The organism is Streptomyces erythrochromogenes (assembly GCF_040684695.1).
Classification (GTDB): Bacteria; Actinomycetota; Actinomycetes; order Streptomycetales; family Streptomycetaceae; genus Streptomyces; species Streptomyces erythrochromogenes_C.
In genome coordinates, this window is sequence record NZ_JBFBGM010000018.1 from 1 (window position 1) to 55,873 (window position 55,873).

The 55,873-nt window shown below is 69.9% G+C and carries 52 protein-coding genes and 5 pseudogenes; 32 read left to right on the forward strand and 25 right to left on the reverse strand.

The annotated features are described in order from the left end of the window. Positions 1-1,920 precede the first annotated feature (1,920 nt). Positions 1,921-4,077: a hypothetical protein gene (locus AB0O53_RS24525; RefSeq protein WP_365198184.1), complete on the forward strand. Its 2,157-nt coding sequence runs from the start codon at positions 1,921-1,923 to the stop codon at positions 4,075-4,077. A gap of 64 nt (positions 4,078-4,141) precedes the next feature. Then, complete coding sequence (locus tag AB0O53_RS24530; RefSeq protein WP_350999252.1) at positions 4,142-4,582, forward strand: hypothetical protein; 441 nt, start codon at positions 4,142-4,144, stop codon at positions 4,580-4,582. Between the two features lie 80 nt (positions 4,583-4,662). On the opposite strand, the gene AB0O53_RS24535 is transcribed toward AB0O53_RS24530, so the two are convergent. The 3 genes from AB0O53_RS24535 to AB0O53_RS24545 form a co-directional block, all read right to left on the reverse strand. Next, a complete protein-coding gene (locus AB0O53_RS24535; RefSeq protein ID WP_350999255.1) occupies positions 4,663-4,917 on the reverse strand; it encodes a hypothetical protein in 255 nt (84 codons plus the stop codon). Between the two features lie 753 nt (positions 4,918-5,670). Continuing rightward, positions 5,671-6,507, reverse strand: coding sequence for a hypothetical protein (locus AB0O53_RS24540; RefSeq protein ID WP_365198187.1), 837 nt, complete (start codon positions 6,505-6,507; stop codon positions 5,671-5,673). Between the two features lie 386 nt (positions 6,508-6,893). Further along, positions 6,894-7,475, reverse strand: a complete 582-nt coding sequence (locus tag AB0O53_RS24545) for a hypothetical protein (protein WP_365198188.1) — start codon at positions 7,473-7,475, stop codon at positions 6,894-6,896. 73 nt (positions 7,476-7,548) lie between these two features. Here AB0O53_RS24545 and AB0O53_RS24550 point away from each other — a divergent pair. Next, a pseudogene (locus AB0O53_RS24550) lies at positions 7,549-8,000 on the forward strand (TSUP family transporter); the annotation flags it as partial. Between the two features lie 76 nt (positions 8,001-8,076). On the opposite strand, the gene AB0O53_RS24555 reads toward AB0O53_RS24550, so the two are convergent. The 4 genes from AB0O53_RS24555 to AB0O53_RS24570 form a co-directional block, all read right to left on the reverse strand. After that, positions 8,077-8,673, reverse strand: coding sequence for a hypothetical protein (locus AB0O53_RS24555; RefSeq protein ID WP_365198190.1), 597 nt, complete (start codon positions 8,671-8,673; stop codon positions 8,077-8,079). Further along, positions 8,673-10,385 (reverse strand): helix-turn-helix domain-containing protein, encoded by a 1,713-nt coding sequence (locus tag AB0O53_RS24560; protein ID WP_365198191.1) that lies wholly within the window; start codon positions 10,383-10,385, stop codon positions 8,673-8,675. The genes AB0O53_RS24555 and AB0O53_RS24560 overlap by 1 nt, the downstream gene beginning before the upstream one ends. A 255-nt stretch (positions 10,386-10,640) precedes the next feature. After that, a complete protein-coding gene (locus tag AB0O53_RS24565) occupies positions 10,641-12,056 on the reverse strand; it encodes an endonuclease domain-containing protein (protein ID WP_365198194.1) in 1,416 nt (471 codons plus the stop codon). Between the two features lie 892 nt (positions 12,057-12,948). Then, positions 12,949-13,149 (reverse strand): hypothetical protein, encoded by a 201-nt coding sequence (locus tag AB0O53_RS24570; protein ID WP_350999271.1) that lies wholly within the window; start codon positions 13,147-13,149, stop codon positions 12,949-12,951. 144 nt (positions 13,150-13,293) lie between these two features. Between AB0O53_RS24570 and AB0O53_RS24575 the strand changes: the two are divergent. The 7 genes and pseudogenes from AB0O53_RS24575 to AB0O53_RS24605 all read left to right on the forward strand — a co-directional run. After that, a pseudogene (locus AB0O53_RS24575) lies at positions 13,294-13,614 on the forward strand (DUF2267 domain-containing protein); the annotation flags it as partial. Between the two features lie 98 nt (positions 13,615-13,712). After that, a complete protein-coding gene (locus tag AB0O53_RS24580) occupies positions 13,713-13,925 on the forward strand; it encodes a hypothetical protein (protein WP_350999273.1) in 213 nt (70 codons plus the stop codon). Next, positions 13,925-14,598, forward strand: a pseudogene (locus AB0O53_RS24585) (restriction endonuclease). The gene AB0O53_RS24580 and the pseudogene AB0O53_RS24585 overlap by 1 nt, the downstream one beginning before the upstream one ends. A gap of 40 nt (positions 14,599-14,638) precedes the next feature. Further along, entirely contained in the window at positions 14,639-14,929 is a 291-nt protein-coding gene (locus tag AB0O53_RS24590; protein ID WP_365198196.1) for a hypothetical protein, read from the forward strand. Positions 14,930-14,978: 49 nt separating this feature from the next. Beyond that, entirely contained in the window at positions 14,979-15,359 is a 381-nt protein-coding gene (locus AB0O53_RS24595) for a restriction endonuclease (protein WP_365198198.1), read from the forward strand. 725 nt (positions 15,360-16,084) lie between these two features. Beyond that, positions 16,085-16,303 carry a hypothetical protein gene (locus AB0O53_RS24600; protein WP_365198200.1) on the forward strand — a complete coding sequence of 73 codons (219 nt, stop codon included), beginning with the start codon at positions 16,085-16,087 and terminating at the stop codon, positions 16,301-16,303. A 3-nt stretch (positions 16,304-16,306) separates the two neighbouring features. Continuing rightward, the gene (locus AB0O53_RS24605; RefSeq protein WP_365198203.1) at positions 16,307-18,574 is read left to right on the forward strand and encodes a helix-turn-helix domain-containing protein; all 2,268 of its coding nucleotides are present in this window, start codon (positions 16,307-16,309) and stop codon (positions 18,572-18,574) included. A gap of 281 nt (positions 18,575-18,855) precedes the next feature. Here the strand turns inward: AB0O53_RS24605 and AB0O53_RS24610 are convergent, their stop codons facing one another. The 4 genes from AB0O53_RS24610 to AB0O53_RS24625 all read right to left on the reverse strand — a co-directional run bounded on the left by AB0O53_RS24610 (position 18,856) and on the right by AB0O53_RS24625 (position 21,774). Beyond that, a complete protein-coding gene (locus tag AB0O53_RS24610; RefSeq protein ID WP_365198206.1) occupies positions 18,856-19,194 on the reverse strand; it encodes a hypothetical protein in 339 nt (112 codons plus the stop codon). Then, the gene (locus AB0O53_RS24615) at positions 19,191-20,528 is read right to left on the reverse strand and encodes a lysozyme family protein (RefSeq protein ID WP_365198208.1); all 1,338 of its coding nucleotides are present in this window, start codon (positions 20,526-20,528) and stop codon (positions 19,191-19,193) included. The genes AB0O53_RS24610 and AB0O53_RS24615 overlap by 4 nt, the downstream gene beginning before the upstream one ends. A gap of 6 nt (positions 20,529-20,534) precedes the next feature. Then, positions 20,535-20,990, reverse strand: coding sequence for a hypothetical protein (locus AB0O53_RS24620; RefSeq protein WP_365198210.1), 456 nt, complete (start codon positions 20,988-20,990; stop codon positions 20,535-20,537). Between the two features lie 118 nt (positions 20,991-21,108). Continuing rightward, positions 21,109-21,774 (reverse strand): hypothetical protein, encoded by a 666-nt coding sequence (locus AB0O53_RS24625; protein ID WP_365198212.1) that lies wholly within the window; start codon positions 21,772-21,774, stop codon positions 21,109-21,111. 385 nt (positions 21,775-22,159) lie between these two features. On the opposite strand from AB0O53_RS24625, the gene AB0O53_RS24630 reads away from it, so the two are divergent. Both AB0O53_RS24630 and AB0O53_RS38410 read left to right on the forward strand, forming a co-directional pair. Further along, positions 22,160-22,324, forward strand: a complete 165-nt coding sequence (locus tag AB0O53_RS24630; RefSeq protein WP_365198215.1) for a hypothetical protein — start codon at positions 22,160-22,162, stop codon at positions 22,322-22,324. 191 nt (positions 22,325-22,515) lie between these two features. Beyond that, positions 22,516-22,638 (forward strand): Helicase associated domain protein, encoded by a 123-nt coding sequence (locus AB0O53_RS38410; protein ID WP_494517995.1) that lies wholly within the window; start codon positions 22,516-22,518, stop codon positions 22,636-22,638. A 35-nt stretch (positions 22,639-22,673) separates the two neighbouring features. Here AB0O53_RS38410 and AB0O53_RS24635 read toward each other — a convergent pair whose 3' ends face one another. After that, positions 22,674-23,093 (reverse strand): hypothetical protein, encoded by a 420-nt coding sequence (locus tag AB0O53_RS24635; RefSeq protein ID WP_365198217.1) that lies wholly within the window; start codon positions 23,091-23,093, stop codon positions 22,674-22,676. 429 nt (positions 23,094-23,522) lie between these two features. Here AB0O53_RS24635 and AB0O53_RS24640 point away from each other — a divergent pair, with 429 nt between their 5' ends. Continuing rightward, positions 23,523-23,888 (forward strand): hypothetical protein, encoded by a 366-nt coding sequence (locus tag AB0O53_RS24640; protein ID WP_350999292.1) that lies wholly within the window; start codon positions 23,523-23,525, stop codon positions 23,886-23,888. A 148-nt stretch (positions 23,889-24,036) separates the two neighbouring features. On the opposite strand, the gene AB0O53_RS24645 is transcribed toward AB0O53_RS24640, so the two are convergent. Next, positions 24,037-25,680, reverse strand: a complete 1,644-nt coding sequence (locus AB0O53_RS24645) for a HEAT repeat domain-containing protein (protein ID WP_350999295.1) — start codon at positions 25,678-25,680, stop codon at positions 24,037-24,039. 587 nt (positions 25,681-26,267) lie between these two features. On the opposite strand from AB0O53_RS24645, the gene AB0O53_RS24650 reads away from it, so the two are divergent. The 3 genes from AB0O53_RS24650 to AB0O53_RS24660 all read left to right on the forward strand — a co-directional run bounded on the left by AB0O53_RS24650 (position 26,268) and on the right by AB0O53_RS24660 (position 28,473). Further along, positions 26,268-26,798: a hypothetical protein gene (locus AB0O53_RS24650; protein ID WP_350999298.1), complete on the forward strand. Its 531-nt coding sequence runs from the start codon at positions 26,268-26,270 to the stop codon at positions 26,796-26,798. A 452-nt stretch (positions 26,799-27,250) separates the two neighbouring features. Beyond that, positions 27,251-28,315: a hypothetical protein gene (locus AB0O53_RS24655; protein ID WP_365198220.1), complete on the forward strand. Its 1,065-nt coding sequence runs from the start codon at positions 27,251-27,253 to the stop codon at positions 28,313-28,315. A 5-nt stretch (positions 28,316-28,320) separates the two neighbouring features. Next, positions 28,321-28,473, forward strand: a complete 153-nt coding sequence (locus tag AB0O53_RS24660) for a hypothetical protein (RefSeq protein WP_350999304.1) — start codon at positions 28,321-28,323, stop codon at positions 28,471-28,473. Between the two features lie 231 nt (positions 28,474-28,704). On the opposite strand, the pseudogene AB0O53_RS24665 reads toward AB0O53_RS24660, so the two are convergent. The 4 genes and pseudogenes from AB0O53_RS24665 to AB0O53_RS24680 form a co-directional block, all read right to left on the reverse strand. Continuing rightward, positions 28,705-28,885 (reverse strand): annotated as a pseudogene (locus tag AB0O53_RS24665) (telomere-protecting terminal protein Tpg); the annotation flags it as partial. A 149-nt stretch (positions 28,886-29,034) separates the two neighbouring features. Further along, positions 29,035-29,928, reverse strand: coding sequence for an AraC family transcriptional regulator (locus AB0O53_RS24670; RefSeq protein WP_350999307.1), 894 nt, complete (start codon positions 29,926-29,928; stop codon positions 29,035-29,037). A 124-nt stretch (positions 29,929-30,052) separates the two neighbouring features. Next, positions 30,053-30,598 (reverse strand): YbhB/YbcL family Raf kinase inhibitor-like protein, encoded by a 546-nt coding sequence (locus AB0O53_RS24675; RefSeq protein ID WP_350999309.1) that lies wholly within the window; start codon positions 30,596-30,598, stop codon positions 30,053-30,055. 155 nt (positions 30,599-30,753) lie between these two features. Next, on the reverse strand, positions 30,754-30,876 hold the full coding sequence (locus AB0O53_RS24680; protein WP_350999311.1) for a hypothetical protein: 123 nt from the start codon (positions 30,874-30,876) through the stop codon (positions 30,754-30,756). A 38-nt stretch (positions 30,877-30,914) separates the two neighbouring features. Here AB0O53_RS24680 and AB0O53_RS24685 point away from each other — a divergent pair, with 38 nt between their 5' ends. Further along, complete coding sequence (locus AB0O53_RS24685) at positions 30,915-32,879, forward strand: acyl-CoA dehydrogenase family protein (RefSeq protein ID WP_365198224.1); 1,965 nt, start codon at positions 30,915-30,917, stop codon at positions 32,877-32,879. A 507-nt stretch (positions 32,880-33,386) separates the two neighbouring features. Here AB0O53_RS24685 and AB0O53_RS24690 read toward each other — a convergent pair. Then, a complete protein-coding gene (locus AB0O53_RS24690; protein ID WP_350999317.1) occupies positions 33,387-34,286 on the reverse strand; it encodes a GNAT family N-acetyltransferase in 900 nt (299 codons plus the stop codon). Between the two features lie 464 nt (positions 34,287-34,750). Here AB0O53_RS24690 and AB0O53_RS24695 point away from each other — a divergent pair, with 464 nt between their 5' ends. The 3 genes and pseudogenes from AB0O53_RS24695 to AB0O53_RS24705 all read left to right on the forward strand — a co-directional run. Continuing rightward, the gene (locus AB0O53_RS24695; protein WP_365198227.1) at positions 34,751-35,074 is read left to right on the forward strand and encodes a hypothetical protein; all 324 of its coding nucleotides are present in this window, start codon (positions 34,751-34,753) and stop codon (positions 35,072-35,074) included. A 341-nt stretch (positions 35,075-35,415) separates the two neighbouring features. After that, positions 35,416-36,936: a catalase gene (locus AB0O53_RS24700; RefSeq protein ID WP_365198230.1), complete on the forward strand. Its 1,521-nt coding sequence runs from the start codon at positions 35,416-35,418 to the stop codon at positions 36,934-36,936. 303 nt (positions 36,937-37,239) lie between these two features. Beyond that, positions 37,240-37,509, forward strand: a pseudogene (locus tag AB0O53_RS24705) (ATP-binding protein); the annotation flags it as partial. A 186-nt stretch (positions 37,510-37,695) separates the two neighbouring features. Here the strand turns inward: AB0O53_RS24705 and AB0O53_RS24710 are convergent. Beyond that, positions 37,696-38,433, reverse strand: a complete 738-nt coding sequence (locus AB0O53_RS24710; protein ID WP_365198233.1) for an SDR family NAD(P)-dependent oxidoreductase — start codon at positions 38,431-38,433, stop codon at positions 37,696-37,698. A gap of 84 nt (positions 38,434-38,517) precedes the next feature. Between AB0O53_RS24710 and AB0O53_RS24715 the strand changes: the two genes are divergently transcribed. Next, positions 38,518-39,117 carry a TetR/AcrR family transcriptional regulator gene (locus tag AB0O53_RS24715; RefSeq protein ID WP_365198236.1) on the forward strand — a complete coding sequence of 200 codons (600 nt, stop codon included), beginning with the start codon at positions 38,518-38,520 and terminating at the stop codon, positions 39,115-39,117. A 249-nt stretch (positions 39,118-39,366) separates the two neighbouring features. On the opposite strand, the gene AB0O53_RS24720 is transcribed toward AB0O53_RS24715, so the two are convergent. Further along, the gene (locus tag AB0O53_RS24720) at positions 39,367-39,777 is read right to left on the reverse strand and encodes a RidA family protein (RefSeq protein WP_365198238.1); all 411 of its coding nucleotides are present in this window, start codon (positions 39,775-39,777) and stop codon (positions 39,367-39,369) included. A gap of 77 nt (positions 39,778-39,854) precedes the next feature. Between AB0O53_RS24720 and AB0O53_RS24725 the strand changes: the two genes are divergently transcribed. Continuing rightward, on the forward strand, positions 39,855-40,229 hold the full coding sequence (locus AB0O53_RS24725) for a winged helix-turn-helix transcriptional regulator (protein ID WP_365198241.1): 375 nt from the start codon (positions 39,855-39,857) through the stop codon (positions 40,227-40,229). A gap of 179 nt (positions 40,230-40,408) precedes the next feature. Here AB0O53_RS24725 and AB0O53_RS24730 read toward each other — a convergent pair whose 3' ends face one another. Both AB0O53_RS24730 and AB0O53_RS24735 read right to left on the reverse strand, forming a co-directional pair. After that, positions 40,409-40,720, reverse strand: coding sequence for a helix-turn-helix domain-containing protein (locus tag AB0O53_RS24730; RefSeq protein WP_365198244.1), 312 nt, complete (start codon positions 40,718-40,720; stop codon positions 40,409-40,411). A gap of 174 nt (positions 40,721-40,894) precedes the next feature. Continuing rightward, positions 40,895-41,251 carry a MerR family transcriptional regulator gene (locus AB0O53_RS24735; protein ID WP_365198245.1) on the reverse strand — a complete coding sequence of 119 codons (357 nt, stop codon included), beginning with the start codon at positions 41,249-41,251 and terminating at the stop codon, positions 40,895-40,897. A 223-nt stretch (positions 41,252-41,474) separates the two neighbouring features. Between AB0O53_RS24735 and AB0O53_RS24740 the strand changes: the two genes are divergently transcribed. From AB0O53_RS24740 to AB0O53_RS24750, 3 genes are all read left to right on the forward strand, one after another. Further along, positions 41,475-42,383 carry an NADP-dependent oxidoreductase gene (locus AB0O53_RS24740; protein WP_365198247.1) on the forward strand — a complete coding sequence of 303 codons (909 nt, stop codon included), beginning with the start codon at positions 41,475-41,477 and terminating at the stop codon, positions 42,381-42,383. Positions 42,384-42,572: 189 nt separating this feature from the next. Then, positions 42,573-43,265, forward strand: a complete 693-nt coding sequence (locus AB0O53_RS24745) for a response regulator transcription factor (protein WP_365198250.1) — start codon at positions 42,573-42,575, stop codon at positions 43,263-43,265. Then, positions 43,262-44,719, forward strand: a complete 1,458-nt coding sequence (locus AB0O53_RS24750; protein ID WP_365198252.1) for a HAMP domain-containing sensor histidine kinase — start codon at positions 43,262-43,264, stop codon at positions 44,717-44,719. Before AB0O53_RS24745 ends, AB0O53_RS24750 begins: the two co-directional genes overlap by 4 nt. Positions 44,720-44,925: 206 nt before the next feature. Here the strand turns inward: AB0O53_RS24750 and AB0O53_RS24755 are convergent, their stop codons facing one another. Continuing rightward, positions 44,926-47,076, reverse strand: coding sequence for an MMPL family transporter (locus tag AB0O53_RS24755; protein WP_365198255.1), 2,151 nt, complete (start codon positions 47,074-47,076; stop codon positions 44,926-44,928). An 83-nt stretch (positions 47,077-47,159) separates the two neighbouring features. After that, positions 47,160-47,351 (reverse strand): hypothetical protein, encoded by a 192-nt coding sequence (locus tag AB0O53_RS24760; protein ID WP_365198258.1) that lies wholly within the window; start codon positions 47,349-47,351, stop codon positions 47,160-47,162. 166 nt (positions 47,352-47,517) lie between these two features. Here AB0O53_RS24760 and AB0O53_RS24765 point away from each other — a divergent pair, with 166 nt between their 5' ends. Continuing rightward, positions 47,518-48,114, forward strand: coding sequence for a hypothetical protein (locus AB0O53_RS24765; protein WP_365198261.1), 597 nt, complete (start codon positions 47,518-47,520; stop codon positions 48,112-48,114). A 96-nt stretch (positions 48,115-48,210) separates the two neighbouring features. On the opposite strand, the gene AB0O53_RS24770 is transcribed toward AB0O53_RS24765, so the two are convergent. Next, complete coding sequence (locus tag AB0O53_RS24770; protein ID WP_365198264.1) at positions 48,211-48,840, reverse strand: winged helix-turn-helix transcriptional regulator; 630 nt, start codon at positions 48,838-48,840, stop codon at positions 48,211-48,213. A gap of 81 nt (positions 48,841-48,921) precedes the next feature. Here AB0O53_RS24770 and AB0O53_RS24775 point away from each other — a divergent pair, with 81 nt between their 5' ends. The 6 genes from AB0O53_RS24775 (at position 48,922) to AB0O53_RS24800 (ending at position 55,776) form a co-directional block, all read left to right on the forward strand. After that, the gene (locus AB0O53_RS24775; protein ID WP_350999358.1) at positions 48,922-49,674 is read left to right on the forward strand and encodes an MBL fold metallo-hydrolase; all 753 of its coding nucleotides are present in this window, start codon (positions 48,922-48,924) and stop codon (positions 49,672-49,674) included. Positions 49,675-49,697: 23 nt separating this feature from the next. Then, complete coding sequence (locus AB0O53_RS24780) at positions 49,698-50,342, forward strand: NAD(P)-dependent oxidoreductase (RefSeq protein ID WP_365198266.1); 645 nt, start codon at positions 49,698-49,700, stop codon at positions 50,340-50,342. A gap of 3 nt (positions 50,343-50,345) precedes the next feature. Beyond that, positions 50,346-51,614 (forward strand): multidrug effflux MFS transporter, encoded by a 1,269-nt coding sequence (locus AB0O53_RS24785; protein ID WP_365198269.1) that lies wholly within the window; start codon positions 50,346-50,348, stop codon positions 51,612-51,614. 278 nt (positions 51,615-51,892) lie between these two features. Beyond that, positions 51,893-52,720 (forward strand): helix-turn-helix domain-containing protein, encoded by an 828-nt coding sequence (locus tag AB0O53_RS24790; RefSeq protein ID WP_350999366.1) that lies wholly within the window; start codon positions 51,893-51,895, stop codon positions 52,718-52,720. An 86-nt stretch (positions 52,721-52,806) separates the two neighbouring features. Next, entirely contained in the window at positions 52,807-53,853 is a 1,047-nt protein-coding gene (locus AB0O53_RS24795; RefSeq protein ID WP_365198271.1) for a methyltransferase, read from the forward strand. Between the two features lie 564 nt (positions 53,854-54,417). Continuing rightward, positions 54,418-55,776, forward strand: coding sequence for an eCIS core domain-containing protein (locus AB0O53_RS24800; protein WP_435886671.1), 1,359 nt, complete (start codon positions 54,418-54,420; stop codon positions 55,774-55,776). Positions 55,777-55,873: the final 97 nt, after the last annotated feature.

Genomic DNA, 55,873 nt, shown 5'->3' on the forward strand with positions numbered 1-55,873 from the left:
GAAACCGGCATGGGGCATGCCGACCTTCCGGGTGGGCGGGAAGATCTTCGCCGCGCTCGCCGACGACGACCCAAGAGGGCTGCGTCGCTGCGCGACGCCGGGCGGAGTGAGCCCGATGGGCAGTCACCTGCGGTGACTGCGGGGTGGTCCCGGTCGGTTCGGGGACTACCGGTCCGCGGTGGCCGGCTGGCAAGAGGGGTGGGGCCTGCCGCGGGGTTCTTCGGCTTAATTCTAGCAGGTCAGAGGCTTCTGACGGTATGTCATGCAATTGTGATGGTGCGTCAGAAGAGGGAATCGAAGTGTGGCCCCTGCGGGGCCGAGACCCAACCGGTCGCGCTGCGCGCTCCCTCTCAGTAGCAGTATGCCCGCCGGCCCCGACCTCTGTCCACCCCACCACACCCCACTACACAACGTAACAACCACCCCCAACCAGAACACCCAATGGTCTACACCACAAAGATCGCCAATAAAAGGAAACCCACCAATTCCCGACCCCCGAAAACAGCCATCCGCCAAATACCAAAACCGAAAACACCAATCCACCAGATACCGAAATAGCATTCCACCGTCTCACTGGGGCTCCCCGCATGCGCCCATCGCATTGACCTACCGGCCCAGGGGCGCTGAGGTGCGCGGTCGGCGCCGGCTGATGATCGGTGACCTCCCTCGAACCTGGTTTCAGAAAAGCTCAGGAGACGTAATGTTCATATGTGTGGTGGAGCCCAGAGTTGCCTCCTACGAAGTTCCCTCGTGTGGGTAATGTATTCAGTGGACTACCGATGTGTGAATTCCCTGTCGTCAGGTAGTTGCCTCCAGCGGGATGGAAAACCCCCACTACAATGTAAACAACACTCATAAAACGAATCTAGGAGCTGTTGCTAGTGCTTGAATTCTTCGAGTTGATCAACAACCTCGCCTCTATCTGCACTCTGCTGGTGGTATTGCAGAAGGGGGGAGTAAAGGCCTATCGATACTTACGTAACTGGCTGAAAGGAAGCTAAGGAGACCGTCCCCACAGCACCCATGTACTCACGGCCGGCGGGTGCATTGCGCTCGCTGGGGAGAACAGCCCTCCGCTGCCGCTCGGAGGCCAAGGGGATCGTGTACAGACGTGGGCATGAACGTGCCTGTCCTTGTTGTTGATGCTCACACGAAGCTGCGCCCCGGCCTTCTGGCCGGGGCGCAGCTCGGGCACGACAGGCACTCTGCCCAAGCCTGCACGAAGTCCGGCTTGACCTACGGAGAGGAGATCGAGCGGTCGGTTAGAGCGGAAGTTTTTGGAAACCCTATTCTGCGGATACGGCGCGGATTTTCCGGAGCCCGCATGTATGGGCGGGGACCGCCTCGGCAGCTTGTATCGGCGCGTCTCGGCCTGCTGGAAGGAAAATTGGTTTAGGTCTTGGAGGCCGCTTCGAAAGCGTCTCAGTGGGGCGCATGGCCCTTTACTCGGGCTGCCTCGGTCCTGTATGATGGAGGTACAGCGCAACGCCACCCCACTCGGGGTTGATAAATGAATAGAGAAAAGGAATCGACCATCCAATGGAAATTGTTTCAGTAATCGCAGAATGCGGCTACTATTGTCTTGCGTGCGCCTATTATGCGGTTAGTCTGTGGTCGCGTTTTCGGCATTAGAGTCACAGCGTTAAGAGGCCTCATCCGAATGGAGAGGCCATTTTTGTTGCCTGGATCCAGCTCGCGCCCGCTGGGTGCAGCCGAACGCCACTCACGCCCGTCGATGCCGGCGGAGCATGCTCGCCGCCCGACGCCGGGGAGGCTGCGGGCGACTGGACTTGGGAGCCCGGACCGGGCCAGCTCAAATGGGTGAACTGGGGACTTCGGATGGCTCCAAGTTATATAACTTCAAGTAGGGTCCTCAACAGGACGGCCGCGGGCCGTCGGTAGGCCCCTTGGGAGGTTCGAATGTCTGCTCTGACGTCCGGTACGGCGGCGGTCATGCCCAGCAGTGCGGCGCGGCTGATCCGTACGGCCGAGGAGAACGAGTGGCAGGCCTCCGCTGTGTTCGGCGCGGCCGGTGCGAAGGGCCGGACCGCGGACGCGTGGGTCGTGGAGCTGGAGGCGTACACCACCGCAGGGGAGGTGTCGTTGCTCCTGTACTGGGAGCGCGGCCCCAGGGGCTTCCGGTACGTGGCCAAGGAGTTCCGGGGCGTGCAGGACGGGGTGGCGCTGGCGGACATGCAGCTCAAGGCCGTGACGACCCTGGTGGAAGAGGCGGAGGTGACGGACGCGTTCGAGTACGGCGAGTGCGGGTGCGAGGACCCGGCCGATGTGGAGTGGGGCGTCGAGCCGCGGGTGTGCATCGAACACGCTTACTGCCCGGCGCGGTTCGATGCGCGGTTCGGGTGGGGCTCGGAGGTGACCCGGAATCGTGATCTTGCCGGGTGGGGCGAGGACGGGGGTACCGGTGGCCAGTACAGCCTCCGGGTGGAACCCGTTGACGGTCAGGTGGAGCTCACGCTGGCGGACGTGATCCCCGCAGCCGTGCGTACGGCGGTCATCCCGGGGATGCCCGAACCGACCGACGTCGGTGACTGCGGCATCCCGGTGGCGGACGGCTTCAACGGGTACTGCGAGGCGTACGGGGTCCGGCTGTACCTGGTGGGCACCCGTCGCGACGGCCGGCTGATGTGCGCCGAACACGCCGCGGAGCGGGCCGGGGTTCCGGTCGGTGCGCTGCCCGTGCTCGCCATGGATGCGGATGAGCGTCGGTACGCGGAGGACTGCATCGAGGACAACCGTCGGCACCGGGTGCTGCGGGGGGCCGAGGAGTGGGCGGAGGCGCGTGAGGAGGAGGGGCGTTCGATCTCGCACGCGTTCGAGGGGTGGGCGGAGAAGCACTGGACCGGCGATGACTTCGCCGCGGCGTACGTCGCGTGGCTGCACACCACCGGCCGCGCTGCGGACCCCGTCCACGCGTGGGCGATCACCGGGCCGGTGGACCGGGTGCAGCAGGCCGAGGTGCGGCTGGAGACCGCACGCGGGCAGCTGGCATACGCGGAAGCGGCACACAGCTCCGCGCAGCGCTACCAGGGGGAAGCGGGCCGGCGGCAGGCGCTGGAGCGGCTGCACACCGCGAACGTGGCGGTGGCGGCCGCGGCCGCGGACCACGCCGCCGAGGTGACGGTGCGCGCAGAGCAGGAGGAGGGACTGGACGCTCCGGCCGCCGCGCCGACGACCGTGGTCGCGGTGGCGGACCGGTACCGCTTCGGTCAGCCCACGGGTGAACTCGGCGGCCGGGTGGTGCTCGTCGACGGGTACGTGGCCGGACGCGTCCGGGAGTCGGGGCGCCACTGGTACGCGATCGAGTCGGGACGGGATGCTCTTCCCACCGAACACGCGGACCGGGACGCGGCGGCCGCCCACCTCGTACGGTGCGCGCGCGCCGACGAGACGCTTCACCGCGTCCGGGCGGAGCACACCGCGGCCGCGGTCCGTCACCGCGCCCCGGTACCCGCGGTGCCGAGCGCGGCCGTCACCGCGCCCGCGGTGCCGGACCGTCACCACGGCCGGACGGTCGCCGAGTGGAAGGACGTGGCGGACGGGCACGCGTTGCGGGCCATGCGCGCCGGACAGGCCGTTCAGGCGGTACGGGTCGCGCTGGCAGGGTCGGCCGTCCGGTGGACCGACACCCCCGAGACCACCGTCCCCGGGTGGGCCGCGCCGGCCCTCCCCCGGATCCGCGAACTCGCCCGGACCGCCCTGCGGCGCGCCGCGGTGGCACGGGAGTTGTGGATGCGGATCGGGTGGGAGGCGAGCGACGCCGCCGAGTCCGGGGCCGTCCTGCCGGCCCGCCGGGCGGCGGAACTCGCCCACCGCGCCGAGCTCCTGGCCAACGGGTGCGAACGCGCTGCCGCCGAGGCCTCCGTGCTGGCCACGCCCCCGCCCCGCCGGACGGACTCCGAACAGAGAAGTTATAGAAGTGCGTTCGCCCCGTGTTCGCCTACGCCGGACGGGCCACCGGGGGGGGCGGGAGTGCCGCCGGCCCGGGGTCGGCCCCGGCCGCCCTGGGGTGTCTTTCATTCCCGGGGGGACTCAAAACCGAGAAGTTATATAAGTTAACGGGTAGGGTGGGGGCGCGGGCCTGATACGGTCCGCGCCCGAGAGACGAGAGGCGACGCCACCCATGGCCACCGCACCCCGCCAGGTCCCCAAGGTCTACCCCGCCGGCACCGGCCGGCCCACCGAACGGAAACTCACCGACGAGAAGGTCGTCCGCACGGTGAACGTGTCCGGGACCGTGTGGGACGCGGGCAAGAAACGCGCCGGTCAGGACGAAGTCTCGATCTCCCACGCCGTCGGCCTGTTCATCGAGGCCTACGCCGCCGGCCTCCTCGACCTCGACACCATCACCGCCCAGCTCGACGCGCTCGCCGCCAACAAGGACGCTGCAGCCGCACCCGGCGCCGGCGCATGGGCGCAGGAAGCCCCGCCCGCCTTCGCCGTGCACCCCAGTTGGAGCAGCCCCGAAGGCCTGCCCTCCGGGCTGGACCTCCCGCCGGGCTGGAGCAGCACGGACGACGTCCCGAACGCCTTCGACATCCTCGACGCCGAGGACCGGCCCTGACCTGCACACGCGTACGCCCCGCACGGGCTTCCGGGCGGGGCGTCGGTCGTTCACGAGCAGGCCCGTTGCGGGGCCGGCGGTCAGCGTCGGCGGAAGGCGATCACGACGGCGAACGCCGCGGCCAGCGCAGCGGCCACCCCCGCAACCGCACCGATCGGCGCGATCAGCGCCGGGTGGACGACACAGACGTAGCCGACCCCTCCCAGGACCAGGAAGATGACGAGGACCAGGCACAGCGCCATGAGCGGGTCCACGGCCGACTGCGGCGGCTGCTGCGGCGGCTGCGGGGTCTGCTGCGGCGGAGTCTGGGGCTGCAGGTCGGTGGCAGTGGACATGAGATTCCCTCCCGATAGGTCTCCACGGATCGTCCGCGGACATGACGTCACACACCTCTCCGGGACTTGCAGTCTGCGCACCCCGGCGAGCGGCAGACAGCACAGTGCGGAACGCAAGGGTTAGCCGCGCAACCCCACATCACCGGGGCACGGATCCAACTTCCGAGGGACCAAAGGCCGCTGACGCGGCCACTGACTCTCTGCGGGGGCCACCATGCCGCAAATCAAACACGAAACGGGCTAATCACCCCACGATCCGAACAAAAGGCCGTATTCGTGAGCGAGGCGACCCTGCCAATTCCCCTTGCGGCCGGCGGAGCAGACTGTGCTGGTGAACACTCGCCGCGTCCTGGGAACAGGCCCCCGCACCGCCGCCGACTCCCCCGAGCCCCGCCACACCCGCCTCGCCGCCGAGGGCACCGAGCCGGCTCCTCCAACGGAACCTGTACTCGCGCCCAATAAGCCGTTCCGCGGCCGCCGCACACTCGGCGAAGGCCCCACACAGCCCTGACCGGTTCAGGCATTCGGGCAAAAGGGCGGCCCGTGGTACTGCCCCCGGATCACCGGGCACCGGGCACCGGGCCTCACCCACGCACGCCATATCGACACGGCTGGGGGAAGACGGCGCTGGCGAGGAGTGGCCGTCGCCGCCGCGGTCGGCCAAGGCGCCGACGATGAGGTCGGAAGCGTCGACGGGCATCCCTGGCCGATCGGGCGGCCCACGCAGAATCCAGGGTTGTGCCTTCCGCAGGCCTACGCCTCGTAGACGTGGCGCAGGACGACGGTGCGGCGTACGCCAGCCTCCAGCATGGCCTGGGAGCGGTGTTGCCCGTTGATGTAGCCGACCTCGCTGTCGGGCTGGATGGCGTCCCATGTGCTGAACAGGGTGGACAGTGCCTCAGTCTCCCAGTCTGTGGCGCTGATCGATGCTGCGTATGCCACGGCGAATTCCTGCACGTCGTGAGCTCCCACGGACTGCTCGCGGGCATCGCTGAGCACCTGCAGCGCCATTGCGTTGACCCGGTGCCAGTCGCCGCCGTGGTACCAACAGCACGTACGGGTGGCACGGCGCGGCAGTACCTGTCGGGTCCAGCGCCGCCACCAGTGCACCCCGGCCGGCATGCACTGAGGCTCGCGGAACGGGCGGGGGCGAGCGAGGCCAGTTACCGCGAACTCCTCGAATACCATCTTCGGCTCGGGCTCGACGGGGCGCGGCACGTATCCGGAGCCGCGGCTGGTCTCGACGGCGCCCCCGGCCAGGGCGTCGAGTTGCTTCTGAGTGATCACAGACCATCGTGGGCGGCTCAAGCGGTAGCGACTGGCCTCGGCAAACACAACCCGCCGGAAGCGGGTCTCCTGGATCGATCCCTCCGGCCACAGCTGGCGCTCCACCCACACGGGCGGAAGGTCCTCCTCGGGGCAGTAGAGCTCCCACACTGCGGCCGCGAAACTCTCCGCGCCGTTGAGAAGGGTCATTCCCTCACCGGCCTGCTGGGTGGCTACGGCTACGGAGCGCGCTCCATGTGCAGTGAACAACTGCAGGCGGAATGTCCCTGGCAGCCCGGGCGCCGTGAACATGTGCTCGTCCACGGTCCGACGCCGCGCGACCGCCAACGTACTGAGATCGTCCTGGCCTTGGTCGCGTGGCGCTGGCTCGGAGGCCGGACTGGCAGAGTTGTCATCGGTCTTGCCCCGATCATTGCCGACCCGGCGCCTAGGCTCAGCTGGTTGTCCGGACGAGACCCACCGTGTCTGACTCAACCACAGCCATGCTCAGCAGCACTCTCCCGGATCCGGCAAACCGGGAGGCTGCTGCGCTTGCCAGGACCGGGCTGTCCGGGTGAAGCCTTCGGCACACTTCACAGAGAGTGAGATCTTTTCAACTTCACGCTGAGCTGGTCATATCTAGGGCGAGGACGGCATGGACGGGTGCGGTGATGCGGACCAGACGGCAGCGTGCACGAGCGTCGGGTCGGTCACGGGTGGACGCCCGCTTGCGCAGCCAGATACTCGACGCCGCGGTGGCCGGACTGCTTGGACACGTGGACGTGGATCGCATGCCGGCCGGACGGCAGTGCAGGGTCGGCGTGGTCGCCGCGGAAGGCGACCTGTACCGCGTCGTGGCGGGAGCCGTGCAGGCCGCGCTCGGGTTTGTCCGGCCAGCGACCTGACCATACGAGGAAGACCGCGTTGCCGTTGTCGCCCAGTGCCGCGATGACCCGGTCCTCGGCCGTCCCCCGTGCGAACCGTGCCGACATTTCGAGCGGCAGGTGTGCCTCCAGTTCACGGTCGTCCATGACCGGCACGTCCGGTTCGCAGCCGTTGGCGCCGCAAGAGGGTCGGGCGCCAGGGTAAGGGTGGTGCACAAAGCGGGAGTTCGGCAGCGCCGCCGCCATTCGGCGGACCTCGTCGACGCTCTCCAGGTGCGTCAGCAGTTCCGCCTCGTCGCCGCGGTGTTCCATCAGCGCGCACAGCCGCATGGCCTGGCGGTACGCGTCGGCGGCATCAGTGGTGACGTGAACACAGTGTGTGTAGCTGGCCAGACAGTCTTCGCACATGGCCGAATGGTGCCACCCGCTGGTCCGGACTGTCGCCCGGAATGATCGACGGACTCCGATGGCGAGGGGCGACCGTCTGCTGGTCGCGGTGCTCCTGCTGCCGCCCGGCTTCTGGCTGGGGCTGCGAACCCTCCGTCCGGCGCGGGCCCGTGATCCCCGCCCGCCCTCACCCCGCACCACCAGGACGCTGGCCCTCCTCGTCGGCATCGCCGGAGGCATCTACGGGATCGGGGGCGGCTCGCTGCTCGGGCCCGTCCTCGTTGGCCGCGGAGTTCCGGTCGCCACCGTCGCGCCCGCGGGACTGGCCTCCACCTTCGTGACCTCCCTCGCCGGCGCGGGCACCTACGCGCTGCTCTCCCTGACCGCTACGGACCAGGTCGCCCGGACTGGCTCCTGAGCCTGTCCTGCGGGGCCGGAGGACTCCTCGGCGCACACCTCCAGCCCCGCCTGCCCGAGGTCGGTCTGCGCCTCCTCCTCGCCGCCCTGGCGACAGGCGTGGGCGTGCTCTACACGGTGCAGGTCCTGAGCCGACCAGGACGGCCAGGACCGGAGCCCACACACACACGTGGGAAGCCCCGCTCACTGCCCAAAGGGGGGCGGGTTAGGCTCCGATTCCGATGGAGGAGACGTATGCGTAGGCGGCGTAGTCGGAGTCGAGGTCGGTGATGACGTCGTCCCAGATCTCGTCCACCATCGCCTCGTCGCGAGCCGCCCACGCCTGGACGAGGTCGGGCCAGATGTACCGAACGGTGATCGAACGGTCGCTCAGGGGCCGAGAGTACTTGGAGTCCACGTGGCTCTGATCCACGGGGTAGATCTCCATTCGGCGGCCGCGGCCGTTGTTGTCGAGGTGGCGGACCAGCCAGCCGGAGCGGATCAGGTTCTCCCGCCGCCGCCACCAGTACGCCGCGTCGATCCGCTCCCGGGACGCCGCGGACGGGGTGGCCTTCCCGCGCATCCAGGCGCGCACGGTGCGGGTGGTGACGCCCTGTTCGGCGAGGGCCTGGCGGCCGGCGGGGCTGTCGAGGTAGCGCAGGCGGGCCGTGAGGCCGCGGCGGGAGGTGACGGGCGAGACGATGCCGGAGGCGTGCACGATCCGGTTCAGCTCCAGGATCAGCGCCTCACCGCCCTTCATGCCCCGGGCGTCGTGGCGTTGCCATTCGCCCCAGCGGGCCCACAGGTCCTCGGAACCGGCCATCAGCGCTTACCCCCGAGTGTGTACGTCTGCTTTTCCTTCACCTGGTTCAGGTCCCGGCCCTCGGCGAACACCTGCCGCCAGTCACCGATCACATGCAATTCGTCGGTGCCGGAAATCTCCACGACCTGCAATCCGGCCTTGTGGATTTTGTTGGCTTTCATCCACAGGTTCGCGAAGGCTTTCGCGCGCATGATGTGCATCCAGTCCGGGCGACGCATATCACGATTCGCGGTCGATTCACCCAGGGTGGAGACCAGTTTAGAGTACATGGATTTCACGTAGTTCACGGTCAGTTCGTCGCCCTCGGCGAGGGCAGTCTTTCGGACCTCGGCCAGGGCGCGGCGGAGTTTTTCCAAGAGGACTTCGGTGCCGCCGGAGACGAGTGATCGGTGAATTGTGGGTGCGTCGGCGAGGTTGTCGCGGGCGCAGTCGAGGAGCAGTCGGAGGGTGGATTCGGACACCCACAACTCCCCCGGCTCCATCCGGTTGCCCAGCGGGTTGGGCAGGTCGGTGTGCTCCCAGGAGGCGGGGGTGATGAGGTGGACGCCGGCCTTTTTGCGGTCGTGGACGCCGCTGGTGTCCTCGCGGAGCTGGCCGATCGGCAACCATGCCTTGAACGCGGAGAGGTAGGCCGCGTTCATGTCCAGGGCGGTCACCTCGAACTCGGCGCCCGCCTTGGCGGCCTTGAAGATGTGGGGGTTGCGCCACTTCGGGCGGCCCTCCCAGATCTCGTCCGCGCCTTTCTGGGACCGCTTCTTGAGGACGTCGGCGGTCGGCGGGAACTCACTGTGTTCGTACCGGCCGCCGACCCGCGACGCTTTGAAGAACGCCATGACGTCCGGGATCGCGGACTTCAACAGCGCGGCATGAGCGGCCTCCAGGTCACCGTCGCACTCCTGCAGCGCTTCGTGCACCCGACCGGTGATCTGGTCCACCAGCGACCCGGACGCGTACGCCCGCGGTGCTCGCGGCCCCGCGGACGGGACCGCCGGCTCGACGGGGGCCGCCGAGGGCTCGGCCTGGGGCTCCGGGGCAGGGCCTGCCGGCGCAGCGGGAAACGGCTTGGGCTGGACCTGCTGTACGACGGGCTCCGCCGGGAGCGGCGTAGTCGGCGCCGGATCCGCGGGAGCAGGGGTGAGCTCGGCCTCCGGCCCGGCTTCCGCCGCTGCTTCCGGCGCGGGCGCGGGAGTTGAGGGTTCGGCGGGGAGCTGCTGCGGCACAGGAGCCGGCGCGGGTGGTGTCGGGGTCGCGGCGGCGACGGCGGCCGCGCACTCCTCGGCGGACAGGTGCTGCGGGAACCCTTCGAGTTCGTCGCTGGTCGGCTGCCCGCACAGCACACACGGCACCGCGGGCACGACCGCCTGCGGGGCGGGCGGCTGCGGGGGCTGGGCGGGGAGCTGAACGGCGGGAAGCGGCAGCTCTGCGGCCAGGGGCGGGACGGCGACGTCGAAAGGGCGCAGGGCAGGGATCGAGCCGTGCAGGACACCGACCGCGTGAGTGGGGCCGGCGAGGAGGTCCAGGACGTGCAGACGGTAGTGGGCGGCCAAGCCGTCAACGTCCTCCAGCGACCAGTGCTGACGGCCGGCCTGTTTACGCGAGACCTGGGCCTGGGAGAGGCCAAGGGCCTCGGCGACGACGTTCTGGCGTTCACCGGTGCGTGTCATCAGCGCGGCGACCGTGAGCCTCAAGAGTTCTTCCGTACCCATCACCATGATGCAACCGTAGACCACTTGATGCGGAAAGCGCATTGAGGATGCGTATTGGTTCGCTGGCTCGGGTGGTGATGATCATGGTCGCTCCGCCCCGGCACCGAGGGGAACGCTGCTTCCGCACTGCGGGCGCGGGCCGCGGAGCGCCCGGTTGTGCGGTGCGCCCACTCAAGGGAGGCGACGGCCGGCACGCTGCGACGGCGCCTCGATCACGGTCACGCCCAGATGCGGCTCAAGGACTTCGTCCCCGTGGGGTGTTCAATGTCTCTCGGGGTGCTGGGACGGGTGGGTGAGTCCCTCCATGACTGCCTCGGCCTGAATGCGGGATGCTTCTTCGGCGGGCAAGTGGAAGGACTGCGCCCGGTCTGCGCACATGACGGTGCAGGTGTATCCACCGCCGTCCTCTGCAGTGATCCGCACGCACATGTGCAGGGGGCAGTCCCGGCCTTCTGTTGCCTGTTCGCGGTGGAGATGTCGGCGCAACACTGCGAGGCGGTGGTTCGTGGGTAGGGTCCGGCGGGTACGGCATTGTGCGCACCGCAGCAGATGTGCCGTGGCGCCCTTCAGAGTCAAGAACTCCTTGCCGTGGCCCTCCATGGTGTTGCAACCGCCGCACAGCGGACCACGGACCAGGCCGTGGTCGTGGCAGTGGTCCCAGACAGCAGCCGGGCGCGGCGGGTCACACAGCAGGCACAGGTACTCCTCGGCTCGGGGTCCGTTCTCACGGATCTTGGAGTAGGCGCGCCCCTGGAACTGCCCGGCGTAGCTGAGCAGCGCAGTCTGCGCGCAGGTGGTGCACAACCTCTGCCCGCCGCTGGCGGTTGTCCCGCGTAGGCCGGGTTCGGCAAAGGTGGCCCCGCACACCTTGCAGGGGGTGGGAGTGCGGCCAAGGGCTTCGTCGGTCTCTTCCCACTGGTCGAGGATGAAGACGAGTGCCCGGGGAATCAGCCAGGTGTCGCGGGTCCATACCAGGGCAGGTACGGGTAGTACGCAGGCCATCGCGTACTCGCTGTACTGGCCGCGCAGGGTGTCCGCGGTCAGTCCACACCGCAGGCCCCAACTCTTCTCAGGGCCGTGTCCCCACCGGGTGTCGCACGAGCAGCCGCTCCGATCGTGTGCGGTACGAGCGGCACTGTCGACCAACCCATGAACCTGCGCGCGCCACCCCGTGGGCTCGAGGAGACTGCCGCCCTGCCTGCTCGAGCCGCCTGGACGCGGGTCGACCAGGTCGTCCGGGTCCCATGGCAGCGCGGCAATGGCACGCCCGGCCGCCCGGACCTCTGGCTCATGGAACATCCACCGATTGGACTGCTTGTACGCGCGCACAGGGTGGTGTCCGAAGAAGACGAAGTCGTGCCTGGCGTCCCGGTTGTATTTGTAGCGGAAACGACCCGGCGCCACAGGAATGGGGCAGCGCTCCATCTCATCGGCCAGGTACGTCGCAGCCAGCTGTGGGGTGATCACCGGGCCAGCCTTCCACCCACCACTGACAACAGGCCCCACAACCTCGATACCGGCCGCCCCTGAAGAAAACCTTGGCATGATCGCGGCGCCGCCAGGGGCCCCATCGGCATGACGGCCGGCATCGGAAACCAACTCGCTCACCACCGTAAGCACATCGTCCTCCCCGGCCCGCTCCGGCTTCAGAACCGCCAGGACCTCGCGAGCGCTCACCCTCGCCTCCGCGCCACCGAGACCGCCTCCGCCGAGAGCCAGAAGAACACGGGAAGACAGCGTCCGTTCCCAGAGCATCCCGCGAGTGCGGGGTCGACATGGGCGTGCCGTCCTTCCAGCCGGCGAACTTGGACCATCCCCCGCGGGTGCGGGGTCGACACTTTCTGAGCTGGGACTTTATCGCCTCAGGCAGCCATATTCATTCAGTTGCTGTTGAGGTACAGGATGCACAGTCGGTCAGCGCGCCATCGGCCCATGCGGTGCCGAGACGCATCTTGGGGGCCGGTCGGAGCGGTCAAGGTGTGGGGCGGGAAGGGTGGTCGCCTCGCGGCGGAGGGCTCTGCAGGGCTTCAGCCGAACGATCTTCCCCACAGACATAGGTCGGGCCCGGGGACACAGTCCCTTCCCGCATCCCACAGGTACATGAACGGTCAACCAAACCGGAATGTTCCCGCCATAGGAGATACGCCTCAGCCCTGGTCAGACGGCGACGGGAACACGCGGGCCGAGAGCACCACTGCGCGCCGGCACCCCGCGCGGACGGCAGCAAGCTCCACCCGTACATCCGTGCCCGCCTTCCGGCCAGCGGCAGCGAGGGCCCTGGCGGCCGCCGTGTGCAGCTCGGCCCGCGCGGTCACACCGTCGCCGGGGAGCACCAGCGGGACGATTGGTATCGCAGGCGGCTCGACACCTTCGCCGGCGGCGAGCGCGAGGCCGACAGGGGCAAAGCGGCGCCTGCTACATCGTGGCCGTCTGAGGTGGTACCGACGTGTAGCCCTCTCGGCACCACAGGACGAGCCGAGGGCCGCCGGCCACCCTGTGGCGCGATCCGCGTCGACGTCGGCCCGGCAAGCTTGCCCGGCTGGTCAACGACTTCGGACGGCTACCCAGGTCAGCTGCGGCGCTTGGGCTCACCCGGCGGGGTGTAGAACCTGCGCGCAGGCGACATCTTGTCGAAGCGGGCTTGTTGACGGGCATGTTCCTCTATCTGCAGCCCGTCGAGGTTCTTGGTCCGTGTGGCCCTGTCGCTCCAGAGGAGGAACGCAACCAGTATGGCGACCGGCAGTCCGAGACACACATAGAAGACGATCAACCGTCCACACCCCCGTGAAGATCAGCAAACAAATCGAGTCTGTTGCAGGCGTCGGGTACGAGTCAAGGTCGAGCGGCCGGCAAGCCGGTTGCCGATTCGGCGGGCTGGCTGATCAAGCGGAGGGACCGCGAAGAAGTACCCACCATGACGTTCAACCAGATGCTGGACCGCATGCGCTACAAAGGCGCCCACGCCGCCCGCGAACGCGCCGAGGAAGCCGTCCCCGCGCCGTCCTGGCCGCCCTCGGCCGCCAGCTCACCGGCAAGGAACGCATCGGCCTCGCCCAGTGCCTGCCCGTCGAGGCCCCCCTCGCCCTCCCCCGCCCAGACTCCAGCAGCCGAACAGCTCACCGGCTGGGGCTTCGTCAAGGACGTCGCCGACCGTGTCGGCACCACTGCGGCCGTCGCCCGCTGGGACACCGGCGCCGTACTCGCCGTCACCGCCCGCCTCGCCAGACCCGACCTCTTCTTGGCGTAGACCTATGTGATGCGCGGGTGGTCAGTAGCCTGTGCAGAGCGCGCTCCCTGGAGAAGCCGTCGGCCCGCCGGCGGGAGGGGAACAGCATGTCGAAGGTGCCGGACGGGTTCCATCGCGTACGCGGGCACATCCACCGCAACCCGAAGCCGCGCAGCGCGAAGCGGATGAGCGGCTGGATGGTCGCAGACCTGCTGGCGGGTGCGTGGCTGTGGGGGCAGGTGTTCGGGTTCGGCGAGTCCACCGTCCCCACACCGGCGGCCGATCCGAAGCCGGCCGCTTCCGCGCAGAGCGCACACTGATGGCGCTGCCGCGCTTGCGGCGTCCTCGCGGCACGACCGAGGTGGTCTCAGCCGCCGTTGTCGTGGCGGCCGTGCTCGTACTGGCCCTGCGGATGCTGGTGGCAGCGGCAGGCGCGTCGGCGCAGGCCTGGCCCGTTCTGCTGGCACTCGCCCCGCTCGTGTAGCGGTGGGCGCATGGCGTCGGCGGCAGGCGAGCACACGGCGGCGCCGGGAGGCAGAGCGGGGCGCAGCGCTGCAGATCACCCTCGTCGAGTTCGACGCGATGGACGACCGGCACTTCGACTACGTCCTGCGGGGCCTGCTGGTCCGCGACGGTTGCACGGCCCGCAGGGTCGAAGGTGCCGGGGACCAGGCCGCCGATGTCATCGGTGACCATCCGCGGCTCGGTCGGATCGTGGTGCAGGCCTAACACACCCGCGTCGGCGGGAAGGTGGGCTCCTCGGTGATGTACGCGGTGAAGGGCTCCGTCGGGCCGGTACACAAAGCGGTGCATGCTGTCGTCATCGCCAACGGGACCTTCACCCGTGACGCCATGGCGAGGGGTGAGCGGCACGGCGTGCGCTGGGTCGACCGCGACAGGCTTCAGCGCTGGGCCCGGGACGGCGCAGCGTTGCATGAGCTTCTCGGGCTGTCCGCAGGGCCTCGCGCGGGCCGGTTCAGGCGGGCTGCCTAATCCTCAGGATCCGGATCCCTCATTCATCAGGTCGGGAGGTGTGGTGTTCGACGAAGATGGGTCGCTCGACCCGCTGCTGAAATTCCTGCTCTACTCCGTTCTTACGCCGGCCATCGGCAAGATGCTCTGGGAGTGGATCACCGAGGACGTCAGCCGGTGGATCACCGTGGATCTGTGGGGTGTGATCACGGGTGACCCGTGGTGGACCGGGGTCATCGTGGCCGGCGGGCTGCTCATGTTCGTCATGCCGGGCCTTCTGGTGGCGTTCGTGTCCGACGGCCTCGCCTGCTCACTGCGCCGGCCCGCAGGACACGCTCAGAGCTCCCGATGAATTGGCCGGACCGGACATGCTCACCTTCAGGATGAAGGAATTGCCCTCGATGAGCGCGACGGGCTTCGAGCAGGCGTGTTCCGATCTGCTGGCACGGGACGGGTTCCTCAGCCCACGCCGGGTCGGCGGCGCCGGTGACCTCGGCGTGGACGTCACCGCCCGCGACAGCGACACCCGTCTCCTGATCCTCCGGTGCAAGCAGTACCAGAGCCCGGTCGGATCGGGACACGTGCAGAAATTCAACGGGCCAGCTCGCCCCCACCACCGGGCCGGCCTGCCCATCATGATCGCGCTCAGCGGCTTCACTCAGCCCGCGACCGACTTCGCCCAGCACCACGAGCTCATCCTCGTCGGACGCCCGGAACTCAAGCAATGGGCCAACGGCCAGCACCTCTACGACGTCCTCGGCAGCCGGAGCACGGCGCAGTGAGACCGCATGCCCGCGGAAGGGCTGACCGCACAGATCCATTTCGCGTCCGACGCCCGCCGTCGGCCCTCATGGCCCAACTTCGCGTACCTCACCCACGCAGGAGGCCCCGGCACAGGCCGGACACCGTCCTGGCCGGCACAGCGAGGGCGTGCCGAGGCGGCGCAGGAGGTTATTGATCGCACCGGGGGGTGCATCGGGTTCATGAGCCGCTCCAGACGTCTGGCTGGTGCTGCTCACCGACACGGACGCAAAGTCGCCACAGGAACGGGTCGCATCGCGGTTTGCGTTCTGGGCCCAGGGGCGGGGACCGCGCCAACAGTCCCCGCCTGCCTCCTGGAAGCCGGACCGCCGGTCTCCAGAGCGGGGCGGAAATCTTCAAGGATTCCGCCTCTTGGAGAGCATGCACCCGCTGGTCATTGTTCAAAGGGAGTTCTTCTTCAGGATCTGGTCTGCCCTAGCTCAGATGCGTTGACCTGGAGACATGCGTCGTCGGAAGCATTGTTCGAGTAGACATCACGACGGCACCGATTAGTTCACAGCAACTCACATTCTGGTCATTCGTCACATAAGGCAAGAATGGATCCCTGTTCGAGGGGTGCCTGGCGTGGGCAGAGTCCGAAGGCATCCTTACGGACGAATGAGCCGACATCGGACTGGCAGCGCCAACTGCCACCCGGCGTGGATGCGCCGTCTCGGACCGGACCGCCGCTCCTGGAGGAAGCCTTATGCCGTCTTCTGCTCAAGCCTGTGTATGGCCCATCGGGCTGCCGTCGTCAGTCTTCGTCAAGGTCGTCGTGATCATCGTGGTCGCCTTGGTGACCGTGGTTCTGACCACGCTCGGCTCCACCCCCTCGACCGCTCTGGCGGTGATCGTCATGGTGACCACGACCGCCATGGACATAGCCCGCCGGATCACCGACCCCGACGAAAAGCGGCGGCGGTAGGACATGTCTCAAGGACGCCGCGGACGCCCAGAGCGTCCGGTCACCACCAGCGTCCCGGCACTGGCGGAGCTCGCGCACCACCTGCGCGAGCTCCGTCGACGGGCCGGCCTGACGCTGGAAGCTCTCGCCAAGGCCACCTACCGCAGCAAGGCCTCCCTCAGCGCAGCCACCACCGGGCGTGTCCTCCCGAGTTGGGGGCTGGTGGAGGACTGGGTGAAGGCGTGCACGCCCGAGGAAAACCTGACGCAGACCAACTTCGACTTGTGGGAAGACCGGTACAACAGGGCGCGGGAGCAGCACGCGGCAGCGCGTGCCCGGCTGCGGCAGCCGTCGGGGAGCTCTCGCACCGATCAGGTCTCCCCGCCTGCCTCGCCTCCCAGGCGCCAGGAGCGGCAACTGCAGGCCTCTGCGGAGCCGGACCGGGCCCCGGTGAAACCGGATGCCCCTGTGATGCCGAGTGCCTTGGAACGCGACGCGTGGCGCTCTCTGGCGCCCGATGCGCGGGCGTGGTCGGCGGCCGCGCATCCTTCCGCACTGAAGATCCGCTACGAGACGGTCGGCAGCGATCTCGTCGACAGCGTGGGCGGGGCCAGCCTGACCGGCCATTACGGGATCATCGGGGAGATCTTCCGCCTCGCGCATGCTCGTTGCATGCTCATTCTCGGCCCGGCGGGGAGCGGCAAGACGCAGCTGGCCCGTCATCTGGGTACCGAGCTGCTGAGTGCCAGGGACGGCAAGGCCGTTCCCGTTCTGCTCTCGCTACGGGGCTGGCGAGGCTCGTTCGGGTTGGACGACCTTCTCGGTTTCCTTGCCGGATCCTTGACCGATGCGTCTCCTTCCGAGGTGCGGGCGTTGCTGGGCCGTGGAGAGCTCCTGCCGATGTTCGACGACTTCGACACCCTGGCGCCGGGCGACCGGCTTCCTGCCCTGCAGGCACTGAACCTCCTGGCTCAGCAGACATCGTTCGTGCTGATCAGCAACGATGACGTGTACACCAGCACTGTGGTGGACTCCGACATGGTGATCACGGGCAGTGCCGGCATCAAGCTCTGCCCTCTCACCGGGATGGATCTCGACGGGTGGATCCAGCGCGGGATGCGCTCGGAGTCGAAGTCCCTGGCGTGGCAGTCGGTCCTCGACCACGTGTCGGCGCATCCGCACGCACCGGCGGCCGCCGTGCTGGCCGACCCCATGCTCGCCGGTGCTGCCCGGCTCCTGTACACCGACGGTCGGGCCGACCCGAGCGAGCTGATCGCCCCCGACGCCACCCAAGCGGCCTTGGAGCACCGACTCGTGGCCTACCTCGTCAACACCCACATCCCCCGTCGGCAAAGCCCCGAAGGACACCCCCCCGGTGCGGCCCGCCGCCAGCAGCTGGCCCTGAGCATGCTCGCCTCCCGGCAGGACGACCTGTCCACCCCTGTCAGCACCCGGTCCTCCCTCTACCCCCGGCCCCCGATCCGCCGCTGGTGGGCGCTGCTCACCGCGTTCCTGCTCTTTCTGGGATGCCTGCAGGTCATCTCCGTCTTGAGTAGCGACCCCTTCTCAGGGGCCGACTCCTCGATCTCACTGGATGGTCTCTTCATCGCCGCGATCGCCGGTTGCGGCTGTTACACCTGGTTGCGACGCACAGACAACCGTTCAAGACCGTGGCTGCCACGAAGCGGTGTGTGGGGCGCACTGTGTTCCCGGGCTACGCTTCTCACTCTCGTGCTGTGCCCGATGGCGCTCGGCATCGTGGTCATCGGAACGCCGAGCCAGTCCGCCGGGTACGGCTTGGTCATGTTCACCACCGGGTGCGCAGGATTCATCTGGGTGCATGCGCGCTGGGGCGCACGGAGCACCACCGGCCGCATGCTGACTGAACTGCTTCTCGTTTGCCTGGTCCTCTACGCCGCTGTACTCGGCGAGATCTCACTGATGCCTCTGTCATTGGTGGGCACCCTGCTGCTGGGAACGACGACCGTCCACTGGAGATGGCTCCGGGCCTCAATCCGATCGGGCCTCGCCTGGCTGCCCCTCACCCCCCGCCGGTTGGCAGCATCAGTGGACACGGCCTCCCAGCAGGGCATGATCCGCTGCGACCACGACCACTACACCTTCACCCACCACGCACTGCTGCACTTCTACCGGACCGTCTCCACACCTGCCGGGACTCAGCGAACCGGCGACCAGAACACCATCACGGCCCTCTGGCGCAGCGCGCAAGGACGACACCACACGGAGCAGACGAAGCGGACCGACTCACGGCCCCCGGAAGGACAGCAGTAGCCGCTGCGCAAGTGCCCCGGAATACGGTGGAACCTGGCAGCGCTGTATTTCTCGGCAGCAGAACTGCACTGCCGGCCGGCCGGCGCAGGCACCCGCGGGCTTCGCCCGGGGGGGAACTGTCCAGCGATGAGAGGCAGTGATCGATGGGATGGAGCGCGCCTCGCTGAGGACGAGGCGACCAGACCCGAACGAACCTCGCCGTGATCCAGCACCGGGCCGCCTTACCCTCTGCTCAGCCTCCTGGATCCTCAGCACACGACCAGGATCAACCTGTCCGGGCGTCAGAGCTCGGGCACGAGGAGGGTCAGGCGCAGGACCGCGGCGAAGGCCAGCAGTGCCGGCAGGGTGAACCACCATCTGCGCAGCCACTCGGCCTTCACGAACACCCAGGTGAGGAGTGCGGTCACGGCGGCGAAGGCCAGGGCCAGGCCTGCCGCGAAATGGGAGTGGGCGACACTTTCGCTGTCCCAGGGGCCGGCGGGTTCCGCGGCATAGGCGAGCAGGAGAAGGTATCCGGTCGCCAGGTTGCCCAGGGTCAGGAAGAGGGTGCACACGGCAGCGCCCATCTGATGCGAGGCGCTTCTGGGGTGCTGCTGGGTCATGGTCCTCGTCTCGTTCACTGCAGTGCTCTCCCGGCGTCGTCCAGGTTGCCGTCGAACAGGCGACCGTAGGCCTGTGCGCCGCTGCTTTCGTAGTAGGGGCCGCCGTTGTAGCGGGCCGCGAGCTCCCGCATCTGTTCGCGGGTCATCTCCTCCGGCAGCACGTCGGCGAAGCCGCTCTCGGCCTTGAGCTGGGCAAGGTACTCGGAGGCGATGAAGATGTTCTTCGCAGGGTCTCTCACAGCGGCCACCACCACCTCGCGCTGCGTCTCCGTGAGGTGCTGCGGGTCGTAGCCCAGGACTTCGGCGGCACGGCGGACCTGTATGGACAAGGGGCCCATCGAGGTTCGGTCGGGGTCTTCGCTGCCGGGGATGATGCTTCGTCCCGCGCGGGCCAGGTTGTCCAGGACTCCCGGATCTCCTTCGACTTCCTGCCAGGCGATGCCCGCGACCATTTCGGGCGGAAGCCCGGACTCGGTCGCTGCGGCCTTGATGAGTTCGCTGTTGTGGGTGATGTATTCGCGTCGGCCCTCGTCGGACTTGGAGGGAAGCCAGTAGTTGTTTCCGTGGGCGTTTGGTAGCCCGTCGACGAGGTTCGAGATGCGCATGAGGGTTTCGGAGACGACTACGTCGCTCCCCGTGCTGGGGATCGCATCGACTTTGACCCCAGCCCCGGGCAGCCGGACATGGGGGTTGTCGCTCGCCTGTCGTGCCTCGGTCCGCAACGGCCTGAGGGCTTTCAGGAACGCTCCAGGGTCCGGGAGGGTTCCTTGGAACTCGGGTATGGATTTTTGCGCGACCTTGATGTCCGCGATGCACTTCTCCCGCGCTGCGGACTCCACTCGGAGGGCATCGCCGTAGTGGTTCCTGGTCTGGTTGTAGAAGCTGTCGGCCTCCTCGCGAATCGCGTCGACGTCGACCGCCAGCTCGGCGAGGAAGTCGAGCGCGCCGGTGGTGGCCCGCATGTCCTCCCACTGCCGCAGGGGCTCCGCAGCGCGCCACGTCGAGGTGGTCGCGTCGCTCTCCCGTGCCATGACCTCGGAGAGCTTCTTCTCCGTGTATTTCCCGCTTCTGTAGTGCAACTTGGCGGTGGTGACGGCCTCGGCGTACAGGGTGAGGGCGGCTCCGGCGGTGCGGAATGCTCCTGCCAGGGCGTCTGCGATGGTCTTGGTTTCGCCGAGCCGTGCTGTGTAGCGGTCGCGGGCATCGCTCTCCCACTCGACCTTGGCTGCCTTGCGGAACGCGTCGTCGGCGGATTCGATGAGCGTGTGAAGACGCCGGAACTCGGCCGCGTTACGGCCGATGAGTGCCGGATTGACCTCTTCGAGGAACGCGGCCTCTTTGCGGTATGCCACGACCGGTCACCGGCTCTCGGGCGAGAGATAGCGTCCGCAGTCGAGCATCCCGTTCATCTGCGCCTGCACCCCTTGGTCGACGACGGTGTAGGCGTTGCCGGCGGAGCTGAGCTTTGTGGACAGTGCGGCAAGGAGCAGGACCATGACGTTGTACTGGTCCTGGGCGAAGCGGGCGAAGACCTCGACGGTTGATGCAACGTCTGCGTGTGCGCGCGGCGCGCGGCAGGTCGTCGCGTTCTCGCCGTCCATTCGGCCTTCGTAGAGAAGGCCTGCAACCTCCATGAGCAGGTGCGAGCTCCCGTCGATGGATGAAGCATTCACCGCAAATCCATCGCCTTGACCGGGTGGCACGCCAAGGTGGTCGCCACCTGCTTCGGCGGTGTTCAACCGCATCTGCGGCAACTCCTGCCGACGGGCGACGACGATGGCTTTCTGTTCGGCCCATTCCTCTGCGAACGACACAGCTTCCGCCCCCCTGCGGTCGCGGCGATGAGTGCGACATGCGCTTCGCGATCTCCATCCTGCCGGATGCCGCAACCGCCGATCCACCCTGATCGAACTGACGGCCGAAAGCAGGCCGTCAGGCGCCGAACCCGGCTACCTCGTCGACTGCTGGACCTTCAGCGTTGATCTTCCGCAGGCGGGTGGCGACCGCTCCCGGGTCCCGGCCGAACTCCTGGGCCAGGTCTTCGAGGGAGGCGCCCTGGGCGCACCGTTCACCGAGCTTCTGCTCGTCGTCGGGGGTCCACGGCTTATAGGCGTTGGGATGGGTTTGCCGCTTCTCTTCCACGGTGTAGGCCTTGGGCGCTTTGGGTTGGGGGGAGGTTCGCCGGCCGGGCGCGAGGTCAGTGGGAAAGGGGGCCAGGCCGAGGCCGTGGAGCTTCCAGCGAATGGATTTCTCGCTGCGTCCCAGGTCTTGGGCCAGCTCTTGGGGGGTCTTGCCTGCCTGGTATTGGTCTTTCAGGTAGTCGTGTGTTTCAGCCGTCCAGGCGTCTCCGTGGCGGGTGGCTTTGACGGTCGAGGCACGGATGTCGGCGGCGCCGCTTCGGCCTGGCGCGGTAGCGGGTACGGAGGCGATGAGGCGACCGATTTCGCCGAGGTCGCAGGTGTCCAGTTCTCCGGTGAGTTCGCCCTGGACTATGCCGTCGAGCGTGCAGACGATGACGGTGAGTTCCATCCGGCCCTCCGCGAGGAAGTCGGCGGAGAGGCTGTACCTGCGGTCTTCGCTTCGGAGTTCCAGTTTCACGCTGGACGTCCTCTGGGGCGCAGGTGAGGCACGAGTGGGTTCGGTGTGCGGAGGCAAGTAGGCCGGGGAGAGGAGTTCGTGGACGTGCCAGGTGGCCGGAAAGGCGCCGCCGTCATCAAGTCGGTAGCTGTCTTGGCTGGCTTCCAAGTCGCAGGCTGCGTACAGAACGTCGAGGCGTTGGCCATCGAAGAGGCCGGGGGTCCCGCCCGGTGGGGTGGGAGGGAGGGTGAGGGCGCCTCGTCCGGGCCGGGTTTGGCAGATCTCGGCGTGCGGGTCTCCGTGCCAGGTTCCGTGGGCGTCGCGAAAGGCATAGATCAGCATGATTGAGGATGTTTCCTCAAGGTGGCGCTGTCAGTAGCGGAATTCGACGAATTCGAGGTCGGTGATGGCCGCGGCGGCGGAAGCAGTGGGCAGCGCCGATTGCGTCGCCGGGGATGCGGCGACGTTCGGCTTCCTCAGCGTCGCGGTGGCGGGCGGCGAAGAGGTCTGCAGCGTGCTGCGGGAGCAGCTGGGGGGCGAGGACGCGCAGCCGGCATCGGGCAGTGGCTGACGAACGTGCGCCGGCCCGGCGGGCTCGGGAAGGACCCGGTGCGTGCGGAGCGGCGGGCGGCGGAGCCGGCTGGGTCGATCCGGACCGGAACCCGGCCGCGCTGGGGTGGACGGTGGACTGGCGGCGACACTACGCCTGCCCCCGCCCAGTTCCTCGCCGAAGGCGCCCGCCTGACCGCGGTCGGGCCCGGGGTGACGCGGCACGGCGATGACGTCGGGCGTTGGCTCGCAGCGCAGCGCAGGAACTGGGACCGGCTGAACACCGAGCAGCAGCGCCGGCTCGGCGAACTCGGAGTCGACTGGGCAGCGGGGTGATCGTGGGGCGGCCTGGGAGGGGCCGCCCCACGGGGTCAGACCGTGTTCAGCGGCCCAGGGTCGTATCTGATGTCGCCCAAGGCAGGTGGTTCGGCCACGTCGCCGGGTGTCTCACAGGGAGCGGCGAAGCACTGCCACTGGGGCTTGTTCGGGGTTGGTCGTTGGGTGAGGCCTATGTCGTCGTCCCAGCCGAGGCCCGCATGGTGCTCGCGGTCGGCGGGTTCGAAACTGTCGGAGTCGGTCCGAATGGCATCGGGGTCACCCCGTTTCGTTGTGTGCAGCAGGGTGGAGTGGTTCCCTGGATCGTCGCCGTCGCCCTTGGGAACCATGGCGGTGACGTGGTCTGTCGGCGCGGTGGACGCGAAGGCCGATGCCGGTGCCAGCAGGCCTGCGGCAGCCATCGCGGTCGACGCGGCGAGCACCACGAGACGTGGAGTACGGAACAGAGGGGTCATGGCGGTTCTCCTCTCACGGAAAGCGCGTAAAAGCGGTCTTCCAGTACGCCTCGTCGCACCCCGCCCATCACGTCCCGGGGTCTCGTGTCTTGACAGCCGCAGCCCGGCCCTTCTGCCGTTGTGGGGGCGCCGTGCAGGTCAGGCCTCACGGGTCGCCGGACAGGTGCGGTCGTGCCGACTTCGAGCCGGTGCGACCGTCATTGCCGCGACCGGCGAGGAGCACCGCTCGATGGTGACGGCCGGCTCCTCGCCTGTTCCGGGGTGCCGGCGGCTCCGGGGCTCGGCGAGGACGGGTTCGTGCAGGTGTCAAGCCCCGATCTTCCGCGTCGTGCACCCAGCAACCGCGGCGGGCGTAATGGAGGCAACGAAGAGCGCTGCTCGGAGTCGCGGGCAGCACCCCTCCCCTCTGATCACCGAAGGACCGTCGCCATGCCTCTGCACCTGACCCGACGCCTCATCCCGCTCACCCTGGCCACCACCGCGGCCCTCGGAGGGCTCTCCCTGGCCTCCGCCCACGCCGCGAGCCGGCCCGAGGCCGCCCCCACCGCCGTCGCCCAGGCACCGGCCGACGTCTACCCGCAGCCCGACCGCGACAAAGGACACACCACACGCCGCGCCTACACCTACGGGCACGTCTACACCGGGCACTGCTACGACGGAAAGTGCGGACCGATCCCCATCCCCTGGCACCTCAAGACGCACGAGAAGCCCCCGCAGTCCGAACAGTCCGCCGCCGCAGAAGCAGTGGGGCGAGCCGAGGAGCGGGTCACAGCGGACGCCGGAGCATCCCAGTAACGCGCCCCGGCTCCGGGCCCGGCACCCGCCCTCGCGGGGGTGTGAGGGGCGGTCGGTCCTTCGCAGCGCGAGGCGCAGCAGGGCGCGCATGAGGGGGAGCCCTCCGAGGACTGCAGCCAGAGTTTCCTCCCTGCTTGCTGCGCGGCCGTCACTCCCGGCAGCCGTACGCTGCGGCCACCTCCGCCAGTCCCTCCAGGCCGCCGTCCGCACCACTTCCCTCGCCTACGCGGGCGAGCAGGAGTACCCGGGCCGGCACGCCTGCGGCCGCGTATGCGGCGAGCCGGTGATGACCGTCGAGGATCGCGCCGACCAGCCACCGTTCCTCGTGCAGGGCCTCCACGTACCGGTCGTCGATCCAGCCGAGGACCACCGCGGCGGGCCGCTCCCCCGCCGCTACGGCGGCCGCGTGCCGGGCGACGGCCGCCGGGTCGAACGCTTCCGGCGGCTGCGAGGGCAGAAGGGCACCGTAGGTGAACGGCATCCGGCCTCCCGGAACGGGCGCGGTGAGCTGGAAGTGCGCGACGCCGGGCCAGTAGTCCCCGGGGCGGTCGCCCTCGGTGCGATCGCCGTCGTCGCCGTCCGCCTCCGCCCGGGCTGCCGCCCGGCGGTACCACCACGACCGGGCCGGCTCGGTCACTCGCTCCAGGGGGAGATCGAGGAGGAGGGCGCGGTAATGGCCGGTCTCCAACTCGCCCAGTACGGGGCTCCACTCGGCGAGCAGCGCGGTGTCGAGCCGGTCCAGGTCGGTCAGCCGCCCGCGCATGCGGGCTGCGATCCGGGCGGCCTCGTCGTCCGGCCAGTCCAGCAAGGTCAGGCCCAGCTCGCACGTGTCGCACAACGAGCCGACCCGGTACAGCGGTTTCCGGTCGAACGTCAGGCACCGGTCCCAGCGCGGCCAGGAGGAGCCGGGCGACGGCGGGTCGAAGGCAAAACGGATCCGGCCCGCGCCCTCGTCGACAGAGAACCGGGCCCGCGCGCCGGACTCGACAACGAGGTCCCGTACCGCTGCGGGCGCGCGCTCGGTGCGGCCGTCGATCCAGGCGGCGCGCACGGCCGTCGCGTACGCCGCGCCGCTTGCCCGCTCGGGCAGAAGCGGGTCGCGGCCGGTGAGTCGTACGAGTGCGTGGTGGACGTCGTACACGCGTTCCTCGCCGCTCTCGGCCAGCCATCGAAGCAGGTGCGGTACTGCGGCGGGATCTCCCATCAGCTCCAGGGCGACGGTGAACGCGGTGTGGTCGAGTCCGGTCACCTCGGAGAGCCTCCCGGCGATCGGCGCCGTCCACGCGCGGGCGCCGAGGCGGCCCAGCGCGAGCGCGGCGCGGCCGCGCGGGGCCGTGGGGTCTTCCAGGAGGGCGCCGAGGAGCGGCGCGAAGGACGCATCGCCGGAGAGGCCCATGGCATCGATGAGCTCGGGGGCGGGCGAGCCGCCGGTGGCGGCATTGCCCCCACTGGATGCAGGGGCGTCCTGCGCGTAGGTGCGCAGGAGCTCGGCGGGCAGTCGCAGCCCACGCACCACAGCGGTCCTCAGGAGGTCTCGGCGGTCGTCGCCGCAGAGCCCGGGCGTGGCCAGCAACCGCAGCAGCACCACGTCGCCCGGCTCGCCGAGGCTCCGCAGGAACCAGGTGAGATAGGGGCGGAAGGCCGTGTGGTCCGTCTCCGATCGGTACAGCTCCTCGACCGCCTCGGCGAGAGGGCCGGGCCGGTCGGTGTTCAGCAAGTGCAGCGCGGTCCACGGGTCGTTGGCGCACAGAGCGGCGCGCAGACGTACCCGGACGGTGTCGTGATCCCCCATGCGAGGAGTATCGGCCACGGGCGGAGACCCGGGGCCGGGCGGGGGGCCGGTGCGCCGGGTGGGGTGGTCAGGGAGGTGAGGGTGGCGTCGACGAGGCGGCCGACCAGGGCGCTGTCGGCGACTCCGTGCCACAAGGTCTCGCTGATGAAGTGGTTCAGGTGTCGGGCAATGGCCGGTGCCGTCCTGCCCACCGAGTTACTGCATACGGGCCGCGAGCGGCGGCCACCGGCGCGAGCCGAGCGGGAGGCCCGGTGCCCGCGGGGGCGGGCCCGGCCGGGCTGGGGGCGAGGGCGGGGGCGGGGATCGGTCGCGTGGGCGATGCCCGCGGGTCGTCGGCTGGTACTCGGGCGACGACCGCGGGTGCGGGAGCGGGGGCCGCCGGGGCCGCGGGCGCCGCGCAGGGAGTTCCTCGGCGCCGGGGCGAGCGGATCACCTCCGGTGGACTGCTCCGGGCGCTTGTCCGGTACCGTCGCCGCGACCGGACCGGACACCCTCCCGGGTATGAGTCCGTATGAGACTTGTGGCGCAGTCCCGGTTCGTCTTGAGGGGGACGCGCCGTGCAGGCCCGGCCGCCGAGACTGGAGAACATGAACCGCCGCCCGATCGTCGTTGCCGCAGCCGCCGTGGGAGTGCTTGCCACCGCCGCATTCGCGCTGCCCCAGCTGCCCGATCTGCCGCCCGGCCTCGTGGCCGACAAGATTGACAGCAAGGTGTACAAGGAGGCGGGCGAGCGCTTCGCGAGCGCCGCCGACGCCCCCGCACGCGAGCAGGCGCCGTTCTCCCTGCCGTCCTGGATACCCAAGGACGCCAGCGACGTCCGTGTACGGATAGGCACGAGCGGCGAGGCCAAGATGATCCGGTTCACCCTCGGCGCGACCCCGCTGGATGCCCCCCAGTGCGACACGGGCACGCCGAAGCCGATGGACGCCCCGGCTCTGCACGCAACGTGGTGGCCGGACAGCCTGCAGGAGGGTGCGCGGGCCGAGTGCCGGGGCACCCACCAGTACCAGGTCGCGGTGCGCGGCAAGCAGGTCTACGCCTGGACGGACGGCACCCCGTCCCCAAGCTTCGCGGAACCCCGGGACGACGCCGCCCCCGCGCCCCGGACCCAGGGCTGACCACCCCGCCCCGCCTGCCCCCGGGTGTTGCGCAGACCGGGCAAGCCCGCCCGCCTCTGGCCAAGCCGTGGGCGCACCGGTCCGGGCGAGCCTGTGGGGACCCTGGGCAAGCCGGGTACGGGGGCTGAACAAACCGGTGCGCTCGGAGCCCGGGGCCCGGGGCCCGCCGGCAGGGATGGGGGCCGGTGGGAGTGCTGGCAGGTTTTGACACGGTCGGCGTCGGTGAGGATCCGAGCGACATCGATCCCAGCGGCATCGAGCCGGCCCGTCGCAGCGTCAATGCGGACGGTGCTGCAAGGACTCCCGTGCGGTCTCCAACAGACCCCGGCGGCCGGCCTTCGCCTTGCCCCCCTCGACAGGGGGCCGCGCCGTGGCCGTGATGGGTCTGTGTGAACGGGCTACGCGGCTCCTGGCAGCCTGGGGGTGTCAGACGGGTTCGCTACCTTCACCCCATGTCGATCACCGCACAACTGACCGATTCGGTGAAGCTGCCGAACGGGGCCGAACTGGTCAACGGCTTCGCCTTCGAAGGCCGGGGGGACGCCGCGCGCCGCGCCCTCTTCCACAACGGGCACGAGCTGGAGGTCTACGACCTGTACGAGGTCTTCTCCGGGGAGCGGGCGCCGGCCGTCGTGTTCCCGGTCCCGTGGACGGGCTGGGACCGCGGCGTCGACTCGGTGAGCCCGGACGCCACGTTCGCGGTCTTCTCGGGCCAGCGCGCGGTCCGGGCCGTCGGCTCGGACGGCAAGCAGCTGTGGGAGTACCGGCACGGCTGCTGGGGACCTGAACTCGGCCACCCTCACACAGGGGACGAGCAGGAAGTGTGCCGAGGGCTGGAACACGGCTCCTGCCGGGTCTCCGACGACGGCCGGCTGGTCTGGGCCCACGTCGTGCACGGGGCGGACGAGTACGACTGGCAGGAGTACTGGGTCGTCCTCGATGCTCGGGACGGACATGAACTGGCCCGGCTACCCCTGGGCAGCGCGGCCTCCGGATCCCATCACGTCTCCCACCCAGATGGCCTCCACATGGGGCTGTGTATCGGCATGGGCCAGGACGGCATCCTGCTCCACTGGGCGCGCTGGGACGGCAAAAGCCTGACGAGCTGGGACGTCAATGAGGGCCTGGACCGCATCCTGATGGACGTCCACAACGGGCTGGAGGGGTTCCTGACGGTCGAGCACGATGGAGCCGACCTGAGGTTGCACGCTCTGGACGGAGCCGTGCTCGCCGAAGGGGAGCCCGAGTCGGGCGACGACGAGAACCCGGCCGGCTGGGACCACTGCGGCGGTTTCGTCGACACCGAAACCATCATCGCCTCCACCGTCGATTCCGAGGAGGAACCGGACAGGGCCCGCCACTGGATACTCGACGCCCGGACGCTCCGCGTACGAGGAGGCATCTCCTATCCGACCGGTCCCATCGCCAGCTATGCACGCCCTCTCGGAGACGGCACCTGGCTCACCTACGACACCAGGAACGGAACACTCGATCGCTGGACCACAGCAACCCCATGAACCGCGTGACAAGCGCACGGTACGTACTGAACGCCACCGTCACCGACACCACCGGCAGCGGCTTCCTCTCCGTGGCACCCGACCCCAACAGCCGCGAGCAGTACCAGAACGGCACCGCCACCCCGCCGGCACGTCCGGTCTCGTCCAACCTGAACTAGACCACGAGCAAGACCGTCGCGAACCTCGTCCAGGCTCCCCCGGCCCAGGGCGGCACGGTCGCCTTCTGGAACCAGGGCTGGGAAGACATCGACCTGATCGTCGACTTCCTCGGCCACTACGGCACCGACTGATCCACCACACCTACCGCCAGGCCAGCACCGCAGTCGGCTACGGCTGCGCAGCAGACCTGGTCGCTGAGGGCCACCTCGCCGCCCTCAGCGACCAGGTCCACGGTCGCCCTTGCGGTAGTACTCCACCGACCGCCGGCTCACCCCGAGCTCGGCGGCGACCGCGGGGGGCGTCTTGAGCTGCTTCAGCAGAAAGCCGATCTGGCCCTTCAGGCTCTTGGGCGGGGCCTTGGTAAAGGCCTTCCTGGTCGGCACGGAGAATGGCGTCCTCGATCTCTCCCACAGCGATTTCTCCCCCGCCAGCATCAGCAAGGCCACCGGCCGGCCCGTGGGGACTCGGTTTTGCTTCTGGTCCCCGGCTACAGGGGGGCAGGCCCTGACGCTTCACCGGCCTGGTCCCGTGACCGGCAGGCGTCGCCGACGACCCCGCGGTCAGGCCGTCGCAACCGCGGCTTGATGGGTGCGGGCCCGCATGCGTGCCGCGTCTGCGCGCGGAGGCGCGCCGAACTGCCGTTTGTACTCACGGCTGAACTGCGAGGGGCTGTCGTATCCCACGCTGGAGGCGACTGCGGTCACATCGTTCGGGCGGCGGGCCAGCAGCAGCCGGGCCGCCTGCAGGCGGATCTGCTTCTGGAACTGGATCGGGCTCATGGCCGTGACCGCCTGGAAGTTCCGGTGGAACGCGGAGGCGCTCATCCCGAAGGACCGGGCCAGGTCTTCGACGCGGAAGGCCTCGGCGTAGTGGTCGCGGATCCAGCCCACGGCTCGGGTGATGTGGGTCAAGCCACTGTCCGCCAGGCCGAGCTGCCGGACGGCTTCGCCCTGCTCCCCCGTCATCAGCAGCCACAGGATCTCGCGCTTGGCCAAGGGGACGAGCACCCGGCGGTCGCGCGGCCGATCCAGCAGGCGCAGCAGCCGCACGATCGCGTCGATCAGCTCTCCCGGTGCGTCGCTGATCGTGATCCCGGGCCGGACCGACCGGGTCGAAGGGGGCAGGTCGCCCGGCCCGGCCTGCAACATCAGCTCCGCGATGACGGCCGGCTCCAGCGTCATGCCGAAGCCGAGTTCGGGTCCTTGGGCGATGCGTCCGACCACCGGCAGGTCGGCCGAGGTGACCAGGTACTGGCCGACGCCGTACTCGTACACCCGCTCTCCGAGCGCGAGCCGCTTGGCCCCCTGGGCGATGACCGCGAGCATGACGCCGGACATCGCGTACTCGGGCTCGGCGCCCGGTTCGGCTCGGCAGATCCGGACGCCGTCGATGGCCGTGCTCAGATCGGGCCGCGCATGGCGGCTCAGCAGGTCGCGTAGCTCGTCGAGGGACATGCCCCCATCTCACCACGCGGCCGACATGATCCCCCTGGCTGGAGCAGGATCGTGCAAGGACGCGCACGGATCGGGCGAGTTCCCGCCGTCGGGTCGGGTGGGAGGGGGCGGGGCCGCCGGGCGGCTACGCCCCGGTCCCCTGCTCCTCGTAGTGGGCTATCAGCCGGCCGCGGGCGATGGCGTGAAACCGCAGGTGGAATCCCACCAGGGCCGGAGTCGCGTCCGCATCCAGGCCCAGGTTCTCGCGGTCGACGGCGTACACCGTGAACACGTACCGGTGCGGGCCGTCCCCTTCCGGCGGCGCTGCCCCGCCGAAGTCCCTGCTGCCGTAGTCGTTGCGCACCTGCACGGCGCCGGCGGGCAATCCTTCGAAGCCTCCGGTTCCGGCCCCCGCCGGCAGCTCGGCGACATCCGCCGGTATGTCGAAGACCGTCCAGTGCCAGAACCCGCTGCCGGTCGGTGCATCCGGGTCATAGCACGTGACCGCGTAGCTGCCGGTACCGTCCGGGCCGGCCGACCAGCCGATCTGCGGCGAGGAGTTGCCCTTCGCGTACACCTGGGCATCCGGGAGGGGCCCGCCGGCGGTCAGGTCCGTGCTGCTCACCGACAGCTCCGGAACCGGCGGGTGGAAGTCGTGCGGCAGCGGACGCCGTAGCACCTGATCACTCAACTTCTTCGTCCTTCTTCGTGTCTGTGCAGGGGTGTTGTCCCGGGGACCCGGGGGCACGTCCCCATCGGAGCACGGATCCGGCGGGAGGTGGATGCCAGCGGGAGGATCATGCAAGAACGCGCGATCTTTACCCGACACGATGCGCGGGTGCCGCGTCAGGGCACGGCGCCGAGAGCCGGCAGCAGCGGGCCACGGGTGTTGGCGGCAGGACACGAGGCGCTCGCTTCGCAGGCTTCGACGACGACCCGGCCGACCTTGACCGCCGGCCTCTCCGTCACCCCTGGTTGATCTTTTCGCGGCGGGGTAGCCAAGCCCCATGGCCCTCGACAACACCTCCACCCCCACCACGACCGGATACGTACAGCCCGGCATCGACGTCCGGGCACTGTCCGCCGTGCTCGACGGCGAGTACGCCGAGATCCGCGCTCTCGTACGGAACAACCTGTCCAGGCACGCCTCCCTTCTCGAAGAAGCCGAGGAACTCGGCCTCGACGCGTTCCGCGAGCGGGTGCGGGAGGTCGTGGTCGAGATGGCCGCGACGGGGCAGACCGGCATGGGGTTCCCGGCCTCCTACGGCGGTGGCGGCGACGTCGGTGCCTCGATCGCCGCGTTCGAGACGCTGGCCTTCGGCGATCTGTCGGTCCTGGTGAAGGTCGGCGTGCAGTTCGGTCTCTTCGGCGGCGCGATCCTGCACCTGGGCACCCAGCGCCATCACGACGCCCACCTGCCCAGGCTGATCACGGGCGAGCTGATGGGCTGCTTCGCGATGACCGAGACGGGGCACGGCTCCAACGTCCAGGCGCTCGGCACGGTCGCCCGGTACGACGCCGCACGCCAGGAGTTCGTCATCACCACGCCCGGCGACGAGGCGCGCAAGGACTACATCGGCAATGCCGCCCGCCACGCCGAGCTGGCGGTCGTCTTCGCGCAGTTGGAGGTGGCCGGAGAGTCCCACGGCGTGCACGCCTTCGTCGTGCCCGTCCGGGTCGGCGGCGAGCCCGCGCCCGGCGTCCGCATCGAGGACGACGGCCGCAAGATGGGGCTCAACGGCGTGGACAACGGCCGGATCCGGTTCGACGACGTGCGGGTGCCGCGCGAGGCGCTCCTCAACCGGTTCGCCGACGTCAGCCCGGAGGGCGTCTACGAGAGCTCGATCGACAACCCCCACCGGCGGTTCTTCACCATGCTCGGCACGCTGGTGCAGGGCCGGGTCAGCGTCGGCGGCGCCGGCATCAGCGTCGCCAAGGTCGCCCTGGCGGTCGCCACCAAGTACGGCGTGCGGCGGCGGCAGTTCTCGGCGGCCCCGGACGCCGAGGAGCAGGTGCTGCTCGACTACGGCCTGCACCAGCGCCGGTTGCTGCCGCTGATCGCCCGGACGTACGCGCTGCACTTCGCCCAGGACGGGGTCCGTACACAGCTGCACGAGGTCTTCTCCGGCATCACGGACGACGCCGAGGAGCGGCGGCGCCTCGAGTCCCGCGCCGCCGGGCTGAAGGCGCTCGCGACCTGGCACGCCACGCGGGTCGTCCAGGAGTGCCGCGAGGCCTGCGGCGGCGCCGGATACCTCGCGGTCAACCGGTTCGCCGCGCTCAAGGCCGACAGCGACGTCTTCACCACCTTCGAAGGCGACAACCACGTCCTTCTGCAGCTCGTCGCCAAGGGGCTGCTCACCGATCAGGCGAGCGCGTTCGAGGACCTCGACCAGGCGGGCATGGTCCGCTTCGTCACCGGCCTCGCCGTCGAGACGCTCCTGGAGCGTACCTCCGTCCACAAACTGCTCGAGCGCGTACGCGATCTGCTGCCCGGCGGCGAGGAATGGGACCGGGAGGCCGGACTGCTCGACTCCGACTACCAGCTCGCCATGGTCCGCTTCCGGGAGGAGCACATGCTGGCCGGCCTCGCCCGCCGGATCAAGAACGGGACCGACCAGAAGCGCGACCCGGGTGCGGTCTTCTCACAGGTGCAGGACCATGTCGTCGCGCTCGCCCGCGCCCATGTCGAGCGGCTGGTGACCGAGGCGTTCGTCGAGAAGGTCCGCGCCATGCCCGAGGGCGACGAGAAGGCCGCGCTGGCCTTGCTGTGCGAACTGTTCGCCCTGTCGACGATCGAGGCGGACCGGGCCTGGTTCATGGAACACGGTCGGCTGACCGTGCAGCGCTCGAAGGCGATCAGCCGCGAGGTGAACGACCTGTGCCGCAAGGTCCGACCGCTCGCGCTCGACCTGGTCGACGCCTGGGGCATCCCGCCCGAAATGCTGCGCGCGCCCGATCTCCTGGGTTGAGCCGAGCGGGCCCGCGGCGCTGCGGCGGGGCCACACGAGCTCGGTGCGGTTTCGGCGGGCGATGATCGCGGCCGCGCGACGAGGGGCGCCCCTTGGCGCCCATGAGCACCTCGAAGTTCTTGTGGATCACCCGGAGCCTGGCGCCTCGACGGGCCGACCACCTGGTCGTACAGCTCAGCTGAGCCGAGACCTGGTACGACAGCTCGTCGAGCCAGAGAAGAGGCGACGTGGCTGCTGCTCTGACCTCTCCGATGTTCTCGACCATGGAACGAGAACATCGGAGAGGTGTTCGGTGCAGTACTCAGCGATGTCCAGGCCGGTCCAGCCCCGGCAGCGGGCAGGACTCCCCACCTTCTTCCTCGTCATGAGCACATCAAGGGCTCCAGGTCCCAGACCACGGCGAGCACCCGTTGAGGCGGCCGCCGGCCATGGCGCGGATCCCGCATGTCGCTGACAAGGGCCCGGCCCTGTTCTCGGTCCGGACCCCTCAGCGCGTGCTACTCCTCGCTAGTCCACGGGGCCGGCGGGGTGGAAGTTGATGCGTTCACGGATGACGGGGAAGCCGGCCTTGGCGAAATTCGCGGCCATGGGGAAGTTGCCCTGGTCCGTCGCTCCGCTGACGAACTCCGCGCCCTGCTCGACGAGGAGGTGGGTGCACTCCGCGAGGAGGTCGTAGGCGTAGCCGCGACCGCGTTGTTCCGGGACGACTCCGATGAAGCCGATGGTCGGGCCGGAGGGGTTGTGGGCCGGGATGTGGATGCCGGCCAGGTCGCCCTCCGGCGTGTGCGCGATCTGCCACCACTCCCGTGGGGAGGGGCACCAGTGGAAGAAGTCGAGTTCCTGCTGAGCGGCATGGTCGAGGCCGCCCTCCTCGATGGCCCTGAGGGCGTGGGCGTCCAGGGTGATGGAGTGGATGCGGCGCAACGCGTCGAAGAACACGGTGTCGTCGGGTTCGGCGCTGAAGCGCAGGCGTCCGGGCCGCTCGGGCAGACCTCGCTGCGGGGTCCAGCGGTACAGGAAGCGTTCCACCAGGAGTTCGTACCCTGCGGCTCGCGCGGCGGCGAAGCGCGCCTCGGCTGCGGCGCGCAGGTCAGTCGCTTCGCGCCAACCGGCGGGCAGGTTGATCTCGAGTTCGACCCGCCAGGGGGCGGAGCGAAGGAGTTCGGCCCCGGCCTCCTCCTCGCCCTCGGCCACGTCGAACCAGTTGATGTTGACAGGCTCCGGGTCGTCGGGGCCGCCCCACCACGCACCGCGTGCGACGACCTGGCCGTCGCGCAGAGCGACGCGCTTCCAGTCGGGGCGGAACCGGGTACGCCGATGGCTTTCGCCGGCGCCGAGAGGGTCGGGGTGCGCGTCGAAAAGATGTGCGTCGCTCGCGGAGAGCGCGCGGATGACCGTGTCGGTCATGGATTCCTCCGGGATACAGGCTGCTTGAAAGCGCTCCCGGTCAGGACTGACGAACGACGCCGGGACAGCGGAAGAGGGAGCGCTGGAAAGGTGTGAACTGCACGGCACTCGCCTCCTTCCGGTCGTCTCAGGGCGTGAAGCCGCACAGTACGTGTTCTTCCTCGGATCCGTCCACGGATTTCCGCGCCACTGACTTGGGTCCGTTACGGAGACAGCTGCGGCAGCCGTCGGGAGGTCGTTCTTCCGGGCGTCCGCGAGTGTGGTGAGGGGGTGCGACGGCGGCGTAGGACTCGGAGCTGAAACCGCGGACCACGATGACCGTGGAGGGTGTCCTTCTCCCCGGCGACGTACACAGCGTGCGGGCCTCAACTGGACACCGGGGCGGGAAGGCCACAGGGTCCACCTGGCCGTGCCGGGCGCCGCAACCGGTGCACCTGTCCCACCCCGGCACTAGGCTGCACGGCATGTCCGCGAACCTCTCCTTCACCTTCCGCGTCACCTGCATCGAGGACGAGGCCCAGGCGCAGGCAGTGGTTGAGGAGCTCCGGGAGCTGATGCGCGACGAGAGCATCGGCGGCCAGGTGAGCATCGGCGTCGTTGGGGAGCGCGGCGGGCACGTCGTCAGCGGCCGGACCGACTTCCCGGTCTCCGTAAGCCGCGCCCACCTGTGGTGCCCGGAGTTCGAGAAGTCCCTCGCCTGGTACGCAAGGGAAGCCGCGCCCTCCGCGACGTGCGCGGTCGAGTGGAGCCACCCGGACGAGGAACTCGGACGCGGGGCCGGCCACTGAGCCGGGCCGGGAGTGCCGGGTCGCTCCAGGCTTCGGCACCCGGGCCGTCCTGCGCCGAGGAACCAGCCGGGGTGGTCGCCCGCGTCGGCGATGCGGCGGCCGGTGGCATGCCTGACCACAGCCCGACAGGGCGGTAGGTACACGCATTCGGCGTTTCACCCGGAAGGTCCCCCGGCGGGAGGGCGGCCGAGGTGACTGTCCGTACATGCGTTTGGCATCGGCCGGACGGGGCTAGGCGTAGAGCTGCGGGTGGTGGTCTTCGCGGAGCGGACGGTCACGGGGCTGCCACCGGGGACGCTCCTGAACCGCATCGGCGTCCTGCTTCGAGAGAGGAAGGCTCCATGACCAACGTGCCACCGGCCACCACCACCGATTCGGGCGCGCCCGTCGAGAGTGACGAGCACTCGCTCACAGCGGGTCCCGGCGGGCCGATCCTGCTCCAGGACGCCTACCTGATCGAGCAGATGGCCCAGTTCAACCGGGAGCGGATCCCCGAGCGGCAGCCGCACGCCAAGGGCAGCGGCGCCTTCGGCCACTTCGAGGTGACCCATGACGTCAGCGCCTACACCAAGGCCGCCGTCTTCCAGCCGGGCGTACGCACCGAACTGCTGGCCCGGTTCTCGACCGTCGCGGGCGAGCGCGGGAGCCCGGACACCTGGCGCGACCCGCGCGGTTTCGCGCTGAAGTTCTACACCAGCGACGGCAACTACGACATGGTCGGCAACAACACGCCGGTCTTCTTCGTCAAGGACCCGATGAAGTTCCAGCACTTCATCCGCTCCCAGAAGCGCCGCGCCGACAACAACCTCCGCGACCACGACATGCAGTGGGACTTCTGGACCCTCTCCCCCGAGTCGGCCCACCAGGTGACCTGGCTGATGGGCGACCGCGGGATCCCGCGTACCTGGCGGCACATGAACGGGTACACCTCGCACACGTACATGTGGATCAATGCCGCCGGTGAGCGGTTCTGGGTGAAGTACCACTTCAAGACCGACCAGGGCGTGGAGTTCTTCACGCAGGACGAGGCCGATCAGATGGCCTCGGCCGACACCGACTACCACACGCGCGACCTGTTCGAGCACATCCGGGACGGGGAGTTCCCCAGCTGGACCCTGTACGTGCAGGTGATGCCGTACGGGGAGGCCGAGGGGTACCGGTTCAACCCGTTCGACCTGACGAAGGTGTGGCCGCACGGCGACTACCCGCTGATCCGGGTCGGCCGGATGACGCTGGACCGCAACCCCACGGACCACCACGCGGAGATCGAGCAGGCAGCGTTCCAGCCGAACAACTTCGTCCCCGGCATCGGCCCGAGTCCGGACCGGATGCTGCTGGGCCGACTCTTCTCGTACGCCGACGCGCACCGCCACCGCATCGGCGGGAACTACCAGCAGCTCCCGGTCAACGCCCCGGTCGTGGACGTGCACACGTACTCCAAGGACGGCGCGATGGCCTTCCGGAAGACGGCCGACCCGGTGTACGCACCGAACTCCAAGGGCGGTCCGGCGGCCGACACCGAGCGGTACGGCCGGCCGCCGAGCTGGGAGACCGACGGGGCGATCACCCGCAGCGCCTACGTGTCGCACGCCGAGGACGACGACTGGGGCCAGGCGGGCACGATGGTCCGCGAGGTCCTGGACGACGCGGCCCGCGACCGGCTGGTGGAGAACGTCGTGGGGCACCTCCTGAACGGGGTGACCGAGCCGGTCCTGGAGCGCGCCTTCCAGTACTGGTCCAGCATCGACAAGTCGGTCGGCGAGCGCATCGCGCAGGGTGTACGCGCCAAGGCGGCCGAGAAGGACCCGAAGGCGGCCCAGCAGGGCAACCCGGCGCGGAGCAGCATGCAGGGCAGGGCCTGAGCGTTCGCGTACGGATCTGCTCCGCGGGCGCGCGGACCTGAGCGCGGCGCCGCAGCCCGGTGCGGGCGGGCCCCACCGTGCCTTTCGGCTGTCCGGCTCTGGCGAGCTCGTGCTGGTCGACCTGAGCTGCCGGCCCAGGAAGTTGGTCCGCCCCTTCAGGTGCCGGGCGGCTCGCGGGAGGTCCGCGACAGCACCGAGCAGGCCGGATGAGCCGCCGAGGACGCGCGGACGGAATCTCTCGCCGCACGTGGGGAAGCCGAGGGATATGAGACCCGATTCGGCAGGCCGGGTCCGACGGCCGGGATGAGCTGCGCGCGGGCGAGGGAAAGCGCCCGCCGTGTCCTGGCCGAGCAGGGCGCGCCCGCGGCCCTCACCGACGACGTGCTGACGGTGGTGAGCGAACTCGTCTCCAACGCCGTGCGGCACGCAGGAGGTGTCACCGGCTTCCACATCACCGTCCGGCGCAGCCAGGTCGTCATCGAGGTGTCCGACGGCTCCGCGCTTCTGCCGCACCTTCGGCTGCCCTCCCCGCACACGCCCGGCGGCTTCGGATGGCGCGTGGTCAAGACCCTCGCCCCATCCGCCTTCGTCCGCTTCAACCACGGCGGCAAGACATCACCGCGACCATCACCGCCTCTTGACCCGACGGCGTTGTCAGTAGCCGATGCCGGCACCGGGCAGGCGCCTTGGGCCTTGCACGCCGCACACACGCGGCCGGTGGTGCCCCCGGGACGCGGGTGCGCACCACCGGCCGGTTTTTCAGGCTCGGGTGTAGCCGCCGTCGGCGAAGAGTTCGGCGCCGGTGACGAAGGAGGAGGCGTCCGAAGCCAGGAAGAGGGCGGCTTCGGCGATTTCCTCGGCGTCGGCCAGCCGCCCCAGGGGCACGACGGCCTCGGCGAACCGGTCGGCGTCCGGTCCCGCGGCGCGCAGGAGGGCAGGGGTACGCGTGGGTCCCGGGCTGAGGACGTTGACCCGGAAGCGGCGCTCCCGTGACTGCCGGGCCCAGTTGTGCACGAGGTTGCTCAGCGCCGCCTTGGAGGCGCTGTAGACCTCGAGTTGTTCGTTGGGCCGCAGGCTGTTGCTGGAGCCGATGACCAGGATGGAGGCGTTCTCCGCGAGCAGCGGGAGCGCCTTTTGAACGGTGAAGAGCGGGCCCTTGACGTTGACGGCGAGCGTCAGGTCGACGTTCGCCTCGGTGTGGGCGCCGAGCGCGGCGTCCGCGACGATTCCCGCGTTGGCCACCAGTACGTCGATGCGACCGGCCTTCTCGCCCACTCGGGCGTAGAGCGCGTCCAGGTCGGCCAGGACAGAGACGTCGGATCGCACGCCGGTGGCCGCCGGGCCGATTTCCTTGACCGCCGCTTCGAGGCGGTCGGTGTCCCGGCCGGTCACGAAGACCCGTGCGCCCTCCCGGACGAAGCGGTGGGCGATGGCCAGCCCGATCCCGCTGGTCCCTCCGGTGATAACGGCGACCTTCTCCTGCAACACGCCTGGCATGGCGAACCCCTTCAGTTATGGAATAGATCGTCCACAACCTAGGCGGTAATGGACGATCGAGTCAAGAATGGGTAGGCTGAGGCCATGGCGAGACCACGCGCATTCGACGAACGCCAGGTCCTGGACCGGGCCCGGGAACAGTTCTGGACGACCGGCTACGCAGGAACCCGGATGGACGACATCGCCCAGGCGACCGGCCTGGGCAAGGGCAGCCTGTACGGCGCGTTCGGCGACAAGGGCAAGCTGTTCCACCGCGTGTTCGGGGACTGGTGCACCGCCGTCGTCGAGGTGGCCGAAGGGCAGCTGGCAGGCGGCCCGGATGCAGAGGCCCTGGCCCGGCTGTCGGGGTACGTGCACCTCATGGCGGAGAACACCGCCTCCGACACCGAACGCCGCGGCTGCCTGTTGGCCAAGGGCGCGGCAGAACTGGCACAGCACGACCCGATGGTCGCCGCACGGTCGGCCGAGACCATGACGAAACTGCTGACCCTGCTCCAAACGGAGATCAGCGCCGCCCAGCGCCACGGCGACATCGACAGCACTGCGGATCCGGAGCGGCTGGCGGCACTGCTGCTGACCATGGTCCGAGGCATCGAGGCCGTGGGCAAGGGCGGCCTGGACCCGGAAACACTGCGAAACATCGCAGACACCGCACTGGCGGTCCTGCCCAGGCCCAAGGGGTAGAAAAGCCTCGCAACCGGGCACAGCCCGGCCCGGGAGAACCGACTCGGCTCCATCACGGCCACACGATCGGCAGGTTCAGACAGCGAAAAGGCCAGATCTGGGCCCACCGGCCGTGGCCGGCCCCGGCCGGTGAAGCGACTTCAGCGCAAAGCGATGGGGAACGCCGGTCGGATCGGACCGCCGGGACGGGCGGCCACCGAAGCCTTCTTCACACGGCCGTGCCGGGACTGCGTGAGCCCCTCGAAGGGGTCAGTCCAGGAGCGCGGTGGCCTCGACCTCGACGAGGACGTCCGGCTCGAAGAGGTAGTCGACCCCGATGAGAGAGGCCGGGGGCAGGGGAAGCCGGAGGCCGATCTCCTCGGCGACGGCCTCCACGCCGGCCATGAAGTCGCCGATTTTCTCGGGGCTCCACCGGGTCACGAAGAAGGTCAGACGCAGCACGTCCGCGAACGACGCGCCCGCGCCCTCCAGCCCGATCGCCGTGTTGCGCAGCGCCTGGGCGACTTGCCCGGCCAGATCATCGGGTGCGACCGGAGTTCCATCGGCCTGGCGTGCGATCTGGCCGCTGACGTGCACGTGCCTGGCCCCGGTGCCCACGGCGACGTGGTGGTACGGGACCGGCTGCAGCATGCCCTCCGGGGTGAAGTGCCGAACAGTCATGGGTTGCTCTCCTCCGCAGTAGGTATCCGTAAGCTACTTAGTGGAAGAAGGACACTTCAACGAGACCAGGTTTCGCCATGGATACCGCCGACGAACTCCGCATCGACGCCCCGCACCGCGAACTGCTCGACCAGATCCTCGACAAGTGGTCGCTCAGCGTCCTCAACGAGCTCTGCGAACGCCCGTGCCGCTTCAACGAACTGCGCCGGGCCATCCCTCAGGTCACGCAGAAATCGCTGACCGCGACGCTTCGGCGCCTCGAACGCAACGGCGTGATCGAGCGTGAGGTCGTCTCCACCCGTCCCGTGGCGGTCCGGTACCGGATCTCCCCCCTCGGCAAAACCCTCCGGCCACCCGTCGAAGTACTGCTGGCATGGGCCTCACAGAACATGCCCGCCATCGAACGCGCACGCGAAAGATTCGAGAACCGGGAAGAAGAGGGCAGCTTCTGACTTCTCCCGGGGACCGGTCCGGCGCGGTCGGCGGGGAGCGACGGCGCCCGGGCGGTGCGCACGGCCCGCCGGTCCACACGACGGATCACCTGCAGGAGCGCGGTCTCCTGGGGTCGCACAGGGGACCGTGGTCATCCCGTCGTGGTGCGTGTAGTCGACGTCCACCGTGGTGACCGGAGCTAGCCGCCAGGGCCGCACCACCTCGTCGGAGTCGCTGCGCCGCGCGCCCGGGCGCACCGCGGCCCGGCCGCCCCGCGGCCCGGCGGGCGCCGGTTCGGCGAGGGCGGGGCCGCTCCGGCCGAGCGGGCGTACTCGGTAGGGGTCTGGCCGTATTGCTTCTTGAAGGCCCGGGTGAAGTGACTGCCGTCCGCGAACTGCCAGTGTGCGGCGAGTTCCGAAATGCTCAGGCGCCCTGACGGTGAGACGAGGGCGAGCCGGGTCAAATCGGCGAGCGCGGCGCCGTGCACCGGTTGGATGCAGGCGTCGACCACCCCCTGGCGAGCTCCGGTGGAGCAGGGATCACCCCGTCAGGGGTCTCCGCGTCGGCGTCGGTACCGGTGCCGGCGCCGGTGCCTCAGCGCCATGCGCGTGGCAGGGCGGTCGGCGAGGACGCACGACGAAGGACCCAGTCCCGGTCGGAATGGAGACCTCCCGCGGCGGGTTGATCAGCCCTGCGCCGCGGTCGCCGCGGTCACGTTCTCGATCACGAGGCCGAGTTTGGTCTCGGCCCGGGTCAGGTCCTGGATGCGGGCGGCAATGCGGTCGCGTTCGACGATGAGCTGTTCGAGCATGGCGGGGGTCGCGACGCCGGTGCTCACACACGGCAGGAGTTCGACGACCGTGCGGCTGGAGAGGCCGGCCGCGAACAGGTCCTGGATGAGCTGGACCCGCTCGAGGGCTTCCTCGGAATAGTCACGCTGCCCACCGGGCGTCCGCGCCGATTCCAGGAGCCGCTGTTCCTCGTAGTAGCGCAGGGCCCGCACGCTGACCCCTGACCGCCTGGCAAGTTGTCCGATGCGCATGATTCAGGCCACTCCCTTTCCACCCATACCTCACGCTGACGTCAGGTTCAGGCTAACAACACCGGATCCGGGGACAACGCTTGCGGCCGATCCCACCCGAGGGCACACGGTGTCATCCCCCGGCCGGAAATGGGGACTTGCACCTCACGTCAACGTCAGGTTCTACAGTGACAAGCACCCGAAGAACACGTCATTTCGGCCCGTCAAAGTAAGGCAGACCACTATGCGCGCAGCCCGGTTCCACGCATACGGCGGAGCGGAGAGCCTGGTGATCGAGCAGGCCCCCGACCCCCACCCCGGACCCGGTGAGATTCGTGTCCGCGTCGCGGCGGCCGGCGTGAATCCCATCGACTGGAAGCTGCGCTCGGGCGCCCTGCACCCGATCTTCCCCCTGGACCTGCCCGCCATTCCCGGGCGCGACGCCGCCGGTGTGGTCGACGAGATCGGCTACGGGGTGCGGGGGGTGAGCATCGGCGACCGGGTCTTCGGGCTGGGCGGCATCACCGGCGCGAGCGCGGAACTCCTCGTCCTTTCGGCCTGGGCGCACACCCCCGCCACGTGGAACGACGAGCAGGCCGCGGGCGCCGGTCTCGCCTCCGTGACCGCGATGAGTGGGCTCGACGCGCTCGGCCCCCTCGCCGGCCGTACCCTCCTCATCGAGGGCGCCGCCGGAGGCGTGGGCAGCGCGGCGGTCGAAATCGCCGTGGCACGAGGTGCCGGCACCGTGATCGGGACGGCCGGCGCACACAACCACGAGTTCCTCACCTCTCTCGGCGCCGTTCCCACCACCTACGGCCCCGGCCTCGCACAGCGCCTCACCACCCTCGCTCCGCACGGCGTCGACCTCGTGCTCGACACGGCGGCCTCCGGCTCCCTCGACGACCTCGTCGCGATCGCGGGCGACCCGAAGCGCGTCGCGACGGTAGCCGACCATGCGGGCGGGCAGCGCCTGGGCACGCATGTGGCCAACGCGGTGAACGACTCCGCCCTCCTGTCCGCGGCAGCAGAACTGGGCGGTCAAGGCCGCTACACGCCCCGCATCGAACAGGCCTACCCCCTGGAGCGGATCGCGGACGCCCACGCGCACGCCGAGCGCGGACGCACCCGCGGAAAGATCGTGATCCGCATCTGAACAGGCCCACAAGGCGCACAAGTTGCCGGGTGCGGTGCTGGTCATCTGGTCCTCCCCTGCTCATGAGCCGAGGTGGGTTCCCTTTCTCAGGCATCCGTAAGAGCGCGGTCCCCAGCGACTCTCTAATCCTCGCCTCAGGTTGATCGGGGACGATGAGCGGCAAAAACATCGACTGGAAGGGGGACCGGCGTGCGGATAATGATCGCGGATGATGACGTGGCCATCCGTGAGTCGCTGGAGCGGGTGCTCCAGGTCGAGGGTTACGACACCAGCACCGTCACCAACGGTCTCGCCGTACTCGACGGGTTCGGTGGGGCCGGCGGTGACACGCTGGATCTGCTGCTCCTCGACGTGATGATGCCCCGCCTCGGCGGGTTGGAGACCTGCCGGCGGTTGCGGGCCGCGGGTCGGGATCTGCCGGTGCTGATGCTGACCGCCCGTGACCAGGTCTCCGACCGGGTCGCGGGGCTGGACGCGGGCGCCGACGACTACTTGCCCAAGCCGTTCGCCACCGAGGAGTTGCTGGCCCGGGTGCGGGCCCTGCTGCGCCGGCGCATGCCGACCGACGAGGAGTCGCAGATCCTGTCGTTCGCCGACGTCCGGCTCGATCCCGACAGGTTCGAGGCGTGGCGGGGCGGGCGGCCGCTGCGCCTTACCCGGACCGAGTTCTCCCTCCTGCAGGTCCTCGTGAGCAACGCGACCCGGATCTTGACCCGCGACGCGCTTTTCGAGGCGATCTGGGGCTTCGGCATGAGTTCCACCGCCAACAACCTGCAGGTATACGTGAGCTACCTGCGCCGCAAGATGGAGGCCGAGGGTGAGCCGCGATTGATCTACACGCTGCGCGGCCTGGGATACACGTTGCGGGAGACTCCTCCGTGAGCGGGCCCGCCGGCCGGGAACCTCGCCGGCTGACTCGATGGTGGCGCCGGCGGTCCCTGCGGACCAGGCTGACGGTGATCTCGGCGACGGCCATCGCGGTCAGTGTGTTCGCGGCCTTCCAGGTGGCCAGCGAGCTACTGGACTGGGAGTTGCGGGACACCGCCGAGAATCAGCTACGCGCCGACTCCCGCGTCCTGGCGACGAGCGCGGAGCGCGCCGGTCTGGCGCAGGTCCAGCTACCGCCGCATCCCGGTCCCGGATCCGGTCGGCTGGTGCGCGTCATCCTGCCCGACGGCTCGGTCCGGACGCCGGCCGGCCAACCCGCGCTGCCCCCGGTCAGCGAGCACGCCGGGCGCGTGGCGCAGGGCGTGTCGGCCGACCTCATGGAGTCGAACGACAGCGACGACGACGGCTACCGCATCTACACGCTGCGGGCGGGCGGCGGCGCGGTCCAGGTGGCCCGCACTGTCGACGACAGCCCGATCAACCGGTTCGGGTTGGGCATGCTGCTGATCGGGCTGTTCTGCGTGGTCGGCGGCGCCCTTGTCGGGCGGACCGTGGCGCGGACAGGGCTGGCACCGATCGACCGGCTGACCGCCGCTGCGGTACGTGTCGCGCACACCCAGGATTTCGACGCCGACATGCCGGACGAGGGCGGTGGGGAGATCCGGCAGCTGATCCAGTCGATCAACGACATGCTCGCCGCGCTCCGGAACTCCCGGCGGGCCCAGCGGCTGCTCGCCGAGGACGCCGCCCACGAGCTCAAGACCCCGCTCACCAGCCTGCGCCTCAACGTCGAGCTGCTGATCCGGCTCGATCGGCGCGGCACCCTGGACAGCGCACTGCCGGCGGAGAGCCGGACCCGGCTGCTCAACGATCTCGGCGCCCAGGTGGCCGAGTTGAGCACCCTTGCCACCGAGCTGACCGACCTGGCGCGCGGTGACGCCAGCGACGAGAGCACCGAGGTGCTCGACCTCGCCGACGTGGTGGTGGCCGCCGCGACCCGGGCGCGTTCCCGCATGCCCGACATCGAGGTCACGCTCGATGTGACCTCCGTGTGGGTGAGCGGACGTCCCGCCGCGCTCGAGCGGGCGGTGCTCAACCTCATCGACAACGCCGGCAAGTGGTCCCCCGCGGACCAGCCGGTCCAGGCCAGGCTCCGTGCCGAGGGTGCGTCGGCGGTGCTCGAGGTCGACGACGCCGGGCCGGGCATCGACGCCGCAGACGTACCGCGGGTGTTCGACCGGTTCTACCGTGCCGACAGTGCCCGGGCGTTGCCGGGATCCGGTCTGGGGCTGTCGATCGTGCAGCGGGTCGTCGACGCCCACGGCGGCCGGGCCACCGTCGCCCGCTCCGCACGCGGTGGCGCGCTGCTTCGGGTCGACCTTCCGGCCGCGGCCCCGCCCGACCCGTTCGCGCGGCTCACCGCCGGGGAGGACACCGCGATGAGCTGACCCGCCCCGGCGGTGCAGCGCAGAACAAGGGACGGCGGTCCTCCGGCATGGCCCCGCACGGCTCACCGTCGGGGCAGGACACCGCGATGCGCCGACCCCAGCCCCGGCCCCGGCGCGTGGCGCAGGACCGAAGGGCGGCGGTCGCGGGCCCGTGAAAATCCGGGACGGGCCTGGGCCCGTCCCGGAACTCGTCCGTGCCGCCGCGCTCACCGTTGCAGCGCGGGCTCCTCGTCGTCGGCGAGCGGCTGTTGAGCGTCCGGCAGCCCCGCCGCTGGACGGGACAGCCGGCTCGGCCACCACATCCGCCGGCCGATCAGCAAGGTGAGGGCGGGCACCAGGACCGACCGCACGAGCAGGGCGTCGAGCAGCACGCCGAAGGCCACCAGGAACCCGACCTCGATCAGCATCACCAGCGGAAGGGTGACGAGGACCGCGAACGTGGCCGCCAGGACCAGGCCTGCCGAGGTGATGACGCCACCGGTGGCTGAGAGGGCCTTGAGCATGCCCTCTGTGGTGCCGAGACGCACGGTCTCCTCCCGGGCCCGGCTGGCCAGGAAGATGTTGTAGTCGACGCCGAGCGCCACCAGGAACAGGAATGCCAGCAGCGGCACCGAATGGTCGACACCCTTGAACCCGAGGATCGTGTCGAAGACGAACACGCTGCCGCCGAAGGCTGCGGCGAATGAGACGATCACGGTGGCCATCAAGACCAGCGGGGCCACGATCGCGCGCAGCAGCAGCCCGAGGACGATCAGGACGACGGCGAGCACCAGCGGGATCACCAGCTTCTCGTCGCGCTGGGTGGTCACCTCGGTGTCGAGGTTCTCCGCACTCGGCCCGCCGACGATCGCCTCGGCCCCGCTCACCGCGTGCACGGCGGTGCGCACCCGCTTGATCGTGTCGTACTCTGCGACGGTGTCCGGCGCGTCCTTCGGGAACACGGAGATGTTGGCCCAGCCACCGCTGGTCTGCTCCGGGATGGCCAGGGCCACACCGCGAGTGTCCCTGACGATGTTGAGCACCTGCTGTTGGTGCGCCGGCCGCGTGAAGATCGTCATCGGCTGGCCGCCGAGCTCCGGAAAGTGCTGGCGCAGAACGGTGAAGCCGGTGACCGACTCCGGCGCGGAGAGGAACTGGTCCTGTTCCCGTAGGGAGCCGGTGTTGCCCGCCAGCCCGAGGGCGAGCACGCCGAGGACTCCGAGCGAGCCGAGCGTCGCCACCCACCGGCGGCGGCTGATGGCGGTGCCGAGCCGTCCCCACAGCCCCGGCTTCTCCTCCACGGCCGTGCTGAACCGCGGGATGGCCGGCCAGAAGATCCTCCTGCCGAGTACCACAAGCACCGCCGGGAAGAGCGTCAGCATGGCCAGCAGAGCGCACAGGATGCCGGCCGCACCGATCGGGCCCAACCCGCTGGTGCTGTTCAGGTCCGCGACGAGCAGGCAGAGCAGGCCGGCGACCACGGTGGCCGCGGACGCGACGATGGCCGGCGCCGCGCCGCGTAGCGCGTGGACCATCGCGACCCGGACGTTCTCATGGTGGTGCAGCGTCTCCCGATATCGAGCGATGAGCAACAGCGCGTAGTCCGTGCCGACGCCGAACACCAGGATCGTCAGCAGCGCCGAGTTCTGGTCGTTGACCACGATGCCGAAGCCCTTGACGAGCAGGTAGACGGTCCCCATCGCGGTCAGTGCGGCCGCGCCGACGGCCATCAGCGGGATGATCCACAACACCGGGCTGCGGTAGGTGAGGATGAGCAGGAGCGTGACGACGACGATGGTGGTGAGGAGGACCTGCACGTCGATGCCGTCGAAGACGGCATCCATGTCGCCGTCGATCGCAGCGGGGCCGGTGACGTCGAGTTCCAGGCCGGAGGGGCGGTCCTTCGCGGCGTCACGCAACGGGCCGACGATGTCCTCCGGTGCGCCGTAGGTCGTGCTCACCTCGAGGGTGAACATCATTGCCTTGAGGTCGGTGGAGGGGGTCGTCGGTGAGCCCTCGTCGTCCTCGCCGGCGGCCGCCGTCGTCTTCGGCGGGTACCGCTTGGCAAGGGTGTCGTAGTGGCGCTCGACCGTCGCGCGGTCGGCGTCGGTCATGCCGCCGGCGCGGTGGTACACGAAGACGAACGTGTTGTTGTCACCGCCGGGGAGAGTGTCGTCCAGCACCGCCACCTTGGTGGACTCGGCACTGGCCGGCAGGGTGTCCACGGCGCTGTCGGTGGTGACCGAGCTCAACTTTCCGCTGAGCGGCACCATGCCCGCCGCCAGCACCAGCCATAAGCCGATCACCAACCATGGCACCCACCGGCCTGCCAACCGACCGGCCGGCGCTTCCCCGGACGGCGCTGCGTTGACTGCCATCATGGCCTCCTACATACGGGTTGCATCGCGTCTCTGGACGCCTACTTCCTACCGAGCGAACCTGAGACGACTGTTAGAGGGCTTTATGCGAGTTTTCGCCCGCTTCCCAGCTCTTCACCGAGGGGACGGCTCGTGGTCTGCAGGACCTGGGCGGGACGGGCCTGGGTGATACCGGTCGCCTCGCGCAGCCGGGCGCGCTCGGCCGGCGGCAGCATCCCGGGCTCACCGGTCAGCAGGGCATCCACGGCCGCGAACAGCGCGTCCTCGGTTGGCACCCTGCCACGCCTCAACCTCGGATGGATGTGTTCGGGACGCACGAGGGGGTGTGGTGGAGGGCGTCAGCCAGTGTCCGGTGCCACCAAAGGCTGAGCGTTGTCCCGAAGGTTGATGGCCACTAGGTTCGTGCCACCGAAGTTGAGTGACGGGAATTCGGAGCGGTGCGTGTCCTCGTTGGATGAGTTGCGGGCCCTGCTGGGCGAGCCGGCCCACTGGCAGTCCAGCCCGGACGACTGGACCGAGGTCGAACAACACACAGGAGCCGCTCTGCCCAGTGATTTCAAGGCGTTTCTCGACGCCTACGGCACCGGGGTCATCTCCGGCGAGCTGGTTGTCTTCCACCCCCGTGGCACAAGCCCGCTCCTGGAGCGCATGCGCGAGACCCATGGAGTCTTCGCCGAGCGCCGGGACAGGGCCCTCGGCCGCGGCGACACCGAGCACATCCCGTATCCCTTCCACCCTGAGCCCGGTGGGCTGATCTCGTGGGGATACGACTACAGCGGCGACGAGCACTTCTTCCTGCCCTGCGACCCGCATCCGGACCGGTGGAAGATCGTCACCATGGCCCACGGAGAGGGCTGCGAGACCTTCGACGGCCCGTTTTCAGGCTTCGCCCTTGCATTCGTGCGGCGGCTGCTTGATGTCGACCGCTACCACGGCATCGAACCGGAAGCCCTGGAGTTCCTGGAGCCGGAGGACCTGGAGGAATTGGTTACCGCCGGAGAGATCGGCCCCGTCCAGCCGAGCTTCGAGCCGTGCTGAGGCACTCGGCCCCACCGATCCTGCGTTAGCCGACCTCGACCTTGACTACGCGAGCTGCGCGTGGGCGCTTCCGTACGGCAACCGCTCGCACCCGGATCAGCGGGGCAGGATGCGCAGTACTGCCTCGCGTTCGCCGCTGAGCCGCAGGCCCTGCTGTACTGCGGCGTTCAGGTCGAGGTCGCCGAGCAGGGTCGCGGCCAGCAGGTGCGGTGGTCCGGTCAGGGACGCGGTGGGGTGGTCGACCCGGCCGGCGTGGGTGTGCACCGAGCCGTCCTTGACTTCGATGACCAGGTCTTCGTTGCCGTCGGCGTGCAGTTGCAGGGCGATGGCCGGCTGGTCGGGGCGGTGGTCGGTCAGTGCCCGGGCGGGCATGTCCAGCCAGTGGGTGCGGAAGGTTTCGCTGCCGCCCGGCTCACGCAGCAGCGGCAGCCCCCACCGGCTCAGCTCCCGCAGCACCGGCTCCAGCTCTCGGCCGCGCTCGGTGAGGGAGAACAGGGTGGTGGCCACCGGCGGCGGGGCGGCCTGGCGGTGGATCAGGCCGGCTTCCTCGAGGTCGCGGAGCCGGTCGACCAGCAGGTTGCTGGCGATCCCGGGCAGCCCGTTGCGCAGGTCGGTGTGCCGGCACGGACCCAGGGCGAACAGTTCACGGACGATCAGCAGGGTCCATCGGTCGCCGATGGTGTCCAGTGCTTTCGCGATGCCGCAGTACTGCCCGTAGGTGCGCATGCCACCACCCTACATCGTGGCGTTGAGATTCAAAATGCTCTTGTTGACTTTCTCAACAAGGTCGGTCTAGCGTCGCTGCCCATGACCTCCACCCTTTCCGTGCGTCGGCTGGCCTGGGCCGGCGTCGAGATCCGTCTGGGCGACACCCGCCTGCTGATCGACCCGCTCGAGAACGTCGCTCCGCTGGCGCCGGTGATGGGGCCGCCGCACCGGCCGGTCGACCCGGTCGACACCCCGCCCGGCACCCACGCCCTCATCACCCACCTGCACCCCGACCACTACGACCACGACCTGATCGCCCGGATCGCTGCCACCGGCACGATCGGCTGCCACACCCCGAGCGCGGCGGCGCTGCACGAGGCGGGCATCACCCCCGTCGCCCAGGACCTGGGCCGGTCACGCCGCATCGGAGAGCTGACCGTCACCCCGGTGACGTCGCTGGACTGGCGCGGCAACGACTGTGACCAGGTCGCCTGGGTCGTCGAGGGCGCCGGCCGGCGGGTCATCCACTGCGGCGACACCCAGTGGCACGGCAGCTGGTGGCAGATCGCCCGCGACCACGGCCCGTTCGACGTCGCGTTCGTCCCGGTCAACGGCGTCATCGCCCACTTCGAGGGCTACGCGGCCAACGTCCCGGCGACCATGACCCCCGAGCAGGGCGTCGAGGCCGCCGTCGCACTCGGCGCCGGCACCGTCTGCGCCATGCACTACGGCCTGTTCCACAACCCGCCGTTCTACACCGAACAGCCCGACATCGAACGGCGCTTCCGGCAGGCCGCCGCCGAGCGCGGCATCACCGCGGCCGTCGTCGCCGACGGCCGGCCCGTCCTGTGACCAGCAGAAACAAGGAGCAACACATGAAGATCGTCCTGTTCGGTGCAAGCGGCAACATCGGCCGGCCCGCCACCGAGGAACTACTGCGTCGCGGCCACACCGTCACCGCCGTCACCCGGGCCGGCCACGTCGACGGACTGAAGCACCAGGCCCTGACCGTGACCACCGGTGACGTCACCGACGCCGCCGCGGTCGCCGGCCTCGCCGCCTCCCACGACGCCGTACTGTCGGCCGTCGGCCCCCGGATCGGCCAGGAGAACGACCGCGCCACGATCGTCGGTGCGGCCCGTGCGCTGATCGACGGACTCCGCCGAGCCGGCGTCACCCGCCTGGTCACCATCGGCGGCGCCGGCAGCCTGCGCACGCCGAGCGGCGCGCGGGTCATGGACGACCCGGGCTTCCCCGCGCTGTGGAAGGCCAACGCCGAGGCCCAGTCCGAAGCACTCGACCTCTACCGCGGCGTGCACGACCTCGACTGGACCTACGTGTCGCCCGCCGCGGTCATCGCGGCGGGCGAGCGGACCGGGGCCTACCGCAGCGGCGGGGACACCCTGCTCACCGACGACGACGGCAACAGCCGCATCTCCTACGCCGACTACGCGATCGCCCTGGCCGACACGATCGAGAGCACCACCGCGATCCGCCGCCGCATCACCGTGGCGTACTGAGCCATGAGCAACGACGCCGCCGGCCGGCAGACCCGGTTCATCGTCCTGCTCGCAGCGCTCGTGGCCCTGGGACCCCTGTCCATCGACGGCTACCTGCCCGGACTGCCGGACCTCGCCGGCGACCTGCGCGCCGGCGCCGCGGCCACCCAGCTCACCATCACCGCCTGCCTGGCCGGGCTGGCCGTAGGGCAGCTGATCGCCGGGCCGCTGAGCGACACCTACGGCCGGCGGCGTCCGTTGCTGGCGGGCCTCGCCCTCTACACGATCGCCAGCGCGCTCTGCGCGGTGGCACCCGACGTCCGGACCCTCGTCGGCCTGCGCCTGCTCCAGGGCATCGGCGGGGCGTTCGGCATCGTCATCGCCAACGCCATGGTCCGCGACCGCACCTCCGGAACCCGCACCGCACGTCTCTTCTCCGTACTGACGTTGATCACCGGCCTGGCGCCGGTGTGCGCGCCGGTCCTCGGCGGCCAGCTGCTGCGCGTCACGGCCTGGCCGGGGATCTTCGTGGCCCTGGCCGTACTCGGCGCCGTGCTGCTGGCGGCCTCCGCCGCGGGACTGCCGGAGACCCGGTCCGCCTCCGCGTCACGCCGGCCGCTGCCGGCTGTCTTCGGGCAGCTGCTCGGCGACCGGGTCTTCACCGGGTACGTCCTGGCCAACGGGCTGGTCTTCGCGGCGATGTTCGCCTACATCTCCGGCTCGCCGTTCGTCCTGCAGGAAATCCACGGCCTGTCACCGCAGCAGTACAGCGCCGTGTTCGCCGTCAACGCCGCCGGACTCATCGCGGCCGCCCGGATCAGCGGCCGGCTGGTGGCCCGGGCCGGCGCCCGCGTGCTGCTGCTCGCCGGTCTGCTGGGCGCGACAGCCGGCGGCACCACGGTCCTGGGCGCGGTGCTGACACGGGCACCCCTGCCCGTGCTCCTGATCGGCCTGTTCGTCCTGGTCTCCGGCGTGGGCCTGGTCATGCCGAACGCCGCGGCCCAGGCCCTGGCCGACCACGGCGGACACGCCGGGTCGGCAGCCGCTCTGCTCGGCTTCAGCCAGTTCGTGTTCGGCGCGGCACTTGCTCCGCTGGCCGGCGCGGGCGGCGCCACCGACGCCCTGCCGATGGGAATCATCGTCGCCGTGCTGCCGGCGCTCGCTCTGCTCGCACTCGGCGTCCTCACCCGGTCGATGCCCGGTGAGCGCACTCGCGGACCGGTACGCCAAGGACCTGCCGGGCACCGGCGACCGCGCCGGAACATCGATCGCGGACGAGCCGGCATCCGCTGAACCGGGCCGACGGCCGGCGTCCGGCGGCCGGCGTCCGGCGAACAGGGTGATTCCGCGATCAGCGTGACGGACGTACGGCGACGGTCGGGTGCAGCGAGGTGTGGAACGCGTTCCCGCCCGTCCGGGGCACCTGCTCGCATCCCTGCGGCTGCCCGCCTTCGTCGGAGGGCCGCTCTTTCGCCCGGCGCGGCCCGTGGGCCGAACGAGGCTCTCCCGGGCAGGCGAACCGCGGAACATTCGTCCAAGACAGGGCCTGCCGTGTAGGCGAGCCTGGAGGCATGCCCGAAGACGACACGGGGGACGAACCCCTGGAGCGCACGGCCGACAGCCGCTGGGAGGTCGCCCGCCCCGACGGCACCTCTCTCAGCGGCGTACGGATGGCCGGGTTCCGGGACCGCACGGCCGGCGGTCTCGACATGCGGGTCCTGCCGCAGCCCGCCGTGATCGTCGTCATCGGGCTGGGAACCGCCCCGGTCACGGTGGAGGGCGCCTGCGGGCACCGGCCGCTGAGCGGTCTGGTCGCCGCCATGTCGCCAGGTCCGGCCCGCATCCGCGGCGAGGGCGTCGAATGCGTCGAGGTGGCGCTCTCACCTCGGGCCGCCTATGCCCTGCTGGGGGTCTCCCCGCTCGAACTGGACGGCTCCATCACCGCTTTCGAGGACCTGTGGGGGCGGCACGCACGGCTGCTGCGCGAGCAGCTGGCCGACACCGCATCCTGGCAGGAACGGCTCGCGCTCACGGACGGATTCCTCAGGCGGCGGGCCGCAGGGGCCCCGCCCATGGCGGCCGAGGTCGCCGCCGCCTGGGAGGCCATCGTGGCCGGGCGGGGCCGGGTTCGGGTCGGCGACCTCGCCGCCTCCTGCGGATGGAGCCGCAAGCGTCTGTGGGCCAGGTTCAGCTCCCAGGTCGGCCTGACCCCCAAGCGCGCCGCCATGCTTGTCCGCTTCGACCACGCCGCCCGCGCACTCCTGGCCGGCGCGCCCGCCGGCGATGTCGCCGCCGCGTGCGGGTACGCCGACCAGCCCCATCTCCACCGCGACGTCCAGGCCCTCGCCGGGTGCACCCCTGGCGCTCTCGCCGGCCTGACCGCGTCCACCGGGCCCTGACGGCCCGCCGTACGGACCGATCGGCGATCGGCGATCGGCGATCAGCGATCGGTCGACCACCGACTCGACGGAAGGAACCGAGAACGATGACGAACACCGAGGTCCGGGCAGCACGGACGGCGGCCGGCCGGGAGCTCGTCGGCCGGCTCGCATTCGGCAGCATGGCCGCACACACCCTGCGCGCGGCCGTCCGCCTGGGGGTCGTGGAACTGATCGGCGACGGACCGCGCACAGCCGCCGAGGTGGCCGACGCGGCCAGGACCGCGCACCAGCCCACGACACGGCTGCTGCGCGCCCTGACCGCCCTCGGCCTGCTCACTGAACACGCCCCCGACACCTTCTCGGTGACGCCGGCGGGAGCGCTCCTCTCCCCCGGGCACCCCGACTCCCTCGCGTCGTTCGTCCGCATGTTCACCGATCCGGCGATCGTGCGCGCCTGGGAGCACCTGGACAGCAGCGTCCGTACGGGGGAGGTCGCCTTCGACACCGTCTTCGGCACGGACTTCTTCAGCCACCTCGCCGAGCACCCCGAGCTGTCCGCGGACTTCAACGCGGCCATGAGCCAGGTCGTCTCCGACACCGCCGCAGTACTGCCGCGTGCCTTCGACTTCGGCCGGTTCGCCTCGGTGACGGACGTCGGCGGGGGCAGCGGCACCCTCCTGGCCGCCCTGCTCGAGAGGTACCCGGGTCTTGCCGGCGTGGTCTTCGACACGCCCCACGGCCTGGCGGAGGCGGCGAAGACGCTGGCGCGGCACGGGCTGGAGGAGCGCTGCTCCCTCGCGGCCGGGGACTTCTTCCGCTCCGTCCCGCACGGCTCGGACGTGTACCTCGTGAAGAGCGTTCTGCACGACTGGACGGACGCCCAGGCGGTCACGATCCTGCGCCACTGCCGGCAGGTACTGCCGCCCGGCGGCGTCGTCCTGATCGTGGAACCGGTGCTTCCCCCGGTCGTCGGCACCGAGGACGGGGGCGTCTACCTGAGCGACCTCAACATGATGGTGAACGTCGGCGGCAGGGAGCGCACCCGTGAGGACTTCGAGGGCCTGTGCCGCCGGGCCGCCCTGCACGTCACGTCGGTCACCCCGCTCGCGGACGCCGCCCCGTACTCCCTGATCGAGGCCGTCGCCGAATGACCGGATGAGGTACGCCGAGCACCGGCTCGAAGCGGTGTGCGGGCCGACGCACTGGACCGGTCCCAGGCAGCGCTGAAGCTTTCGGCGGGACCCCTGCTCGCGGCTCGCGGCTGGCCTGCCGGGGCGAAGATGCGGTGTGCGGCCTTGCCCGAGTACGACAGCAGCCGGAACGCGAACAGACAGCAGGGCACCAGCTCGCCGGCACCGAGGCGTTGGACGATCCCGCCCTACGAGCCCGCCCCACGAACCCGCCCTGCGAACCCGGTCACGACGGCGCGGAGTGATCAGCAGGACCACCAACCGCTCAGCGTGGTCGAGCCCCGAACCGCCAGAGACTGTGCGACGCCTCATCATGCGGGCCCACCAGTGGCCGTCATGTGGCGCCGGCGGAGGTCGAGTTCTGCAGGAGGAACTGGGACTGCCCTCACGGCCGGTCGAGTCTGCCCTCGGACACCTGGCGTCCGCGGGGTCGCCCGGCGTATCCAGGACAAGGACGTACGCGCGAGACGTACGCAGGACACAGGCATCACGTACGGCTCCGATTCTCCGACGGAGGAAGCGTCAGTGCAGAACCACGCGAAGGCCAGGTCGAACGCCACCGAGGACGCCCGGTCGACGGCCCGCAGGCCGGTCACCGCACCACCCGCACAGGCCTCCGGGCTCCTCGGGATGCAGGCGACGGTGGGCAACGCGGTGGTCCTCCAGCGTCTGAAGCAGCAGCCGCACCGGCACGGTGCGGGGTGCGGCCACGAGGCGGAGGAGGCGTCGGTCCAGCGCTCGGCCGTCCACGACGTGGTGCGGGGCGGCGGCAGGCCGCTGGACGGCAGCACGCGCGCGGACATGGAGAGCCGGCTGGGCGCCGACTTCTCCGACGTCCGCATCCACGACGACAGCGCGGCGAGGGCGTCGGCGGCCGAGGTGGGCGCTCGGGCGTACACCAGTGGGAACCACGTGGTGATCGGGGAGGGCGGCGCCGACAAGCTCACGCTCGCCCACGAGCTCACCCACGTGATCCAGCAGCGCCGGGGCCCCGTGGCGGGTACGGACAACGGAGCGGGCCTGCGGGTCTCCGACCCCTCCGACCGCTTCGAGCGGGAGGCGGAGAGCAACGCGCGCCGCGCCATGAGCGGGGCGGCGCCGAGGACCGAGCAGCACGCACAGGAGACGGGCCGGGCCGACCGGGGGGCGGCCCACGCGCCGGTCCAGCGCTGGGCGGCACAGGCCGGCCCGAACCAGCAGCCCATGACGGTCTCGGCGAACGGCGTCTTCGCCGTCCCGAACGGCAACGCCACGTCGATCTGGATCCGCGTCGACGCGCCCGCGGGGTCCTACTCCCCGGCCCTGCGCCCGACCGGCACGACGCAGCAGGCCCTCCTCGGCGGCACGCAGCTGTACCAGGAGCACGAGCTGGCGCGGAACATCCTGGACGACTGCCTCCACACGGCGGAGGAGATCATGCACAACGCCGTCGGAGAGCTGGCCGACGGCGCGAACAGCAATGTCCGTACGAGCAAAGGGCTCAAGGCCTTCGGCATGTCGGACGAGCAGAACCGCGAGCGCGCAGGCGACTTCCCGGAGGCGACGGACCGCAACGCCCGCCCGGAGGTGGGACAGTCCTACCTGATGCTCGCCATGGACCCCGGGGAGCAGATCATGTCGCAGTACCACGCCGCAGCGGTGGTGGGCATGGACGGCCAGGACACGGTGACGATGGAGGCCTTCGCCGGGAGCGGCCAGACGTCCGCGAACCCGATGACGTACACGATCGGCACGGTGGCCTCCTTCCACGACTACTGGACGGGCGCGTACTACACCCCGAACTACCCGGGGGTCACCATGAAGACGGTGGTCCTCGTCAAGCGCGGCAAGGGCCGCCGGGTGACGGCGGGCTCGGAGCAGCCGGCCAACCCGAACGTGGCCTAGGTCAGGAGACCGCCCGAACGAACCCGCCCGTGAAGCCCGCGCACCCCTGCCCGCCGAGCCTCGGGCAACCCGCGCCAGGCCGTGGAGAAAGACGGGT

Coding starts and splice junctions, on each gene's coding strand:
- AB0O53_RS24780 (WP_365198266.1), top strand. CDS start 49,698: ATGAAGATCGTCCTGTTCGGTGCAAGCGGCAACATCGGCCGGCCCGCC.
- AB0O53_RS24790 (WP_350999366.1), top strand. CDS start 51,893: ATGCCCGAAGACGACACGGGGGACGAACCCCTGGAGCGCACGGCCGAC.
- AB0O53_RS24635 (WP_365198217.1), bottom strand. CDS start 23,093: ATGACCCCTCTGTTCCGTACTCCACGTCTCGTGGTGCTCGCCGCGTCG.
- AB0O53_RS24605 (WP_365198203.1), top strand. CDS start 16,307: ATGTCTCAAGGACGCCGCGGACGCCCAGAGCGTCCGGTCACCACCAGC.
- AB0O53_RS24725 (WP_365198241.1), top strand. CDS start 39,855: ATGGATACCGCCGACGAACTCCGCATCGACGCCCCGCACCGCGAACTG.
- AB0O53_RS24530 (WP_350999252.1), top strand. CDS start 4,142: ATGGCCACCGCACCCCGCCAGGTCCCCAAGGTCTACCCCGCCGGCACC.
- AB0O53_RS24650 (WP_350999298.1), top strand. CDS start 26,268: ATGAACCGCCGCCCGATCGTCGTTGCCGCAGCCGCCGTGGGAGTGCTT.
- AB0O53_RS24755 (WP_365198255.1), bottom strand. CDS start 47,076: ATGGCAGTCAACGCAGCGCCGTCCGGGGAAGCGCCGGCCGGTCGGTTG.
- AB0O53_RS24670 (WP_350999307.1), bottom strand. CDS start 29,928: ATGTCCCTCGACGAGCTACGCGACCTGCTGAGCCGCCATGCGCGGCCC.
- AB0O53_RS24655 (WP_365198220.1), top strand. CDS start 27,251: ATGTCGATCACCGCACAACTGACCGATTCGGTGAAGCTGCCGAACGGG.
- AB0O53_RS24715 (WP_365198236.1), top strand. CDS start 38,518: ATGGCGAGACCACGCGCATTCGACGAACGCCAGGTCCTGGACCGGGCC.
- AB0O53_RS24740 (WP_365198247.1), top strand. CDS start 41,475: ATGCGCGCAGCCCGGTTCCACGCATACGGCGGAGCGGAGAGCCTGGTG.
- AB0O53_RS24690 (WP_350999317.1), bottom strand. CDS start 34,286: ATGACCGACACGGTCATCCGCGCGCTCTCCGCGAGCGACGCACATCTT.
- AB0O53_RS24700 (WP_365198230.1), top strand. CDS start 35,416: ATGACCAACGTGCCACCGGCCACCACCACCGATTCGGGCGCGCCCGTC.
- AB0O53_RS24770 (WP_365198264.1), bottom strand. CDS start 48,840: ATGCGCACCTACGGGCAGTACTGCGGCATCGCGAAAGCACTGGACACC.
- AB0O53_RS24600 (WP_365198200.1), top strand. CDS start 16,085: ATGCCGTCTTCTGCTCAAGCCTGTGTATGGCCCATCGGGCTGCCGTCG.
- AB0O53_RS24595 (WP_365198198.1), top strand. CDS start 14,979: ATGAGCGCGACGGGCTTCGAGCAGGCGTGTTCCGATCTGCTGGCACGG.
- AB0O53_RS24685 (WP_365198224.1), top strand. CDS start 30,915: ATGGCCCTCGACAACACCTCCACCCCCACCACGACCGGATACGTACAG.
- AB0O53_RS24555 (WP_365198190.1), bottom strand. CDS start 8,673: ATGGCCGGTTCCGAGGACCTGTGGGCCCGCTGGGGCGAATGGCAACGC.
- AB0O53_RS24720 (WP_365198238.1), bottom strand. CDS start 39,777: ATGACTGTTCGGCACTTCACCCCGGAGGGCATGCTGCAGCCGGTCCCG.
- AB0O53_RS24695 (WP_365198227.1), top strand. CDS start 34,751: ATGTCCGCGAACCTCTCCTTCACCTTCCGCGTCACCTGCATCGAGGAC.
- AB0O53_RS24580 (WP_350999273.1), top strand. CDS start 13,713: ATGTCGAAGGTGCCGGACGGGTTCCATCGCGTACGCGGGCACATCCAC.
- AB0O53_RS24775 (WP_350999358.1), top strand. CDS start 48,922: ATGACCTCCACCCTTTCCGTGCGTCGGCTGGCCTGGGCCGGCGTCGAG.
- AB0O53_RS24535 (WP_350999255.1), bottom strand. CDS start 4,917: ATGTCCACTGCCACCGACCTGCAGCCCCAGACTCCGCCGCAGCAGACC.
- AB0O53_RS24710 (WP_365198233.1), bottom strand. CDS start 38,433: ATGCCAGGCGTGTTGCAGGAGAAGGTCGCCGTTATCACCGGAGGGACC.
- AB0O53_RS24640 (WP_350999292.1), top strand. CDS start 23,523: ATGCCTCTGCACCTGACCCGACGCCTCATCCCGCTCACCCTGGCCACC.
- AB0O53_RS24735 (WP_365198245.1), bottom strand. CDS start 41,251: ATGCGCATCGGACAACTTGCCAGGCGGTCAGGGGTCAGCGTGCGGGCC.
- AB0O53_RS24795 (WP_365198271.1), top strand. CDS start 52,807: ATGACGAACACCGAGGTCCGGGCAGCACGGACGGCGGCCGGCCGGGAG.
- AB0O53_RS24545 (WP_365198188.1), bottom strand. CDS start 7,475: ATGTGCGAAGACTGTCTGGCCAGCTACACACACTGTGTTCACGTCACC.
- AB0O53_RS24630 (WP_365198215.1), top strand. CDS start 22,160: ATGGCCGCGGCGGCGGAAGCAGTGGGCAGCGCCGATTGCGTCGCCGGG.
- AB0O53_RS24785 (WP_365198269.1), top strand. CDS start 50,346: ATGAGCAACGACGCCGCCGGCCGGCAGACCCGGTTCATCGTCCTGCTC.
- AB0O53_RS24525 (WP_365198184.1), top strand. CDS start 1,921: ATGTCTGCTCTGACGTCCGGTACGGCGGCGGTCATGCCCAGCAGTGCG.
- AB0O53_RS24645 (WP_350999295.1), bottom strand. CDS start 25,680: ATGGGGGATCACGACACCGTCCGGGTACGTCTGCGCGCCGCTCTGTGC.
- AB0O53_RS24560 (WP_365198191.1), bottom strand. CDS start 10,385: ATGGTGATGGGTACGGAAGAACTCTTGAGGCTCACGGTCGCCGCGCTG.